The 56,986-nt window shown below is 72.2% G+C and carries 51 protein-coding genes and 2 pseudogenes (2 of these 53 running past the window's edge); 25 read left to right on the top strand and 28 right to left on the bottom strand.

Features of this window, described 5'->3' with window-relative positions; all coding sequences use genetic code 11:
• From EWH70_RS01850 to EWH70_RS01830, 5 genes are all read left to right on the top strand, one after another.
• Window positions 1-609, top strand: partial view of a PLP-dependent cysteine synthase family protein gene (locus tag EWH70_RS01850; RefSeq protein WP_130473415.1) — the 3' portion only. 495 nt of this gene lie to the left of the window's left edge; the window shows 609 of its 1,104 coding nt (coding positions 496-1,104); its start codon lies beyond the left edge, outside the window; its stop codon occupies window positions 607-609.
• Window positions 606-1,859, top strand: a complete 1,254-nt coding sequence (locus tag EWH70_RS01845; protein WP_130473414.1) for an MFS transporter — start codon at window positions 606-608, stop codon at window positions 1,857-1,859. The genes EWH70_RS01850 and EWH70_RS01845 overlap by 4 nt, the downstream gene beginning before the upstream one ends.
• A gap of 274 nt (window positions 1,860-2,133) precedes the next feature.
• Window positions 2,134-2,427, top strand: a complete 294-nt coding sequence (locus EWH70_RS01840; RefSeq protein WP_240686739.1) for a hypothetical protein — start codon at window positions 2,134-2,136, stop codon at window positions 2,425-2,427.
• Window positions 2,427-4,109 (top strand): alpha/beta hydrolase, encoded by a 1,683-nt coding sequence (locus EWH70_RS01835; protein ID WP_130473412.1) that lies wholly within the window; start codon window positions 2,427-2,429, stop codon window positions 4,107-4,109. The genes EWH70_RS01840 and EWH70_RS01835 overlap by 1 nt, the downstream gene beginning before the upstream one ends.
• Before the next feature lie 22 nt (window positions 4,110-4,131).
• On the top strand, window positions 4,132-4,695 hold the full coding sequence (locus tag EWH70_RS01830; protein ID WP_165436110.1) for an LppA family lipoprotein: 564 nt from the start codon (window positions 4,132-4,134) through the stop codon (window positions 4,693-4,695).
• A gap of 39 nt (window positions 4,696-4,734) precedes the next feature.
• Here EWH70_RS01830 and EWH70_RS01825 read toward each other — a convergent pair whose 3' ends face one another.
• Window positions 4,735-5,163: an Lrp/AsnC family transcriptional regulator gene (locus tag EWH70_RS01825; protein ID WP_130473695.1), complete on the bottom strand. Its 429-nt coding sequence runs from the start codon at window positions 5,161-5,163 to the stop codon at window positions 4,735-4,737.
• A gap of 165 nt (window positions 5,164-5,328) precedes the next feature.
• Between EWH70_RS01825 and pdhA the strand changes: the two genes are divergently transcribed.
• The 3 genes from pdhA to EWH70_RS01810 are packed head-to-tail and all read left to right on the top strand — an operon-like array spanning window position 5,329 to window position 8,641.
• Window positions 5,329-6,429: a pyruvate dehydrogenase (acetyl-transferring) E1 component subunit alpha gene (gene pdhA / locus EWH70_RS01820; RefSeq protein WP_130473410.1), complete on the top strand. Its 1,101-nt coding sequence runs from the start codon at window positions 5,329-5,331 to the stop codon at window positions 6,427-6,429.
• A gap of 8 nt (window positions 6,430-6,437) precedes the next feature.
• Entirely contained in the window at window positions 6,438-7,427 is a 990-nt protein-coding gene (locus tag EWH70_RS01815; protein ID WP_130473694.1) for an alpha-ketoacid dehydrogenase subunit beta, read from the top strand.
• Complete coding sequence (locus EWH70_RS01810) at window positions 7,427-8,641, top strand: dihydrolipoamide acetyltransferase family protein (protein ID WP_130473409.1); 1,215 nt, start codon at window positions 7,427-7,429, stop codon at window positions 8,639-8,641. Before EWH70_RS01815 ends, EWH70_RS01810 begins: the two co-directional genes overlap by 1 nt.
• Window positions 8,642-8,651: 10 nt before the next feature.
• Here the strand turns inward: EWH70_RS01810 and EWH70_RS01805 are convergent, their stop codons facing one another.
• Complete coding sequence (locus EWH70_RS01805; RefSeq protein ID WP_130473693.1) at window positions 8,652-9,245, bottom strand: TetR/AcrR family transcriptional regulator; 594 nt, start codon at window positions 9,243-9,245, stop codon at window positions 8,652-8,654.
• Between the two features lie 101 nt (window positions 9,246-9,346).
• Here EWH70_RS01805 and EWH70_RS01800 point away from each other — a divergent pair, with 101 nt between their 5' ends.
• Genes EWH70_RS01800 through EWH70_RS01790 form a run of 3 tightly spaced genes read left to right on the top strand, consistent with a single transcriptional unit; the run spans window position 9,347 to window position 12,071 of the window.
• Window positions 9,347-10,393 (top strand): NAD(P)-dependent alcohol dehydrogenase, encoded by a 1,047-nt coding sequence (locus EWH70_RS01800; protein WP_130473408.1) that lies wholly within the window; start codon window positions 9,347-9,349, stop codon window positions 10,391-10,393.
• Between the two features lie 16 nt (window positions 10,394-10,409).
• A complete protein-coding gene (locus EWH70_RS01795) occupies window positions 10,410-11,282 on the top strand; it encodes a hypothetical protein (RefSeq protein WP_130473407.1) in 873 nt (290 codons plus the stop codon).
• A gap of 9 nt (window positions 11,283-11,291) precedes the next feature.
• Window positions 11,292-12,071, top strand: coding sequence for a maleylpyruvate isomerase family mycothiol-dependent enzyme (locus tag EWH70_RS01790; protein ID WP_130473406.1), 780 nt, complete (start codon window positions 11,292-11,294; stop codon window positions 12,069-12,071).
• Window positions 12,072-12,240: 169 nt separating this feature from the next.
• Here EWH70_RS01790 and EWH70_RS01785 read toward each other — a convergent pair whose 3' ends face one another.
• The gene (locus EWH70_RS01785) at window positions 12,241-13,578 is read right to left on the bottom strand and encodes an aminotransferase-like domain-containing protein (RefSeq protein WP_130473405.1); all 1,338 of its coding nucleotides are present in this window, start codon (window positions 13,576-13,578) and stop codon (window positions 12,241-12,243) included.
• Between the two features lie 90 nt (window positions 13,579-13,668).
• On the opposite strand from EWH70_RS01785, the gene EWH70_RS01780 reads away from it, so the two are divergent.
• A complete protein-coding gene (locus tag EWH70_RS01780; protein WP_130473404.1) occupies window positions 13,669-14,475 on the top strand; it encodes an alpha/beta fold hydrolase in 807 nt (268 codons plus the stop codon).
• 82 nt (window positions 14,476-14,557) lie between these two features.
• On the opposite strand, the gene EWH70_RS01775 is transcribed toward EWH70_RS01780, so the two are convergent.
• On the bottom strand, window positions 14,558-15,352 hold the full coding sequence (locus tag EWH70_RS01775) for an IclR family transcriptional regulator domain-containing protein (protein ID WP_420809025.1): 795 nt from the start codon (window positions 15,350-15,352) through the stop codon (window positions 14,558-14,560).
• 109 nt (window positions 15,353-15,461) lie between these two features.
• On the opposite strand from EWH70_RS01775, the pseudogene EWH70_RS36070 reads away from it, so the two are divergent.
• From EWH70_RS36070 to pcaD, 7 genes and pseudogenes are all read left to right on the top strand, one after another.
• Window positions 15,462-15,855: pseudogene (locus tag EWH70_RS36070) on the top strand (flavin reductase family protein); the annotation flags it as partial.
• 27 nt (window positions 15,856-15,882) lie between these two features.
• On the top strand, window positions 15,883-16,029 hold the full coding sequence (locus EWH70_RS36065; RefSeq protein WP_240686737.1) for a hypothetical protein: 147 nt from the start codon (window positions 15,883-15,885) through the stop codon (window positions 16,027-16,029).
• A gap of 15 nt (window positions 16,030-16,044) precedes the next feature.
• A complete protein-coding gene (locus EWH70_RS01765) occupies window positions 16,045-17,595 on the top strand; it encodes a 4-hydroxyphenylacetate 3-hydroxylase family protein (RefSeq protein WP_130473402.1) in 1,551 nt (516 codons plus the stop codon).
• Between the two features lie 11 nt (window positions 17,596-17,606).
• Window positions 17,607-18,455, top strand: a complete 849-nt coding sequence (catA, locus tag EWH70_RS01760; RefSeq protein ID WP_130473401.1) for a catechol 1,2-dioxygenase — start codon at window positions 17,607-17,609, stop codon at window positions 18,453-18,455.
• Window positions 18,456-18,472: 17 nt separating this feature from the next.
• Window positions 18,473-19,594, top strand: coding sequence for a muconate/chloromuconate family cycloisomerase (locus EWH70_RS01755; protein WP_130473400.1), 1,122 nt, complete (start codon window positions 18,473-18,475; stop codon window positions 19,592-19,594).
• 1 nt (window position 19,595) lies between these two features.
• The gene (locus tag EWH70_RS01750) at window positions 19,596-19,874 is read left to right on the top strand and encodes a muconolactone Delta-isomerase (RefSeq protein WP_130473399.1); all 279 of its coding nucleotides are present in this window, start codon (window positions 19,596-19,598) and stop codon (window positions 19,872-19,874) included.
• A complete protein-coding gene (gene pcaD, locus EWH70_RS01745; protein ID WP_130473398.1) occupies window positions 19,871-20,638 on the top strand; it encodes a 3-oxoadipate enol-lactonase in 768 nt (255 codons plus the stop codon). The genes EWH70_RS01750 and pcaD overlap by 4 nt, the downstream gene beginning before the upstream one ends.
• Here pcaD and EWH70_RS01740 read toward each other — a convergent pair.
• From EWH70_RS01740 to EWH70_RS01725, 4 genes are all read right to left on the bottom strand, one after another.
• Window positions 20,635-21,645: a TolB family protein gene (locus EWH70_RS01740; protein WP_130473692.1), complete on the bottom strand. Its 1,011-nt coding sequence runs from the start codon at window positions 21,643-21,645 to the stop codon at window positions 20,635-20,637. The genes pcaD and EWH70_RS01740 overlap by 4 nt on opposite strands.
• A gap of 2 nt (window positions 21,646-21,647) precedes the next feature.
• Window positions 21,648-22,898, bottom strand: a complete 1,251-nt coding sequence (locus tag EWH70_RS01735) for an MFS transporter (RefSeq protein WP_130473397.1) — start codon at window positions 22,896-22,898, stop codon at window positions 21,648-21,650.
• Between the two features lie 16 nt (window positions 22,899-22,914).
• On the bottom strand, window positions 22,915-24,480 hold the full coding sequence (locus tag EWH70_RS01730; protein WP_130473396.1) for a discoidin domain-containing protein: 1,566 nt from the start codon (window positions 24,478-24,480) through the stop codon (window positions 22,915-22,917).
• A gap of 613 nt (window positions 24,481-25,093) precedes the next feature.
• A complete protein-coding gene (locus EWH70_RS01725) occupies window positions 25,094-26,959 on the bottom strand; it encodes a glycoside hydrolase family 84 protein (RefSeq protein WP_240686736.1) in 1,866 nt (621 codons plus the stop codon).
• A 133-nt stretch (window positions 26,960-27,092) separates the two neighbouring features.
• On the opposite strand from EWH70_RS01725, the gene EWH70_RS35360 reads away from it, so the two are divergent.
• Window positions 27,093-27,257 (top strand): hypothetical protein, encoded by a 165-nt coding sequence (locus tag EWH70_RS35360; RefSeq protein WP_165436109.1) that lies wholly within the window; start codon window positions 27,093-27,095, stop codon window positions 27,255-27,257.
• Here EWH70_RS35360 and EWH70_RS01720 read toward each other — a convergent pair.
• The gene (locus EWH70_RS01720; protein WP_130473394.1) at window positions 27,249-28,001 is read right to left on the bottom strand and encodes an SAM-dependent methyltransferase; all 753 of its coding nucleotides are present in this window, start codon (window positions 27,999-28,001) and stop codon (window positions 27,249-27,251) included. The genes EWH70_RS35360 and EWH70_RS01720 overlap by 9 nt on opposite strands.
• Before the next feature lie 193 nt (window positions 28,002-28,194).
• Here EWH70_RS01720 and EWH70_RS01715 point away from each other — a divergent pair, with 193 nt between their 5' ends.
• On the top strand, window positions 28,195-28,989 hold the full coding sequence (locus EWH70_RS01715; RefSeq protein WP_130473393.1) for a hypothetical protein: 795 nt from the start codon (window positions 28,195-28,197) through the stop codon (window positions 28,987-28,989).
• Here the strand turns inward: EWH70_RS01715 and EWH70_RS01710 are convergent.
• On the bottom strand, window positions 28,977-29,615 hold the full coding sequence (locus EWH70_RS01710; protein WP_165436108.1) for a class I SAM-dependent methyltransferase: 639 nt from the start codon (window positions 29,613-29,615) through the stop codon (window positions 28,977-28,979). The two genes, EWH70_RS01715 and EWH70_RS01710, sit on opposite strands and share 13 nt — an antisense overlap.
• 168 nt (window positions 29,616-29,783) lie before the next feature.
• Between EWH70_RS01710 and EWH70_RS01705 the strand changes: the two genes are divergently transcribed.
• The gene (locus EWH70_RS01705) at window positions 29,784-30,710 is read left to right on the top strand and encodes an ATP-binding cassette domain-containing protein (protein WP_130473391.1); all 927 of its coding nucleotides are present in this window, start codon (window positions 29,784-29,786) and stop codon (window positions 30,708-30,710) included.
• Window positions 30,707-31,498 carry an ABC transporter permease gene (locus tag EWH70_RS01700; RefSeq protein ID WP_130473390.1) on the top strand — a complete coding sequence of 264 codons (792 nt, stop codon included), beginning with the start codon at window positions 30,707-30,709 and terminating at the stop codon, window positions 31,496-31,498. Before EWH70_RS01705 ends, EWH70_RS01700 begins: the two co-directional genes overlap by 4 nt.
• Here the strand turns inward: EWH70_RS01700 and EWH70_RS01695 are convergent.
• The gene (locus EWH70_RS01695) at window positions 31,495-32,019 is read right to left on the bottom strand and encodes a hypothetical protein (RefSeq protein ID WP_130473389.1); all 525 of its coding nucleotides are present in this window, start codon (window positions 32,017-32,019) and stop codon (window positions 31,495-31,497) included. The two genes, EWH70_RS01700 and EWH70_RS01695, sit on opposite strands and share 4 nt — an antisense overlap.
• A 316-nt stretch (window positions 32,020-32,335) precedes the next feature.
• On the opposite strand from EWH70_RS01695, the gene EWH70_RS01690 reads away from it, so the two are divergent.
• Complete coding sequence (locus tag EWH70_RS01690) at window positions 32,336-33,541, top strand: PucR family transcriptional regulator (protein WP_130473388.1); 1,206 nt, start codon at window positions 32,336-32,338, stop codon at window positions 33,539-33,541.
• Between the two features lie 65 nt (window positions 33,542-33,606).
• Here EWH70_RS01690 and EWH70_RS01685 read toward each other — a convergent pair whose 3' ends face one another.
• The 17 genes and pseudogenes from EWH70_RS01685 to EWH70_RS01605 form a co-directional block, all read right to left on the bottom strand.
• Window positions 33,607-34,194, bottom strand: coding sequence for a hypothetical protein (locus EWH70_RS01685; RefSeq protein WP_240686735.1), 588 nt, complete (start codon window positions 34,192-34,194; stop codon window positions 33,607-33,609).
• Between the two features lie 11 nt (window positions 34,195-34,205).
• Window positions 34,206-34,709, bottom strand: coding sequence for a hypothetical protein (locus EWH70_RS01680; RefSeq protein ID WP_130473387.1), 504 nt, complete (start codon window positions 34,707-34,709; stop codon window positions 34,206-34,208).
• Window positions 34,710-34,723: 14 nt separating this feature from the next.
• A complete protein-coding gene (locus tag EWH70_RS01675; RefSeq protein ID WP_130473386.1) occupies window positions 34,724-35,776 on the bottom strand; it encodes an MCE family protein in 1,053 nt (350 codons plus the stop codon).
• Window positions 35,776-36,741: an MCE family protein gene (locus EWH70_RS01670; RefSeq protein WP_130473385.1), complete on the bottom strand. Its 966-nt coding sequence runs from the start codon at window positions 36,739-36,741 to the stop codon at window positions 35,776-35,778. Before EWH70_RS01670 ends, EWH70_RS01675 begins: the two co-directional genes overlap by 1 nt.
• A complete protein-coding gene (locus tag EWH70_RS01665) occupies window positions 36,738-37,739 on the bottom strand; it encodes an MCE family protein (protein ID WP_130473384.1) in 1,002 nt (333 codons plus the stop codon). Before EWH70_RS01665 ends, EWH70_RS01670 begins: the two co-directional genes overlap by 4 nt.
• A complete protein-coding gene (locus tag EWH70_RS01660; RefSeq protein WP_130473383.1) occupies window positions 37,739-38,716 on the bottom strand; it encodes an MCE family protein in 978 nt (325 codons plus the stop codon). The genes EWH70_RS01665 and EWH70_RS01660 overlap by 1 nt, the downstream gene beginning before the upstream one ends.
• Complete coding sequence (locus tag EWH70_RS01655) at window positions 38,713-39,738, bottom strand: MCE family protein (protein ID WP_130473382.1); 1,026 nt, start codon at window positions 39,736-39,738, stop codon at window positions 38,713-38,715. Before EWH70_RS01655 ends, EWH70_RS01660 begins: the two co-directional genes overlap by 4 nt.
• Window positions 39,735-40,880 carry an MCE family protein gene (locus EWH70_RS01650; protein WP_130473381.1) on the bottom strand — a complete coding sequence of 382 codons (1,146 nt, stop codon included), beginning with the start codon at window positions 40,878-40,880 and terminating at the stop codon, window positions 39,735-39,737. Before EWH70_RS01650 ends, EWH70_RS01655 begins: the two co-directional genes overlap by 4 nt.
• Window positions 40,877-41,662: an MlaE family ABC transporter permease gene (locus EWH70_RS01645; protein ID WP_130473690.1), complete on the bottom strand. Its 786-nt coding sequence runs from the start codon at window positions 41,660-41,662 to the stop codon at window positions 40,877-40,879. The genes EWH70_RS01650 and EWH70_RS01645 overlap by 4 nt, the downstream gene beginning before the upstream one ends.
• Window positions 41,663-41,687: 25 nt before the next feature.
• Window positions 41,688-42,455, bottom strand: coding sequence for an MlaE family ABC transporter permease (locus tag EWH70_RS01640; RefSeq protein WP_240686734.1), 768 nt, complete (start codon window positions 42,453-42,455; stop codon window positions 41,688-41,690).
• Window positions 42,452-43,591, bottom strand: coding sequence for a hypothetical protein (locus tag EWH70_RS01635; RefSeq protein WP_130473380.1), 1,140 nt, complete (start codon window positions 43,589-43,591; stop codon window positions 42,452-42,454). Before EWH70_RS01635 ends, EWH70_RS01640 begins: the two co-directional genes overlap by 4 nt.
• 416 nt (window positions 43,592-44,007) lie before the next feature.
• Entirely contained in the window at window positions 44,008-45,156 is a 1,149-nt protein-coding gene (locus EWH70_RS01630) for a glycosyltransferase (protein WP_165436107.1), read from the bottom strand.
• Window positions 45,153-45,938 carry an alpha/beta fold hydrolase gene (locus EWH70_RS01625; protein ID WP_205669011.1) on the bottom strand — a complete coding sequence of 262 codons (786 nt, stop codon included), beginning with the start codon at window positions 45,936-45,938 and terminating at the stop codon, window positions 45,153-45,155. Before EWH70_RS01625 ends, EWH70_RS01630 begins: the two co-directional genes overlap by 4 nt.
• The gene (locus EWH70_RS01620; protein WP_240686733.1) at window positions 45,938-46,225 is read right to left on the bottom strand and encodes an acyl carrier protein; all 288 of its coding nucleotides are present in this window, start codon (window positions 46,223-46,225) and stop codon (window positions 45,938-45,940) included. The genes EWH70_RS01625 and EWH70_RS01620 overlap by 1 nt, the downstream gene beginning before the upstream one ends.
• Window positions 46,226-47,613: 1,388 nt before the next feature.
• Window positions 47,614-48,591, bottom strand: a pseudogene (locus EWH70_RS36675) (acyltransferase domain-containing protein); the annotation flags it as partial.
• Window positions 48,588-55,088: a type I polyketide synthase gene (locus EWH70_RS01610; RefSeq protein ID WP_130473376.1), complete on the bottom strand. Its 6,501-nt coding sequence runs from the start codon at window positions 55,086-55,088 to the stop codon at window positions 48,588-48,590. The gene EWH70_RS01610 and the pseudogene EWH70_RS36675, both read right to left, overlap by 4 nt.
• Window positions 55,085-55,870, bottom strand: coding sequence for an SDR family NAD(P)-dependent oxidoreductase (locus EWH70_RS01605; protein ID WP_240686732.1), 786 nt, complete (start codon window positions 55,868-55,870; stop codon window positions 55,085-55,087). The genes EWH70_RS01610 and EWH70_RS01605 overlap by 4 nt, the downstream gene beginning before the upstream one ends.
• Window positions 55,871-56,308: 438 nt before the next feature.
• Here EWH70_RS01605 and EWH70_RS01600 point away from each other — a divergent pair, with 438 nt between their 5' ends.
• Window positions 56,309-56,986 carry the 5' portion of a DUF6801 domain-containing protein gene (locus EWH70_RS01600; protein ID WP_130473374.1) on the top strand. Its footprint extends 627 nt past the window's final position, so the window shows 678 of its 1,305 coding nt (coding positions 1-678); its start codon is at window positions 56,309-56,311; its stop codon lies off the right edge, out of view.

Here is a 56,986-nt window from a genome sequence, read left to right as displayed (position 1 = left end):
CACAACCCGGACAACGTGGCGGCCTACGAACCGCTGGCGACGGAGCTGGTCGCGCAGCTCGGCCGGATCGACGTGCTGGTGTGCTCGGTCGGCACCGGCGGCCACTCGGCCGGTGTCTCCCGGGTGCTGCGCCGTTACTTCCCGGACCTGCGGCTGGTCGGCGTCGACACCGTCGGCTCGACGATCTTCGGCCAGCCTGCCAGGACCCGGCTGATGCGCGGGCTGGGGTCGAGCATCTACCCGCGCAACGTCGACTATCCCGCGTTCGACGAGGTGCACTGGGTGAACGCGGCGGAGTCGGTGTCCACCTGCCGGCGGCTGGCGGCCGCGCAATACGCCTCGGGCGGCTGGAGCGTCGGGGCGGTCGCGCTGGTCGCCGGCTGGCTGGCCCGCACCAGCCCGGCGAGCACGCGCATCGCGGCGATCTTCCCGGACGGCCCGCAGCGTTACTTCGACACCGTCTACAACGACCGGTTCTGTGCCGAACACGGGCTGCTCGGCCCGGTACCGGATGCGCCGGAGACCATCACGCGTCCCGGCGAGCGCGAGGTGACCCGGTGGACCCGCTGCACCGAGGTGACCGACCCGATCGCGGGTGGCGACCGGTGACCGGCGTGCTCACCCAGTACCGGTCGTTCGACCGGCCGGTGCGGCTGCTGGCGATCAACCAGTTCACCATCAACGTCGGCTTCTACATGCTGATGCCCTACCTCGCCGCGCACCTGTCGCTGGGGCTCGGCCTGGCCGGCTGGCTGGTCGGGCTCATCCTCGGCGTGCGCAACTTCTCGCAGCAGGGCATGTTCCTGCTCGGCGGCGCCCTGGCCGACCGCTTCGGGTACAAGCCGCTGATCGTCGCCGGCTGCGCCTTGCGGACGGCGGGTTTCGCGTTGCTGGGACTCGTCGACTCGGTGCCCGCGCTGGTCATCGCGTCGGCCGCGACCGGCTTCGCCGGCGCGCTGTTCAACCCGGCCGTGCGTGCCTACGTCGCCGCCGACGCGGGCGAGCGGCGGGTGGAGGCGTTCGCCCTGTTCAACATCTTCTACCAGGCGGGGATCCTGCTCGGTCCGCTGATCGGGCTGCTGCTGACCGGGGTGACGTTCCGGCTGACCTGCCTGGTGGCGGCCGTGGTGTTCGCCGTGCTCACCGTGTTGCAGATCCGGTCGCTGCCGCCCCGCGAACCCGCCGGGGCGGCGGCCCGCGGCGGCGGGTGGGGCGTGGTGCTGCGCAACCGGCGGTTCCTGGCGTTCTCCGGTGTGATGATCGGGTCGTACGTCCTGTCGTTCCAGGTCTACCTGGCGCTGCCGCTGGAGACGCGGAGGCTGGCGCCGTCGGAGACCGTCGGGACGATCGAGGTCGCCGTCCTGTTCGCGGTGTCCGGGATCATCGCCATCCTCGGCCAGCTGCGGATCACCGCGTGGTGCCGGGCGCGGTGGAGTCACGGGCAGTGCATCGGTGCCGGTCTGCTGTTGATGGCGGCCGCGTTCACCGCTCCCCTGCTGACGGCGGCCGCCCCGGCGGGCACCGGCGGCGTGCTGACGTTCCTGCCGCTGCTCGTGTCGGTGACCCTGCTGACGCTGGGCACGGTGGTGGTGTTCCCGTTCGAGATGGACACCATCGTCGCGCTGTCCGGCGACCGCATGGTGGCCACGCACTACGGGCTGTACAACACCATCTGCGGCGTCGGTATCGCCGCGGGCAACCTCGGCACGGGTGCCGCACTGGACCTGGCCCGCGACGGCGGGGTGCCCTGGGCGCCGTGGGTGGTGCTGACCGTGCTCGGCAGCGCGTGCGCGCTCGGGGTGCTGCTGCTCGGCCGCGCCGGCCGGCTGCGCCCGGTCCCCGCGCCCACCGCCGGCTGACCCACGCCACGAAGCCCGCGTCCGAAGTCGCACCGCGAATGGTCTAGAACGAATAGAGGACGGTCGGCGCCTCAATTTGGCGGAACCCACATAAAGTGACCGCGGCTGACGAATTGGCATCCTGACAATTCAGTGTCAATAACCCGAGCGTGACGCGGCGGAATGCCCGGACGAGCGCCGGTGATAACGCCGGCGCGGTTGAACGCGGCCACGGCCTTCCCATAGTGTGATCGGGCGACTACGGGAGGGAGCCGCGTTGTCTGGGTATGAAGTGGTGATCGAGGGCATCAGGTCAGCAGGTCAGGCCGCCGGGCGTGTGGCGGATGGCCTGCGCGGCGTGGACTGCGCGGCGGCGGTACCGGCGGGTGACGCGGGGATGCCGGGTGCGCGCTGTGTGGGGAAACTGACGTCGTTGAAGCAGGCGTGGCAGGGGCGTGAACCCCGTTTCGTCGGTGACCTCGACGGCTACGCGGCCGGCATGAGCCAGGCTGCGCAGACGTACAGCAGCCGCGAAGACGCCGCCGCTCGGGACCTGACCGTCGCAGGTCAGGGGCGGAGGCCGAGCTGATGGTCACCTGGGGAGAGGTCAGACGTTGGCAACCCGGCCCGCTGCAGGACTCGGTGGGTCCGCTGAACAGCGCCTACAACCAGATCGTTGCCTGTAGTGATGACCTGCGGAGCGCCAACACCCCGGACGGCTGGTCCGGGCAGGCCGCCTCCGCGGCGGCGGGCAAGATCAACGCGATCATCGACGGCCTGGAAGAACACGCGGCCGACATCGCGGCGGCTCGCCGGTCGTTCGGCGACACCGGCGACGCCATCACCGGAATCTGTAACGGCGTCCGCGAAGCCGAAGAACTCGCCAAAGCACGCCACTTCACCATCGGCGACGACGGGGCCGTCATCGACAACGGCTTACCCCCAGGCACTCCAGAGGACCGGAAGGCCGCCGAAGCCGAGGACCGCAAGACGGTCGCCGAGGAACTTCGGGAGCGGGTCGCCCAGGTGTTGCGCAGTGCCACCGACGTCGACGACGACTTCTGCGCGGTGCTGGACAAGATCCTGTCCGAGCACACCATCGACGCGGGCGCGAACAACAACGACCAGACCAGCCTCGCCGCCGCCGGCAACGCAGGCCACGCGCTCGGCTCGTTGTCCATTCCAGCGCCTCCGGCCGGTGACGCCACCGCGGCGGCCAACGCCGGATGGTGGTCCACCCTGAGTCCCGGGCAGCGTGCCCGCATGATCGAGGACTACCCAGGCCTGGTCGGGAACCGGGACGGGGTGGCGGCAGCGGACCGCAGTGCCGCGAACCTGCGGCTGGTCGGCATCGAACGAGCCGGACTCCTGGCACGCAGGGAACAGCTCGTGCGCGAGGACGGGGACACCGACGAGATCGAAGCCATCGACGGCAAGCTCGCCTCGCTGGACGCCGTGGACAAGATGATGCGGGACGACTCCGGCAATCTGCGGGGTGACCGGCAGTTGTTGTCGCTGGACCTGAGTGGTGAGCGCGCCATGGCGGCGGTCGCGGCCGGGAATGTGGACACGGCCAGTCATGTGGCGGTGTTCACGCCGGGGATGGACTCAACCGTCGACGGCAACATGGGGGATTACGTCAATGACATGGAAGAGGTGCGAAGGGAGTCCGGCCGGATGCTCGACCAACCCGGAGCCTCGGTGGCGATGGTGACCTGGCTCGGCTACGAACCACCGCAGGTGTCGTTTCCGGAGGCGACCGAGGCCCTGTCGGAGAACCGGGCACGCGAAGGTGCCATCCGGCTGGAATCCTTCACCCAGGGGATCGATGCCTCCCGTGCTGTACAGGGCGGTGCCGATGCCAATCCGCACATGACCCTGCTCGGCCATTCCTACGGATCCACCACCACCGGGCTGGCGTTGAGCGGCAACACCGGTGCCGACAACGCCGTATTGTTCGGTTCGCCCGGCGTGAGCTGGGGGGCTACGTTGGACGGGATGAACCTGCCGGACGGCCAGATCTACAGCCAGGCCAACGACGACGATCCCATCGCGCACCTGGGGGTCCACGGCGACGACCCCAGCCGCGTTCCGGGGGTCACCGAGATGGCCACCGGCGACACGATAGCCAAGCATGACAAGCAACCCTCGGTCGCCGGCAGCGGCCACGGCGGCTACGTCCTCGCCGACGGCGTACGGTCGACCACCGAATACAACATGGCAGCGGTGGTGGCCGGACGCGGAGACGATCTGGTGATCCCGAAGGGCTGAGATGACACTGTGCCGTCGATTCATGCTCGTCGTGCTGGTGCTCTGCGGCGTGCTGGCGGGGTGCGACGCGACAGATCCGTTCGGTTCGCGAGAAAGGGAAGATGTGAGTCTGGAGGATCAGTTCGCCGAGCTGATGCGACGCCCGTCCGTTGAGGAGATCACGCGGAAGTACGAGGAAATGCAGGCCAAGGTCAGGGAAGTGCTGAGCGCATCCGTGCAGCTGCCGCCTTGGACCAGAACACCCGACCCGGGCTACTCCTCGTGCAATGACTTCCCGGCAGTTGATGCCTGGGACGTGAAAAGGGACTACCTCGATCGCTGGTCTGTCGACCAGGGAGTGAGCCCTGAGCAGTGGAAGGTGCTGGCGACCAAGTTCAAGGAAGTCGTCGCCCAATGGGGTTTCGTCGCACCCGAACTGGAGGTCGACAAGGAAGGATTCCGCGAGTCCCGCGCCGGGGGCGAGTTCGGGTCCAAGGCCATCCTGAGCACGGCCGGCACCAAGGTCATCCTCAGCGTCGACACCGGATGCCACCTGACCGACAAGGCGAAGCGGCGCGGCACACCCCTGACCAAGCCGACCTACTGAGACTCGCGCGGCCTGGCGCACCCGACTGGTACCGGGGAGTCAGAGTTCGTCGAAGACCAGGACCGTCTGCGTCGACACGACGTCGTCCATGGTCTGCAGCCGCTCGAACACCAGGTCGCGCAGGCTGTCGGCGTCGGCCGTGCGCACGAAGATGATCAGGTCGTTCTCGCCGGACACCAGCGCGCCGTGCTCGATCTCGTCGATGTGGTTGAGCGCGGCGCGCACCGCCCGCCAGGAGTTCTGCCGCACCTTCAGGTACACGTAGGCGGCCAGGCCCTTGCCGACCTTCCTCGGGTCGGTGACCGCCGTGTAGCCGGTGATGACGCCGTCGCGGTGCAGCCGCTCGACCCGGCTGTAGCACCCGGCACGCGACACGTGCACCCGCTCGGCCAGCGCCCGCATCGACAGGCGGCCGTCCGCCCGCAGCTCGGCGAGGATCCTCAGGTCGGTCTCGTCGAGCCCGGCCATTCGTCCATCGGACACCGGCAGCCTCCTCCACGACAGGTCCGATCATCCAGCCGACCGAACAGGTATCGGCCAAACGTCCGGACTCCCGGCCGGACTGTGGACCTTCCGCCGTCATCCTGGGTGAAATGACGGCTACGTGTCCAGCCGGAAGCATCGGAGCTGCCGTTGAGCACCACCACCCGCGCCGGGGCCCAGCACCTGCTGCCCACGGCCGATCCCCTCGGACTGATCGCCCCCGACGGCACCCTGGTCGACTCCCCCGGCCTGCCGATGCCGTCCGACGACGTCCTGCTGGCGCTGTACCGCGGGATGGTCGCCGGCAGGCGGTTCGACACACAGGCCACCGCGCTGACCAAGCAGGGCAGGCTCGCCGTCTACCCGTCCGCCCGCGGCCAGGAGGCCGCCGAGATCGGCGCCGTGCTGGCGCTGCGGCCGCAGGACTGGCTGTTCCCCACCTACCGCGACTCGATGGCCGTGGTGACCCGCGGCGTCGACCCGGTGCGGGTGCTGACCCTCCTGCGCGGTGACTGGCACAGCGGCTACGCACCGGCCGAGTGCAACGTGGCGCCGCAGTGCACCCCGCTGGCCACCAACTCGCTGCACGCCGTCGGCTTCGGCCACGCGGCCCGCGTCAAGGGCGAGGATACCGTCGCGCTCGTGATGCTCGGCGACGGCGCGACCAGCGAGGGCGACACCCACGAGGCGCTCAACTTCGCCGCCGTGTGGCGCAGCCCGGTCGTGTTCCTGGTGCAGAACAACGGGTACGCGATCAGCGTGCCGCTGGCCAAGCAGACCGCCGCGCCGTCGCTGGCACACAAGGGCGTCGGCTACGGCATCCCGTCGGTCCTGGTCGACGGCAACGACGCCGCGGCCGTGCACGCGGTCGTCGAACGGGCCGTCGCCGCCGCGGCGGCCGGCGAGGGGCCGACGCTGATCGAGGCGCTGACCTACCGCGTCGAGGCACACACCAACGCCGACGACGCCACGCGCTACCGCGACCAGGACGAGGTGCAGACCTGGCTGGCGCGCGACCCGATCGCCCGGCTGCGGACCCACCTGACCGCCCGCGGCCTGCTGACAGACGAACTCGCCGCCCAGGTCGACGCCCAGGCCGAAGCCGACGCGGCGAGCCTGCGCGAGCGGATGAACACCGACACCGAACTCGACCCCCGTGACCTGTTCCGCAACGTCTACGCCGAGCAGCCGCCCGCGTTGCGGGACCAGGAGGAGCAGCTGCTCGCCGAGCTGCGGGAGGCACACTCGTGACGACATCCATGGCGGGCGCGCTGAACAACGCCCTCGCCGACGCGCTCGCGGCCGACGACCGGGTGCTCGTGTTCGGCGAGGACGTCGGCACGCTCGGCGGCGTCTTCCGGGTCACCGACGGGCTCGCCGCCCGCTTCGGCGAGCAGCGGGTGTTCGACACCCCGCTGGCCGAGTCCGGCATCGTGGGCACCGCCATCGGCATGGCGATGAACGGCCTGCGGCCGGTGGTGGAGATGCAGTTCGACGCGTTCGCCTACCCGGCGTTCGAGCAGATCACCAGCCACCTGGCGAAGCTGCGCAACCGCACCGGCGGCCAGGTGGAGCTGCCCGTCGTGATCCGCGTGCCCTACGGCGGCGGCATCGGCGGCGTCGAGCACCACTGCGACTCCTCCGAGGTGTACTACACGCACACCGCCGGGCTGCGCGTCGTCACGCCGGCCACCCCCGGCGACGCGTACAGCCTGCTGCGGCAGGCGATCGACCACCCGGACCCGGTGATCTTCCTGGAGCCCAAACGCCGTTACTGGGCCAAGGAATCCGTGCCACTGGAGACCGGCGGCCCCGGCCTGGACACCGCCGTCGTCCGCCGGGCCGGCACCGACGTGACGCTGATCAGTTACGGCGGCGCACTCGGCACGACGCTGGAAGCGGCCGACGCGGCGGCCGAGGAGGGCTACAGCGCCGAGGTGATCGACCTGCGCAGCCTCGCGCCGTTCGACGAGGCGACCGTCGCCGCGTCCGTGCGGCGCACCGGCCGGGCCGTCGTCGTCCACGAGGCGAGCCGGTTCTGCGGCTACGGCGCCGAGGTCGCCGCGCAGCTGTCGGAATCCTGCTTCCACTATCTGGAGGCACCGATCCTGCGGGTGACCGGTTTCGACATCCCGTACCCGCCACCCAACCTGGAACAGCACCACCTGCCCAGCGTCGACCGCATCCTGGACGCGATCGAACGGCTGCAGTGGCACGACACCGCGAGCCTGGCCGAGGGGGACGCCTGATGCCGGTCTTCCACCTGCCCGATCTCGGCGAGGGCCTCACCGAGGCCGAGATCATCGCCTGGCGCGTCAGCGAGGGCGACACCGTCGCCGTCGACCAGCCGGTCGTCGAGGTCGAGACGGCCAAGGCCGCCGTGGAGGTACCGGTGCCCTTCGCCGGCACCGTCACCACCCTGCACGGCGCGCCGGGCGAGTCGCTGGCCGTCGGCGCCCCGCTGATCACCGTCGCCGAGACCGCCGGCTTCACCGAGCCGGGCGTCGTGACCCCCGACGCCGGCCAGCAGGGCAGCGGCAACGTCCTGATCGGCTACGGGACGGGGACCGCGACGCGGCGCCGGCCGCGGGCGCGGCGGCCGCAACCGCCCCCGCGCGCGGGCGAACGTCCCCGGGTGGTCTCCCCCATCGTGCGCAGGCTGGCCCGGGAGTCCGATGTGGACCTCGCCACGCTGAAGGGAACCGGCACCGGCGGCGTGATCAGCCGGGCCGACGTGGAACGCGCCATCGCGGCCGCTGCCGCGCCCGCGCCGCGCGGCGCGCGCCGGATCCCGTTGCGTGGCGTCCGCAAGGCGGTCGCCGACAAGCTCAGCCGGTCCCGGCGGGAGATCCCCGAGGCCACCGTGTGGGTCGACGTCGATGCCACCGCGCTGCTCGACCTGCGGGCCACGCTGAACGCCGACACCACCGCACCGCCGATCAGCGTGCTGGCGCTGATCGCGCGGTTCGCCGTCGCGGGCCTGCGCCGGTTCCCCGAGCTGAACAGCCGCATCGACGGCGACGAGATCGTCCTCGGCGACGAGATCCACCTCGGGTTCGCCGCGCAGACCGACCGCGGCCTCGTGGTCCCGGTCGTACGGGACGCGCACACGCTCACCCTGGACGGCCTGTCCGCGGCACTGACCGACCGCACCGCGAAGGCCCGCGACGGCGACCTGGCACCGGCGGACCTCACCGGCGGCACGTTCACCGTCAACAACTACGGCGTCTTCGGCGTCGACGGCTCGGCGGCGATCATCAACCACCCGGAGGTCGCCATCCTCGGCGTCGGGCGGATCATCGACCGGCCGTGGATCGTCGGCGGCCAGGTCGTGCCACGCAAGATCACCGAGCTGACGCTGGCCTTCGACCACCGGGTGTGCGACGGCGGCACGGCGGGCGGGTTCCTCCGGTTCGTCGCCGACTGCGTGGAGTCCCCGCTCACCCTGCTGCGGCACGCCTGAGCGGGCCGGTTCAGCCGGTACCGGCGATCCGGCCGGTCACGGCGATCCGCGCGGCCTCGGTGGACTTGCGCACGACCTGGTCCACCGAGTAGCCGTGCCGCACGAACACCCCGTCCAGGTGGAACGTGCCGTAGCCGTGGGCCTGGGTGAACAGCTGCTCCATCAGCTCCAGCGCCGTCGCCGGGTCGGGGGCGACCGCCAGGCAGCGCAGCAGGAACTCGTCGGTCAGCCGGCGGGTCTGCTCGTGTAGCTCGGTGTGGTCCGGCCCCTGCAGCCCCTCGGCGTAGATGACGTTCATCCCGGCCCGGCGTTCGATCAGGTACCGCGTGTACGCACCCGCAGCGGCGGCCAGCGCGTCCACCGGGTCGTCGTGCCCTGCCGCCGCGGCCGCGACCCGCTCGGTCAGCTGGCAGGCCGCGTGACAGGCGACCTCCGCCAGCAGGCTTTCCCGGGTCGCGAAGTGGCGATACGGCGCGCCCGGGCTGACCTTCGCCAGCTTCGCGACCTTGGCGACCGAATAGCCCTCCAGGCCCTGCTCGGCGATCAGGTCAAGCGACACCCGGACGAGTTCGTCCCGCAGATCGCCGTGGTGGTACTTGCCCATGGCCGAGGTCACATCTCCCGATCGAAGTTGTAAGTACCCTCTCACATAGACTATGTATGAGGGGTCTTACACAGCAGCGGTACTTGAACCTGGAGGATTCCATGAGCACCACCACGCACGCCATCGCCGCTCCGGCGCCGGGCGCGCCGCTGGCGCCGACCACGATCGAGCGCCGCGACCTGCGCCCGGACGACGTGCTGATCGACATCGCCTACGCCGGCATCTGCCACAGCGACATCCACCAGGCCAAGGAGGACTGGGGCCGGGCGATCTTCCCGATGGTCCCGGGCCACGAGATCGCCGGTGTCGTCGCCGCGGTCGGCTCGCAGGTCACGAAGTACCGGGTGGGCGACCGCGTCGGGGTCGGCTGCATGGTCGACTCCTGCGGCGAGTGCGAGTACTGCCGGGCCGGTACCGAGCAGTTCTGCGTCAAGGGCAACGTCCAGACCTACAACGGCGTCGGCTTCGACGGCGAGAACACCTACGGCGGCTACAGCACCCGGATCGTCGTCAAGGACGCCTTCGTCTGCCGGATCCCCGAGGGCATCGGCCTCGACGTCGCCGCCCCGCTGCTCTGCGCGGGCATCACCACCTACTCCCCGCTCAGCCGCTGGGGCGCCGGCCCGGGCAAGAAGGTCGCCGTCATCGGCCTCGGCGGGCTCGGTCACATGGGTGTCAAGATCGCCGCCGCCATGGGCGCCGAGGTGACCGTGCTGAGCCAGAGCCTGAAGAAGCAGGAGGACGGCCTCAAGCTCGGCGCGACCGCCTACTACGCGACCAGCGACGAGTCCACGTTCGACGTCCTGCGCGGAACGTTCGACCTCATCCTCAACACCGTGTCGGCCACGCTGCCGGTCGACGCCTACCTGAGCCTGCTGAAGGTCGGCGGCGCCATGGTCAACGTCGGCGCGCCCGGCGAGCCGTTGTCCTACAACGCGTTCTCCCTGCTCGGTGGTAACAAGGTGCTCGCCGGGTCGATGATCGGCGGCATCGCCGAGACCCAGGAGATGCTGGACTTCTGCGCCGAGCACGGCATCGGCGCGGAGATCGAGACCATCTCGGCCGACCGGGTCAACGAGGCCTACGAGCGCGTCGAGAACTCCGACGTGCGCTACCGGTTCGTCATCGACACCTCGACCATCGGCTGAGCGGTACCGTGCTGGCATGCCCCGTACAGCCAGGATCGCGGCCTTGGCACTGGTGGCCGGGCTCGGCGTGGTCGGCGCGCCAGTCCTGACCGCCGACCGGCCGGTGGCGAGTGAACGTGCCTGCCTCGTCGTGGACTCCGACGTCGGGCTGGACGACTACCGGGCACTGGCCGCGCTGCTGCCGCGGCGTGAGGTCCGCGCGGTGGTGGTCACCGAGGGCATCTCCGGGGTGCACCGCGGTGCCACCGCCGTGTCGATGTTCCTGGCAGGCCGGGGCAGCTCGCCGCCGGTGCTGCCGGGGCTGGCCTCCCCCGCTCCACCGGACTACGACTGGCTGCCCGCGGTGCGTGCGGGTGCCGAGCGGATGAACGACTTCCTGCGCACCGCCGTCCCGGCCGCGAGCGACCCGGCTCGCCTGACCCGCGGCGTCGCGGCGGCCGTGCGCGGCTGCGGCCGGGTCGAGGTGCTCGTCCTCGGGCCGTGGACGTCCTACCCGCGGTACGCGCACGCGCTCGGCGGCGACGTCCGGGTCGTCGCCTCCGGCAGGCCGGTCGCCGAGCACAACCCGGACAACTTCAACTGCGCCTACGACCTCGCCGCCTGCCGGGCCGCACCCCGGGCGACCTACGTCGACCTGCCCGCCGCCGGGTTCGAGCCGACCGCGGACATGGTGGACCGGCTGGAGCAGGCCGGCCTGCCCGGTCTGCTCCGGGCGTCGATGCTGGCCAACCCGGCGGGCTGGGCGGGCACCCGGCTCTGGGACGACGCGGCCGCGCTGTACCTGCTGGAACCAGGCCGGTTCAGCCGGGAGGGCGCGCACCTGGTGCCCGCGGTTCCGGAGCGGGAATTCCGCGACTGGTTCGTCGACGCCGTCAACAAGGGCCGCTAGGCTGCCGCGATGGAGACCTCCGCGTATCTGACGGCCGTCGTCGAACAGACCGGCACGTTCGCCGACTGGGTGGACGGCAAGGACGCCTCGTCGCCGGTGCCGACGTGTCCGAAGTGGACGCTGGCTCAGCTCGTCGACCACGTCGGCGCGACCCAGCGCATGGTGACGATGCTCGTCGGCGAGCGGATGACCGACCCGAGCGCGGCCTTCACCGGCTACGTCCCCGCCCCCGCCGACCCGGCCCAGTGGCGTGCCTGGCTGAACGGTTGCGCGGCCGAGGCGAAGCAGGCGTTCGAATCCGTCACCGACGACACGCCGGTGTGGGACCCGTCCGGCGCCGACGCCGGCGTGCCGTTCTGGTCACGCAGGCTGTTCGGCGAGATCTCCGTGCACCGCGCGGACGCGGCGGAGGCGGTCGGCGAGCGCTACGAGCTGGCGCCGGAGGCCGCCGTCGCGGCTGTCGAGGACTGGCTGGACACCATGACCTCCCGCGGCTACTGGGAGAACCGGCCGGACTTCGCCGACGCGATGCGCGGCGACGGCCAGACGCTGCACTTCCACGCGACCGACGCGGCCGGGGAATGGGTGGCGCGGCGGGAGCGGGACCGGGTCGCCCTGGAACGCACGCACACGAAGGCCGACGTCGCGGTCCGCGGCCCGGCCACCGACCTGCTGCTCGTGCTCAGCAGGCGCCGACCGCTGACTGCCTCCGCACTGGAGGTGCACGGCGACCGGGCACTGTTCGAGCACTGGATCGAGCACATGGACTGGGTCGCCGACGGCGGCTAGTGTCCTGCGCCGGAAGTGCGGCGCATAAGTCGGCGAGGCCAGGTTTCCGCTGGCAAGGCACCGGTCCGTCCTCGTACTGGACCGTACTCGGGCGGACCGGCAACGCCGCCAGCGGGAAGCTGGGCACGTCGAATTACACGCCGAATTTCCGGCGCAGGACACTACCAGATCATTCCAGGCCGGCGTCCTCGGCGGTGGTCCTGGCCAGCCCGGCCAGCGTGTCCAGGGCGGCCCGCAGGCGTTCCGGCGGCGGCCCGCTCATCGCCAGCCGGACCGCGTTCGGGGCGTGCCCGGCGCCGACGGTAAACGCCGCGGCCGGGCTGACCGCGATCCCCTGGCGTGCGGCCGCGGCCACGAACGTCTCCGCCCGCCACGGGTCGGGCAGTTCCCACCAGCAGTGGTAGGACGCCGGGTCGGCCCGCACGGTGAAACCCGCCAGCGCCTCGGCGCGCAGTTCCTGCCGGGCCCGCGCGTCGCGTCGCTTGGCGGCCTCGATCCCGGCCAGCGTGCCGTCGGCGGCGCATCGGCCTGCGACCTCCAGTGCGAACCGCTGCGGCACCCAGCCGCCCGACCGCAGCGCGGCGGCCACCCGGCCGGCCAGGGCCGCCGGTGGCAGCACGAACCCGAGGCTGAGCCCGGGCGCGAGCCGCTTCGACAGGCTGTCCAGCAGCGTCACGCGATCCGGCGCGAGCGAGCACAGCGGCGGCAGATCGGCCCGGAGGAAGGCATTGACCGCGTCCTCGACGGCCAGCAGGTCCAATTCGGACAGTGCGTCGGCCAGCTCCGCCCGCCGCGCCGCCGGCATGGTGACGCCGAGCGGGTTGTGCACGGCGGGCTGCAGGTACACCGCGCGTAGCGGGGTCGCGGCGTGGACGGCCCGCAGCGCGCCGGGGAGCAGGCCGTCGGCGTCCATCTCGATCGGTACCAGCGTGATGCCGAGGCGCCCGGCGACTGCCTTGACCACCGGGTAGGTCAGCGCCTCCACGCCGACCCGCTCGCCCACCCCGGCGACGGCCGACAGCGCGGCGGCGATCGCCTGCCTGCCGTTGCCCGCGAACAGGATCCGCTCCGGATCGGGCTGCCAGCCGCCCCGGCCGAGTGCGGCGGCGCACGCGGCGCGGACCTCCGCCGTGCCCGCCGGGGTGGTCGGCAGCAGCGCGGCGGTCAGCGTGTCCGGCCGCAGCAGGCCGGCGATGCTCTCCGCGAGCGCCGCCGACTGCTCGGGCAGCACCGGGAAGTTCAGTTCGAGGTCGACCGGCGCGTTCGCCGGGTCGGCGAGCGCGGGCTCGGGCCGTGCCCGGCCGGCTCGCACGAACGTCCCCCTGCCCACCTCGCCGACGACCAGCCCGCGGCGGACCAGCTCCCCGTACACCCTCGCCGCCGTCGACCCGGCGATGCCGTGGTCGCGGGCGAACCGCCGTTGCGCGGGCAGCCGGTCCCCCGGCCGCAGCCTGCCCGAGGCGATGTCGGCGGCGAGCCGGTCGGCGATCAGCCTGAAGTCATCCATAATTGCACCGAGGTCATTGACAACATTGCTCCGGCAATCCTGCCCGGGTTAGCGTGCGATTGTCAACGACAAGCCAGAAAGGCGCGCGAAATGCCTCGGATTGACCTCGGTGCAATTACCGTCGAATACACCGACGAAGGCGCCGGTACGCCACTCGTCCTGGTGCACGGCCACCCGTTCGACCGGTCGATGTGGCAGCCCCAGGTGGACCGGTTCGCGGGCGACGGCCTGCGGGTCATCGTCCCGGATCTGCGTGGCTACGGCGGCACCACGGTCGTGCCCGGCACGACGCCGCTGGACACCTTCGCCGGAGACCTGCGGGAGCTGCTCGACCGGCTCGGGGTGGACCGGATCGTCCTCGGTGGACTGTCCATGGGCGGCCAGATCGTCATGGAGTTCCACCGGCTCTACCCCGAGCGGCTGCGCGGGCTGATCCTCGCCGACACCACGGCCGCCGCGGAGACCCCGGCGGGCAGGCGGGCCCGGCGCGACATGGCCGAGCGCCTGCTCCGGGAGGGGCTCGGGCCCTACGCCGACGAGGTGCTGCCGAAGATGGTGGCCCCGCACAACATCGAGCGGCTGCCCGAGGTCGCCGCACACGTGCTGGACATGATGCGGGCGACCTCGCCGGAGGGCGCCGCCGCCGCGCTGCGTGGCCGGGCCGAGCGCCCCGACTACGTCGGGATGCTCGCGGGGGTGCGGGTGCCGGCGTTGGTCGTCGTCGGGTCCGAGGACGAGTACACCCCGATCGCGGACGCGGAACTGATGCACCGGGCGATCCCCGGCTCGACGCTCGCGGTCGTCGACGGTGCCGCGCACCTGCCCAACCTGGAGCGCCGCGCCGAGTTCGACACCGCACTCGCCCGCTTCCTCGACTCGCTCCCCGCCGACGGCTGAAGCACGTGAAGGCCACCATCACCACGTCTCACGTACTGAAGGTGGCCTTCACGTGCTTGGGCGGACGCCGATCCGCGCCGGGTCAGTAGAAGCCGTCGCGCTCGCCGCCGGAGTGGCCGAGCTGCCCGCTGATCCGCTCGGCGGCGCGCAGCAGGGCGGGCACCACCTCGGTTCGCAGCCGGCCGACGTCGGACCGGCCGCTGGACGTCGACGACGCCAGCGCCGCCACCACCCGGCCGCTCTGGTCGCGCACCGGCGCCGACACCGACAGCAGGCCCTCCTCCAGTTCCTCGGCCACGATCGACCAGCCGTCGGCACGCACCTGCCGCAGCACCCGGCGGAACTCGTCCGGGTCGGTGACCGTCCGGTCGGTGAACGAGCGCAGGCCGGACCCGATCGCCGCGTCGATCACCTGGTCGGGCGCCCAGGCCAGCAGGACCCGCCCCATCGACGTGGCGTGGGCGGGGACCCTGGTGCCGATCGAGACGTTGATGCTCATGATCCGCCGCACCGGGACCCGCGCGATGTAGACGACCTCCGTGCCGTCCAGCGCGGCCAGCGACGCGGACTCCTGCGTCTGCTCCGCCAGTGCCAGCAGGTGCGGCTGCGCGGTCTCGATGATGCTGTGCGAGGCCGAGTAGTGCTGGCCGATGCTGAGCACCCTCGGGGTCAGCGACCACCGGCCGCCGTTGCCCTTGACGTACCCCAGCCGTTGCAGCGTCAGCAGGATCCGCCGGACCGCCGGCCGGGACAGGCCGGTGGCCGCCGCCAGCTCGGCGAGATTCGGATTCACCCGTTCGGCGTCGAACGCCAGCAGCACCGCGAAACCCCGCTCGATGCTCTGGATGTAGTCGCGGTCGGACCCTTCGGTGCTCATCCCCGCCATCTTCGCGCACACCTCCCCTGTTGACAGACACGCGTGCGTGTCGCACCCTCATGTGACCGCAGAGCGGTCAACTTGAACGCATAGCGTACAGGAGAGAGCAATGTCGCTCGATCAACGCGAGATCCGCAACGGGTTCGGCCGGTTCGCCACCGGCGTGACGGTCGTGACCTGCCGAAGTCACGACGGCGAGCCGCACGGCGCCACGGTGAACGCCTTCACCGCGGTCTCCCTCGACCCCGCGCTGTGCCAGGTGACGCTCACCCGCGAGTCCAAGGCCTGCCGCTACCTCGACAACGCGCCGTTCGCGGTCAACGTCCTCGCCGCGGACCAGCTCGGCACCGCGCTGCACTTCGCCGGCCGTCCGCAGGACGCCCCGCCGCGGTGGGCCGACGGCCCCGTCGCCCGTCCTCACCGGCAACGCGGCCACCATCTCCTGCCGCCCCTGGCGCACCTACGACGGCGGTGACCACCTCATCGTCGTCGGCGAGGTCGCGCACCTCGAACTCGGCGACGCCGACCCGTTGCTGTTCTTCGCCGGCCGGTTCCGTGAACTCGACCCGCATCCCGACCGCGCCCACTGGGTCGCCTCCGTCGACTGCCCCGACATGGGCTGGTTCGGCGAGGCCACCCGGTTCGCGCCGTTGCGCCCGGCCCAGCTCACCTCCTGACACCGAAGGAATCCGATGACCATCCAGGATCAGCCCACCCAGGTACGCACCACCAGGCCGATGACCGGCGAGGAGTATCTCGAGTCCCTCCGGGACGGACGGGAGATCTTCATCTACGGCGACAAGGTCGACGACGTCACCACCCACCCGGCGTTCCGCAACGCCGCCAGGATGACCGCGCGGCTCTACGACGCCCTGCACGACCCGGACCAGGCCGGCGTGCTCACCGCGCCGACCGACACCGGCAGCAGCGGCTTCACCCACCCGTTCTTCCGCACCCCACGGTCCACTTCGGACCTGTTCGCCGACCGCGACGCGATCGTCGCGTGGGCCCGGCTGACCTACGGCTGGATGGGCCGCAGCCCCGACTACAAGGCCGCGTTCCTCGGCACGCTCGGCGCCAACTCCGACTTCTACGCGCCCTTCGCCGACAACGCGCGCCGCTGGTACGCCGAATCGCAGGAGAAGGTCCTCTACTGGAACCACGCGATCATCAACCCGCCGGTGGACCGCGACCGCAACCCCGACGAGGTCAAGGACCTGTTCATCCACGTCGAGGAGGAGCACGACGACGGCCTGATCGTCTCCGGCGCCAAGGTCGTCGCCACCGGATCGGCCATCACCAACTACAACTTCATCGCCCACTACGGCCTGCCCATCAAGAAGCGCGAGTTCGCACTCGTCTGCACCGTGCCGATGGGCGCGCCCGGCATGAAGCTGATCTGCCGCAACTCCTACTCCAGCGTCGCCGACACCACGTCGAGCCCGTTCGACTACCCGCTGTCCAGCCGGTTCGACGAGAACGACACGATCTTCATCCTGGACAAGGTGAAGATCCCGTGGGAGAACGTCTTCATCTACGGCGACGCCGAGAAGGCCAGCACGTTCTTCCCCGGCTCCGGCTTCCTGCACCGCTTCACCTTCCACGGCGTGGCGCGGCTGGCGGTCAAGCTCGACTTCATCGCCGGGCTGCTGATGAAGGGCGTGGAGGTCACCGGCACCAAGGACTTCCGCGGTATCCAGTCCCGGGTGGGCGAGGTGATCGGCTGGCGGAACCTGTTCTGGGCACTGTCGGACGCCATGGCCGCCAACCCCGACCAGTGGCACAACGGGGCCGTGCTGCCGCACCTGGATTACGGCCTGGCCTACCGCTGGTTCATGACGCTGGGCTACCCGCGCATCCGTGAGATCATCATGCAGGACCTGGGCAGCGCGCTGATCTACCTGCCCTCCTCCGCCGACGACTTCAAGTCCCCGGAGATCCGGCCCTACCTCGACCGCTACGTGCGTGGCTCCAACGGCTACGACGCGGTCGACCGGGTGAAGCTGATGAAGCTCATCTGGGACTCCATCGGCAGCGAGTTCGGCGGCAGGCACGAGCTCTACGAGCGCAACTACTCGGGTAACCACGAGAACGTGCGGGCCGAGCTGCTGTTCGCCGCACAGCAGTCCGGCAGCGCCGCCGCCATGACCAGCTTCGCCGAGCAGTGCATGGCCGAGTACGACCTCGACGGCTGGACCGCACCCGACCTGTTCAACCCCGGCGACATCGCCCTCACCCGCTGAAAGGGAAGGCCATGACCACCACCGAACCGCACACCCCCACCGCCGCGGGCTCCGGCACGTCCGCCAGCCGCGCCTTCCGCGCCGCCGCCCGGCAGACGCAGGACGTCCCGGCCGAACGGGTCGACGCCGTCGCCCGCGCCGTGCTGGAAGGGATCCACCAGGCCATCCGCGAGCACAACGTCACCTACCCGGAGTTCCAGGCCGCCAAGCAGTGGCTGATGGACGTCGGCGAGGGCGGCGAGTGGCCGCTGTTCCTCGACGTGTTCGTCGAGCACGTCGTCGAGGACGTCGCCGCGCGGACCCAGGACGGCACCAAGGGCAGCATCCAGGGCCCGTACTACCTGCCCGGGCAGGTGACTCTGCCGTCCACCACCGCGCTGCCGATGCGGCCCGGCGAGCAGGGCACCCCGCTGGTGCTGGCCGGGCAGGTCCGCGACCTGGACGGTGAACCGGTGGCGGGCGCCGAGCTGGACATCTGGCAGGCCGACGCCGACGGCTACTACTCCGGGTTCGCCCCCGGCATCCCGGACGGCAACCTGCGTGGCGTCGTCGTCAGCGACGGCCAGGGCCGGTTCGAGGTCAGCACCGTGCAGCCGGCGCCGTACCAGATTCCCACCGACGGCCCGACCGGCAGGCTGATCGCCGCGGCGGGATGGCACGCCTGGCGGCCGGCGCACCTGCACCTCATGGTGCGCGCGCCCGGCTACCGCACGATCACCACCCAGCTGTACTTCCAGGGCGGCCAGTGGCTGGACAGCGACATCGCCGAGGCCACCAAGCCGGAGCTCGTCCTCGACCCCCGCCCGCAGGGCGACGGCAGCCTGCGCGCCGGGTACGACTTCGTCCTCGAACGCGCCTGATCACGACAAGGAGTTCCATGACCGACCTGCGGATCGAGCGCGTCGAGACCGTTCTGCTCGACGTGCCACTGCGCCGGCCGCACCGGTTCGCGCGAACCGAGATGAACGCCCAGCCCGTGCTGCTGGTGTTCCTGTACACCCGTGGCGGCGCGGTCGGCGTCGGCGAGGGCGTCGTGCCGGCCGGGCCGTGGTGGGGCGGTGAGTCCGTCGAGACCATGGCGCTGGTGGTCGAGCGGTACTTCACCCCGATCCTGCTCGGGCGCCGCGTCGACGACGTCGCGGGCATCCTGCGCGACCTCGGCGACGCCGTGGCCGCCAACCTGTACGCGAAGACCGCGGTCGAGGTGGCCCTGCACGACGCGTGGGCACGCAGCCTCGGCGTGCCGGTGCACACCCTGCTCGGCGGCCTGGCCCGGCGGTCGGTCCCGGTGACCTGGGCGCTGGGCACCGACCCGGCGCCCGCGGTCGTCGACGAGGCGCTGGCCAAGCTGGACTCCGGGATGCACACCAGCTTCAAACTCAAGATGGGCGCGCAGGACCCGGCCGCCGACGTCGCCCGGATCCGCTCCGTGGCGGAGAAGCTGGTCGGCGTGGCCAGCGTGCGGGTCGACCTCAACGCGCGCTGGGACCTGCTGACGTCGCTGACCCACCTGCCCCGGCTGGCCGACGCCGGGGTCGACCTGGTGGAGCAGCCGGTCCCCGGCGCGGAGGTGGAGGCGCTGGCCGAGATCAACCGGGCGCTGCCGATCCCGGTGATGGCCGACGAGAGCCTGCGCACGCCCGGAGACGCGCTGCGGCTGGCCAGGCTGCGCGCGGCCGACGTCTACTCGCTCAAGACCACCAAGTCCGGTGGGCTCCGGGCGACCAGGGCGATCGCCGAGGTCGCCGCGGCGGCGGGCATCCCGTGCCACGCCGGGACGTCGATCGAGAGCCCGGTCGGCACGGCCGCCTCGCTCCAGCTCGCCTGCACGGCGCCGTCGGTGACCTGGGGCAGCGAGCTGTTCGGCCCGCTGCTGATGACGGAGGAGCTGCTCACCACGCCGTTGCGTTACGCCGACGGCGAGCTGCACCTGCCCGACGGGCCCGGCCTGGGCATCGAACTCGACCTGGCCGCCGTACGGCGGCTGCGGAGGAGCTGACATGCTGTTCCACGTGCGCATGGACGTTGACATCCCGCACGGCGTCGACGCCACCGGCCTGATCGCCGCCGAGAAGGCCCGCGCCCTCGAACTGCAGCGGGCCGGCGTGTGGCGGCACCTGTGGCGGATCGTCGGGCGCTACAGCAACATCAGCGTGTTCGACGTCGGCTCCGGCGACGAGCTGCACACGCTGCTGTCCTCGCTCCCGCTGTACCCGTTCATGCGGATCGAGGTCACCGCGCTGGCCACCCACCCGTCCGACCTGGCGGCCCAGCCGTGACCGCACTGCACCACGTGGCCGACGGCCCGCCGGACGCCGGCGTGCTGGTGCTCGGACCGTCGATCGGCACCGACACCGGCCTGTTCGACGCGCAGGTGGCCGAGCTGGCAGGCCGGTGGCGGACGGTGCGGTTCGACCTGCGTGGGCACGGCCGCTCCCCCGTGCCACCCGGGCCGTACGACGTCGCCGGCCTGGCCGGTGACGTGGTCGAGCTGCTCGACGGGCTCGGCGTCGCCCGCTGCCACTACCTCGGGGTGTCGCTCGGTGGCGCCATCGGCCAGTGGCTGGCCGTGCACCATCCGGACCGGCTGATCAGCCTCACCGTGTGCGCCAGTGCCGCCCGCTTCCCCAACCCCGGATCCTGGCCCGCGCGCGCGGCGACCGTGCGCGAACAGGGCACCGGGGCGATGGTGGCCTCCCGCACCGGAACCTGGTTCACCCCGGAGTTCGCGCGGCGGCGCCCGGACGAGACGCGACGGCTGCTGGACATGCTGCGCACCACCCCGGCCGAGGGCTACGCGGCTTGCTGCGAGGCGATCGGCACCTTCGACATCCGGGCCGGGCTCCCCCACGTCACCGTGCCGACGCTGGTGCTCGCCGGGGCCGAGGACCCGGCGACCACTGTGGACACCGTCCGGGAGATCGCCGACGCCATCCCGGGCGCGGAGTTCGCCGTCGTGCCGGGCGCGGCGCACCTGCCCAACGCCGAGCGGCCCGACGTCGTCAACCCGGCCGTCCGGCGGCACCTGGAGCGGCACTCCTAAGTGGACACCGAGGGGGACGACGCGTACGGGACGAGCAGGCGTGGTGTGCCGGAGCCGTCGGCGGGCACGGCCCACACGTCGGTCCGGCCGCCCTCGCCGGGCAGCCCGTAGGCGATCGTGTGGTCGTCCAGCCAGATCACCTGGTCGTCGATGCTGCGGGTTTCGGCGAGCGGGGTCTCCCGCATCGTCGCCAGGTCCAGGACGTACTCCCGCCACGGCCGGGCGCCGTCCTGGGCGATCCGCTTCTTGAACGCCAGCCTGGTGCCGTCCGGTGACAGCGAAGGGCATTCGAGGTTGTCCCGCAGGGTCGTGCCCCGCCAGTCGGTGAAGTCGCCGCGCACCAGGTGCGTGCGCCCGGCGGTGGAGACCGTCGCGTAGAAGCGGCGGTCGTCGGCGGCGAACGTGACACCCCAGTAGTTGACGTCCTCGGCGCTGTGGATCTTCCCCTCGAGGGTCAGCGGCAGGTCCTCGATGTTGCTCAGCAGCTCGTCGCCGGTGAGGTCGAGGATCGCGGTGCGGGTGGAGAAGCTGTTGCCCTGGGTGTAGGAGTCGCCGGTGACGAACGTCGTCCAGGACGCCATCCTGCCGTCGGCGGACAGCTTGGCGCGGTTGGGAATCCCGGCGACGTCCACGCGCCTGCGTTCGGCGAGGTCGCGGCCGACCACCACGGCGACGGCACTGGGCAGCGGTCCGGGTGCCTCGGCCAGGCACAGGCCGGTGCCCGCGCTCGCGTAGAAGCGGCGGCAGTCCAGCGAGCCGACCCGGCGCGGGCCACCCGGATCGGCCGCAGCGACCGAGGCGACCTTCCCGTGGTCCGGGCCGGGCGCCTCGTTGCGGAACAGCAGGCGTCCCGCGGCCAGGTCGGCCGGCGCGGACCGGTCGACGGCCACCGACGCGTCCGCCTGCTGCTGGTCGGGGTTGTGCCCCATCGCCGAGACGGTGTAGGTCACGGCCGCGCCAGCCAGCGCCAGCGTGGCGCCCAGCGCGACCGCGATCCTGCCTTTCAGGTTCACTTTGCCTCCTCGCGCAACGGCCGGGCCAGCACCGCCAGCAGGACGACCACGGCGAGACCGCCGACGGCGGTGGCGATCGCGACGTGCATGCCCCACCACGTCCAGGCGGCGCCGAACGCCACCGCGGACAGCAGCTTGGCGACCGCCTGCCCGGTCTGCAGCAACGCCATCCCGCTGGTCCGCAGGCGTTCGGGCAGCAGCGGGCCTGCCGCCGCCATCAGCACGCCGTCGGTGCAGGCGTAGAACGCACCGTGGGCGAGCAGGCTCAGCGCCAGCAACACGATGCCGTCGGCGCCACCCACCAGCAGCACGTAGGCCACCAGCAGCGCCACGTGCCCGGCGACGAACACCCGCCACCGGCCGACCCGGTCGGCGAGCCTGCCGAGCGGGACGGCCAGCAGCAGGTACACCCCGGCGGTGCCCAGCGGCAGCATCGCGAAGTAGGCCGGCTCGATGTCCAGCCGCTTCTGCAGCAGCAGGTAGACGAACGAGTCGCCGACCGTGACCAGGCCGAGCACGACGGCCCAGACACACAGGCGCCGGAACCGGCTGTCCCGCAGCAGTCCGAACGCCGCGCGCAGCGACACCGCGCGCCGCTCCGGCAGGTCCTGGCGCCGGTCCTTCACGAACAGCACCAGCAGCAGCACGCCGAGCACCGCGAGGCAGAAGCTCACGAAGAACACCGTGTCGTAGCCGCCGGCGACCAGCCACAGCAGCAGGAACGCCACCAGCGGGCCGACGAACGCGCCCACCGTGTCCATCGCCCGGTGCACCCCGAACGACCGGCCCAGCGTCTCGGGCGTGCTGCTCAACGAGATCAGCGCGTCCCTTGGCGCCGTGCGGACGCCCTTGCCGGTCCGGTCGGCCGCGAGCACCAGCCCCATCGCGGTGGCCGAGCCGCCCGCGCCGATCAGGCCGAGCTTGGCCACCGCCGACACCCCGTAGCCGATGCCGGCCACCAGCTTGCGGCGTTGCCAGCGGTCGGCGAAGTTCCCCCCGATGATGCGCACGAACGCGGTCACCCCGGAGTACAGCCCGTCCAGGATGCCGAACTGCAGTGGTGAGAAACCGAGTCCCAGCACCAGATACAGCGGCAGGATGGCGGTCACCATCTCCGAGGAGATGTCGGTTACCAGGCTGACCGCGCCGAGCGCGATGACGTTTCCCGCGACGCGGCGGCCGGGCCGCCGCCGCGACCGTGGGGTCGCGGCGGCGGCGTCGGCGCCACGGGTGGTGGCGATGTACACGAGCGCCCTCCTGGCACTAACGGCAGGTGTACGGGCCGGCCTTGTCCAGCAGCTTGCCGTCCGTGCCGATGATCTCCCAGGAGTAGGACCGTCCATTGAGGACCAGCTTCATGACGCCGTGCTTGGCGAAGCTGGCCTCGACGCCCTCACGGGGCTTGATCTGGGTGTAGAGGCTGTCGCCGCCGATACCCACCACGGCCGAGCGGACGCCGTTGGCCTCGTCGACCCGGCCGCTGGAGTTAAGCGGCTTGAGCCGCTCGTAGTGGTGGTCGTGACCGCTGAACACGACGTCGGCCCTGGCCTTCACCATCTCGTCCCAGAACGGCGCGATGGAGCGCAGGTCGCCGTACTGGCCGGAGTTGAAGCGCGGGTGGTGCCAGTAGCCGCCGATGCAGGCCTTCTTGGTGGTGGCCAGGTCGTTCTTCAGCCAGGTCAGCTGGTCACCGGTGATGCCGTCGGTCAGCGGATCGGAGTCCAGCGCCACGAAGTGCCAGTCGCCGACGTCGAAGCTGTAGTACGGCTTGCCCTGCGGTGTGGCGATCGAGCCGAAGTACTGCTTGTAGCCGTTGAGCTTGTCGTACCACTCGTGGTTGCCGGGGGTGGGCTTGGTGATGTTCTTGAACTTGCCCCAGGTCTTGTCGTAGTACGTGCGGAACTCGCTGATCGTGCCGTTGTCGTACTGGTTGTCGCCGACGGTCAGCACGTACTGCGGCTTGATGCCCTCGACCAGCTTCGCGGTCTTGTTGTGCTCGGACGGGATCTGCCGCTTGGCGATGTCGCCCGCCACCACCAGCACGGTGCCGGTGCCCGAGCCCGGTCCGGTGCTGGCCTGCACGGCCGCGCTGGCCGGTGAGAGGTTCCCGGCGGCGTCACGGGCACGGACCGTGTAGGTGAAGGACGTGCCCGACGCCAGGCCGCCGTCGGTGTAGGAAGTGGTCGCCGACGTGCCGACGACGTTGCCGTTGCGCAGGATCTCGTAGCCGGAGACGCCGACGTTGTCGGTCGAGGGCTGCCAGGCCAGGGTGATGGAGTCGGCCGTGCTGCCGGTCGAGCGCAGCCCGGTCGGCGCCGTGGGCGCCTCGACGTCGCCGCCGCCGGTGCGGCTGCCGTAAACCTCCAGTTCCCACAGCGAGTAGCCGTAGGCCGTGCCGCGCTTGGTGCCGTGCACACGCAGGTAGCGGCCCGCGGCGTTGAGGCCGGCGATCTCGTCGATCGCGCCGTCACCCCCAGTCACGGCCCGGGCATGCTTCCAGTTCTGGCCGTCGTCGGAGGTCTCGACGGTGTAGTCGGTGGCGTACGCGGCCTCCCAGTTGAGCTTGACCCGGCTGATCAGCGCCGGGCCGCCGAGGTCGACGGAGATCCACTGCGGGTCCGCCGCCTCCAGGCTCGCCCACCGGGTGGTGGCGTCGCCGTCGACGGCGAAGTTCCCGGCGAAACTGGCGTTCTCCACCGACGAGGTGGTGGTGAGTTTGTTATGGGACAGCAAGGATTCCGCCGCTTCTCCGACGCCGGAGGTGAGCAGCGGCTGGGCCACCAGCGCGGCGGCGCCGAGCACAACGACAGCCTTCGTTGTTCCCTTCACTTCGGTCTCCTCGACGAGCCAGGGTTCGACGACGACCAGCAGTGGCGGCGGCGGTGAGTCGGCGGCCGGTATCGGCGAGGACCTCGGATGTGTGAGTTAAATAGGAAACTTTGTTTACAGTTCCAAGGTTAACTACAGGCAAACAGCGACGTCAAGATGCAGCAGCTACATCACTCTCCGTGTCCATCCGCGCGAGTCGTACGTTCCGGACACGCGATGGTTGGCGTCTCATGCCAGGGCCCCGGCAAAGTCGGGCTATGCGTGTTCGAACGCAGAACTCGCGGGCCGGAGCGCAGAACTCATGATGTGGACGCCGGTTCTCACCTTGTCCCGTCCCAAGCACGTGAAGGCCACCTTCACCACGTCACACGTAATGAAGGGGACCTTCACCACCCCGGCCAGACCCACCGATGGGACACACCCGCCACATCGGCACCGGCAGGCACAACCACCCCAGCCGCCACCACGAAAGAGACCCAGCAACGTCCCCCAATGTGGCATTGGGGAACTTGAACTCCCCCAATGCCACATTGGGGGCACACAGCACCCGGACTTTGCCGGCCCTGGCATCAGATGCCGTGAGTGCACCCTTCACGGCATCTGCACGGGACGGTCAAGCGCGCGGCAGGTTCGGGGCCTCGGCGATGAACGTGTCCAGCACGCCGTCGGCGACCCGCACCGGGCCCTGCGGCCGGGTGGTGCCGGGAATGGTGCGGATCTTCGCGGCCTCGGCGGCCAGCTCCTTCGCCCGCGCGAACGCACCCTGGTCGCCGGTCCGCAGGCCTTCCACAGTGGATTGCAGCGCGGCACCCCACAGGTCGAGCGCGTCCAGCCACGGCTTGGCCTGCGCGGAGAACGCCGGGTCCGGCACCCCGGCGCGGATGCGCTCGGGCGCGGCGGCGAGCAGGTCGGCGTAAGCGGCAAGGTCGCGCAGCGGCCTGCCACCCGGCTGCGCGCGTACGGCGTCCACTTTGGCCTTCAGCACCGGAGCCTGCGGCTGCCAGGGCACCTCGCCGAACGTGGGCGCGAGGTGCTGGGTGTCGAAGAAGGCCAGCAGCGCCTCGGTGACGCGCGGGTCACCGGCGGCGAGGTAGCTCGCGGCCGCCCGCCAGGTGCGCGCGGCGTCGTAGCCGGTGTCGTTCCAGGCGAACGCGGCACCGCCGAACAACGCGACCTTGCTCGGCGCGGCCTGGTTCATCGGGTTGAGCACGATCCCGCTCAGCGCCGCGTGCAGGCCGGCCTCACGCTTGTCGTAGGGCGCGAGCAGCAGCCGTCCGGTGGTCTGGCCGAAGTCGTTGACCGGGTAGTTGTCCCAGAGGAAGACCTTGCGTCCCCACACCTCGGCGGCCTTGCGCGCGTCGGCGACGCTGATCGACGGCGGTACCACGTCGGTGCCGGTCCACTGGACGACGATCCGCTCGTCCAGCGTCTCGCGCAGCACCCGCTTGTACGCGGAGTCGGCGACGTCGGAGTACTCGGTCGGCACCATCTGCAGCGGCTTCGCGCCCTCGACGGTGTCGAGGTAGCCACGCTGCACGGCGTTCAGCAGCTCGGCCTGCGCCCGCCCGGCGGCCTCCCGCCCCGGTGGGCCGTACTTGTCCTGGTCACCGGCGCAGTTCCACCTGGTGTAGCTGATGTCGTCGAGCGCGACGTAGAAGCTGCGCGTGCCCTGCGCGTACAGCGAGGCCAGCTTGTCCCGCAGGCTGCGCAGGTCGGCCGGGTCGCTGTAACAGATGGACAGGCCCGGCGACACCGCGTAGGTGAACTCGACGTGGTGCCGCGCCGCCGCCGTCACCAGCTCCCTGAGCCGGGCCAGATCCCCGGGCGGGTACGGCTCGCGCCACCGCTCCCGCAGGTAGACGTCGTCCTTGGGGGTGTAGATGTAGGTGTTGGCCTTGACGTCGCCGTAGAACGCGAGCTGGTCGAGCCGGTCCGCGTGCGACCACGGCGCGCCGTAGAAGCCCTCGATGCTGCCCCGCAGCGCCATCGCCGGGTGATCGACCACCTTCACCGCGGCGATCCGGCCGGGCGACGCGAGCTGCCGCAGCGTCTGCGCGGCGTAGTAGACGCCGTCGCCGTCGTTGCCCGCCAGCACCACCAGGCCACCCCGGGCGGCCAGTGAGTACCCCTCCGGCCGCGGTTGCGCGGGCACCTCGCCGCCCACGGCACGCAGCGACCCGCGCACCCGCTCGTCGGTGATCAGCCCGGCCACCACGGTCAGCCCGGCAGGCCGGTCCACGATCTCCCTGGCACCGGCGCGGCTCAGGGTGGCCCGCAGCAACTCGCTGCTCGACTCGTCCACGCCGCTTCCGAGCACCAGCCCGACCTGATGCGGAACCCGTACGGCCCGGCCGTTGGACTCCATGGACTGCGGCGCCGGGGTCACCACCGGCGGTTCAGGTGCCGCGGCGGTGGCGGCGGGCGCGGAGGCCAGGAACAGCCCCGCCACGACGACGGTTCGGACGACACGCAGCAGCACCGGGCCTCCTCGTGGATTCTGGTCCAGACCATCAGCACACCGGTGAAAAGTCAACCACTCCGGCCGGGAGCGACGAGGTTTGCGGCCGGCGCACGGTGGTAGTCCCCCGGGAGACCCACAGCGGGAGGACGGCATGGCCGAGGAGCAGGAGGAACGGGCCGAGGATCTGCTCGCCCGCAGCAAGCAGCACCTGCGGGAGGCGAAGGACGCCGCACGTGACGCGCGGCGGTCCGACCCGGCCGAGCGCCAGCCCACGCCGGAGGGCAGCCGTGCCCGCGACGAGGACGGCTCACCCTGACCGGCGCGCGGTCAGCAGCAGGCGCCGGTCGCCGACACGGAACGGGGTCGCGCCGGTCGAGCCGTAGAGGTCGATCGCGGTGAACCCCGCGTCCGACAGCACCGCCCCCACCTGCGCACACGTGTAGACGTGGTGAGGCGCGACCGCGGTCAGCTCATCGTCGCCGCGCCGGAACCGGTAGGTGCTGAGCAGCCTGCTCGCCGCGACCTCGTACTCGGTGGTCACGTCCGCGACGATGTCCCCCGCCTCCATGGTGCGTGCCTCCGCGGCGAACCCCGGAAGCACCGACTCGGCGGCGGCACCGTAGTCGACGACCAGCCCGCCACCGGGCCGGACCGCACCGGCGAGTGCCGACGCCAGCTCCCGCGTCCCGGCGAGGTCGAGGTAGCCGAAGCTGTTGCCCAGGCAGACGGCGGCGTCGAAGCCGCCGTCGCGGGGAATGTCCCGCATGTCGCCGACGAGCAGGTCGGCCTCGACCCCGGCGGCGCGCGCGGCGCCGCGGGCGTGCTCGATCGCCTCCGCGGAGATGTCGACGCCGGTCACCCGGTAACCGCGGGCGGCCAGCTCGACGGCATGGCGGCCGCTGCCGCACGGAACGTCGACGACCCGGTCGCCGGGCGACAGTCCGAGCCGCCGTTCGACGAAATCCACCTCGTCCACTGTGGACTCCGCGGGGATGATCCGGCGCCAGAACTCGTTCGGCAGCTCGGTGAAGAAGTCCACGTACCAGTCGGATCGGGTCATGCCGCTACGGTCCTTCGAACGGTGGCCTCGTTCAGCAAACCGTTCAGATCCTCCATGCGGAGCACGATGCCACGGCCGATCCGGGCTGTCGTCCCATTTGATTTGTACCAACCGTTGTGCTGTACTTGCGCCGTACCTGGGGAGGGGCGATGACCACCTACACGAGCGCACCTGGGCCGGCGCGATGATTCCCGTGCTCAGCCACCCCACCGCGTCGTTGTTCGAGACCCAGGCCGCCCGGATCTGGCTCCGCAAACGCGGGGTCGAGGTGGCGACCCCGACCCCGCTGCTGGCGGTGCGCCTCGGCACACGGCAGCTCAGACAGCCTTCCGGGCACAAGCAGCGGCAGTTCCGCTACTGGATCGCGGGGGTACTGCTCAGCACCGGCCTCTTCAGCCTCCTGTTCGCGTTGAGGATTCCCGAAGAGCAGATGGTCACCGGGCACACCGGCACGGTCATCATCTGCGCGATTCAGCTCGCCGAGTGGGCGACTCGGCGCGCCCGCGACCGGGAGGCCGCCGCGCGGCTGCCGCACCGGGTCGCCTCGGTGAGCCAGTCCCGGCTGGCTCCGCTCGACGGCTGGTATGTCGCGTCGACGACGGTGGCGTTCGGTGGCGGCATCGCACTGGCCACCACGATGTTCGTCGCGACACCGCAGTACGGCCACTACGCCTGGACCTGGCTGTTGCTACTCGGCGTCGCCGGCGCCGTCGCCGCGTTCCTCGTCGTCAGCATCCTGCGGGCACCCACGCTCGCCGACGACACCACCTCGCTGGCGATCGACACCCGCCTTCGCCGGTCCGATCTCTACGACCTGTGCCCGGCCGTGTGTGTACTGATTCCCCTCACCGACTTCCTGCAGCGGGACCAGCCTGCGCCCTACACCTGGCCGATGGCCGGGCACGCCGCGCTGGCCATGGGACTGTTCGCCATCGGCTGGCTCCGGCAACGGCACCGGCCACTGCCCGCGGGGCACTACGGCACGTAGCGGCCGGTCGCCCAGGCACGGTCACCCGGCGGCTCGATCACCTCGACCGGACGGCCGTCGACGAAGCGCTCCACCGGTTCCACGTAACCGCGCGCCACCGCCTCCTGCCACGCCTGGTACGGCCCGGTTCCCCAGGGATACCAGGGAACGAGGTCGTCGACGACGACCAGCCCGCCGGGACGGGTGATACCGCGGCCGTTGACGATGTCGGCATAGGCGATGTCGTAGTCGTGCCCGCCGTCGACGAACAGCAGGTCACACGATTGGCCCGAGTAGCCGGGGACGGTCCGCGCCGAGTCGCCGACGATCAGCTCGTGCCTGCCCGGATACCGCTCGTCGACGAAATCCTTCGCCAGCTCCACCGAGCGCCGCAGGTCCAGTTCGAACGACACCACCCGCACCTCGGCGGAACTCTCCAGAAATGCGATAGCGGAAAAGCCGACATTGAACCCGATTTCGGCGACGACCGCCGATTCCGACGACCGGGCGAGATCACGCAGGTAGGTCGCCTCGGCGACACTCGCGCCGCCCTCGTAAACGGGAACACCGCGGTCGCGCACATGACCGTACACGTCCCACATGAGGCGCTCGATCCGGCTCATCTCGATGTCCTGCGCGGGATACATCGTCCGAGCATAGCCCGCGGAACCCGGCCCGAGGAGAACCCGGACACGACGCCGCGGGAAACTTGTCATCTCACCAACAATGCCGGGACGAATTGTGCTCCACAATACCGGCGGACCATTGTCCGGCGGTATTGTCGGCTGGATTTCCCCAATTCGGCAGGAGCGCGGATGCGGATCGACGTCGTGGGCCTGCGCAAGTGCTACGGCCAGGTCGAGGCACTCGCCGACGTGACGCTGCGGGCCGGGCCCGGCCGGGTGCTCGGCGTGCTCGGCCACAACGGCGCGGGCAAGACCACCCTCGTCGACATCCTCGCCACCCGCACCCTGCCGACGGCGGGAACGGCACGGGTGTGCGGGTTCGACGTGGTACGCAACCCGCGGCAGGTGCGCCGGGTCATCGGCGTGACCGGGCAGGCAACCGCCGTCGACGGGGCGTTGCCCGGGCGGGACAACCTGGTGCTGGTCGCCCGGCTGCTCGGCGCGAACCCGCGGCAGGCCGGTGACCGCGCCGAGGAACTGATCGAGGCCTTCGGGCTCGGCGACGTCGCCGGGCGGCCGGCCGCGACCTACTCGGGCGGCCTGCTGCGCAGGCTCGACCTGGCGATGAGCCTGGTCGGCCGGCCGGTCGTGTTGTTCCTCGACGAACCGTCCACCGGACTGGACCCGGTCGGCCGCACCGAACTCTGGCGCCTCGTCGGCGACCTCGCCGCGGACGGCACGACGGTCGTGCTGACCACCCAGTATCTCGACGAGGCCGACGAACTGGCCACCGACGTGGTCGTACTCGGCGCGGGCCGGGTGGTGGCCTCCGGCACTCCCGCGCAGCTGAAGTCGGCCATCGGCACCCGCACCGCGACCGTCCGCTTCGCCGACGACCGCACGGCGGTCTCCGCCGCAGGCCTGTTCAGCCGGGTCGGCCTGACCGCGGCGCCGCTGGAGCGGCAGGTCACCGTGTCGCTCGCGGCGGCGGCCGACGTCACGACCGTGGTGCGGGCACTGGACACGGTCGGCATCGAACCGGCCGACCTCACCGTCGCCGAGCCGACTCTGACCGACGTCTACCTGGCACTGCACCGCGAGCAGGGCGTCCGGTGAGCGCGACGCAACGGTGGCGGCCGCCGGGCTTCGCCGCGCAGGTACGCATCCTGGCGGCGCGGTCCCTGCGCGGCGGCCTCGGCGACCGCAGGCTGCTGGTCGCCGGGTTGCTGCAGCCGATCGTCATCCTGCTGCTGTTCAGCCAGGTGTTCCAGGCGGTCGGCACGCTGCCGGGGATGGTGCGCTACGCCGGGTACGTCAACTTCCTCATCCCGGCGACGCTGATCAACATCGCGCTGGCCGGCGCGCTGGCGTCGGGCAGCGGGCACCTCGCGGAGACCTACAGCGGATTCGTGGGACGGCTGCGTACCCTGCCGGTCGACCTGCCCGCGCTGCTGATCGCCCGGACGGTCACCGACACCGTGCGGTCGGCGGCGCAGCTGGTCGTCGCGGTGCTGACCGCGCTCGCGGTGTTCGGCTACCGGCCGGCCGGTGTGCTCGCCACCCTGGCGCTGCTCGGTTTCGCGGTGTTCGTCGGCTGGGGGCTGGGCTGGCTGTTCGTGGCGCTGGCCACCTGGCAGCAGCGGCCCGACGTCATGCAGCTGACGTCGTTTCTCGTGTTGTTCCCGATGATGTTCGCGTCGAGCGCGTACCTGCCGGTGGAGCTGATGCCGGGCTGGCTGCGGATCGTCGCCACGGTCAACCCGCTGACCCACGCCATCGACGCCGCCCGGGATCTGTCGCTCGGGCGGGCGTCCGGTTCCTCGCTCGGGGTCGCGCTGGCACTCGTCGGTGCCGTCGCCGTCCTCGGATTCGCCGTGGCGGCCCGCAATCTGCGCCGTCGTTAGCCGAGTGCCTTGCAGGAGCCCGCGGCGGCGAACGCCTGGTTAAGCTCCGGGTTGGCACGCAGGTCCTTGACCGGCCCTTCGACGTTGGTCAGCGCGGCGAGGTCCTTGCCGACCTCGCCCACCGCGCGCTGGAACGCGGCCGGGTCGCTCACCGGGGCCTGACCGAGCTTGGCCCGCGCCTGTTCCAGCGCGGCCCGCGTCTGCCCGATCGTCGTGGTGGCCGCGGCCGCGGCGGCCGCGCCGTCGGCCACCGGTGGCACGCCTGCCGTCCCGAGGCCACGCGAGACTGTGTCCAGCGCGCGGGCGAGCTGCCCGAGATAGCCGACCATGCCGTCGCGGACCTGTGCCGGGTTGGCGGGATCCAGCCGCGGCGGCTGCGCCAGTGTGGCCGCGCCCTCGCCGACGGACCGGCAGACCTGCTCGGCCCAGCCGACCGCGGCCGCGTTGCCCTCCGGCGCCGCCTCCCCGCAACCGGCGACCGCCGCCAGCACCGCGACACCGGCCAGCACGCGTCCGAACATGGCGACTCCTTCGTCAGTGAGGGCGATGCGGCGAAGCTACTGAGCGGCCCGGACAGGCGACAAGACACCGGCGCGAAGCCGCCGGGTTCGCGGGGAATTGTTGTCAGGCCCGCACAAAGCGGCGTTGCGGAACGACGCGCAACCGGCGTTTGTCGGCTTCTGACAACGAATCCGGCCCGACCTCGTGCGTTTCACGGAAACTCGTACGCTCGATCGAGTGAATGACACGGCGAACTCCGCAGCCGATTGACCCAAGATCGACGGCGAACCTATCGTCCGCGTTCAGGTTCTTTTCCGATGTTGCGAGGGAAAACCCATGTCCACAGAACTGGGAGTCCGCCCCCTCTGGGCCTCGGTGCCCCGGGACCTCGCCGCTCGCTTCCGCCCCGCGGTCGGCGCGCTCACCCGGGACATGATCACCGAGATCCAGGAGTCCGTCCCCGCCTACGCCCGTCCGCTCGACGGTTCCTTCGGCGCGATCATGACCGCGGCCGTCGAGCAGTCCGTGCTGCGGGTGCTCGACATGATCGGCACCGGCAGCGCGCTGGAGGACAGCTGGGGAGATCTGTTCCGCCAGCTCGGCCGCGCGGAGTTCCGCGCGGGCCGCAACCTCGACTCGCTGCAGACCGCCTACCGCATCGGCGGACGGGTGGCGTGGCGGCACGTGGCCGCGTGGGCCGAGGCCAACCATCTTCCGGTGCCGTTGTTCAGCGTCCTCGCGGAGGGCATCTTCGCCTACGTCGAGGAGATCTCCAGCCAGTCGGTCGCCGGGTACACCCAGGCGCAGGCCCAGTCGACGCAGGTGCTCGACCGCCATCGCAAGCGGCTGGTCGAGACGCTGCTGACCGACCCGTCGGTCACCCGCAGCGGGCTCAGCCGGCTCGCCGCGCTGGCTCGGTGGCCGGTCCCGAAGCGGGTGGCGGTGGTGGCGCTGGACCCCATGCCCGACGATCTGGAGGCGCCGCGGCCCGCCCCGCACGACGACGTGCTCGCCGACCTCGACGGCGACACACCGTGCCTGATCGTCGCCGATCCCAAGCGGCACATGCGAAGACTGGAGTCCGAACTGGACGGACGGGTCGCCTGCGTCGGTCCGGCCGTGGCGCTGTCGGCGGCCGCGACGTCGCTGAGCCTGGCCCGGCGGGCGGTCAGCCTGGTGCGGCGCGGCATCATCCCGGCCGAGCCGGTCGTCTGGTGCCAGGACCACCTGCCGACGCTGTGGTTGTTCGCCGACGAGTTCCTGCTGTCGGAGGTGCTCGCCCGCAACCTGGCGCCGATGGCCGGGCTGACGGCCAAGCAGCAGGACCGCATTGCCACCACGATGCTCACCTGGCTGCACTCCACCGGCGGAGCGCCGGACATCGCCGAGCGGCTGGGCATCCACCCGCAGACGGTGCGCTACCGGATGCGCCAGGTCGACAAGCTGTTCGGCGCGCAGCTGCGTGACCCGCACGCCCGCCTGGAGCTGGAGATCGCCCTGCGCGCCCGGCAGATGCTGACGCCCACTACCGCGAGCGCGTGAACTCCGCCGCCGATGCGGCTTCTGTTGCGCCCCCAATGTGGCATTGGGGGACTTTAGGCACGGGCTCAGCGGGCCTGCAGGGTGTCGACGCGCCAGCGGCCGTCGGCCCGCACGGCGGTGACGCTCAGCTGCGCGCCGCCGGAGCGGGTCGCGCCGGTGTCGCCCCTGGTGATGCTCTGGTCCAGGAACACCAGCAGGCCCGCCCGGTCGCCACTGAGCATGGTGACCCCGGCGACGGCCACCTTCGACCGTAGTTCCAGCCGCTGCTTGGCCGCGTCGGCCACGGCCGGGTCGAACAGCCCGGCGTACTGCCCGGTGGCGTCGCCGGTGAACAGCTCGGCGGCGGCCTGCCGGGTCGGCTCGGGGTTGTCGAAGCGGAACGTGAAGACCCGTTCCAGCCCCTGCCCGACCTGCCCGCCGACCTCGGCGGTGGCACCGGCGTCGACAACGGCGGTGTTCGCCACCGTGGTGCGGGCGACGGTGAAGCAGACCCCGGCGGCGGCCAGGATCACGGCGACGGCGAACAGGATCAGCGGCGACCGTCGCACCGGCTTCGCCGGAGGCGGGGGCGGAACCGGGACCCGGCGGCGGGTTCCGGCGACCACCCGGGCCCGCTGCGTCGGCGGCCGGGCGGCGACGTGGACACGCACCATGACACTTCCTCCTAGACCGGGCTCGTCGGCACCTGGCCGAGCGCGCCGAGCTTCCAGGTGTCGCCGACCCGGACCAGGTCGGCCTGCTGGCGGGCACGTTTCGTGGTCGGCTGGCCGCCGTCGGGGGTGACCTGGATGTCGACCGACGCGATCATCCTGGCCGTGCCCGCGGCGGCGTCCAGCTCGGTGACGGCGGCGTCGACGACCGTGCCGACGGTGACCGTGCGGGCCCCGGCCAGCCGCTCGCGGCCGTCCCGCTGCGCGCGGGACAGCTCCTCGTGCAACGCGCCCGCCGACACCTCCAGCCAGCGCCGCAGGCCGTCGTCGACGGCCCGGTGGTCGAGCGTGTTGAGCAGCGCGACCGCCTGCCTGCCCGCGTCCATCGCGTCGTCGCGGGCCCGCGCGGCGACCGCCGTGCCGCCGTACTCGGCCTGCCACCACCGCCAGCCACTCCAGCCGGCGAACCCGCCTGCCAGCGCCACGCACACCACCGCGATCAGGACGAGTCCTCGCATCGGGGCCACCTTCCTCATCCGGTACACCGAGCCGCGGTGTTCAGCGGCGCCGGCGACACGTCCAGGCCGTTGCGGTACGGCGTTCCCTCGTAGCCGCGGGTGCACGGCGGCGGGGTGAAGAACGTCGTCTGCAGGCCGGCGCTGGTGCCCTCCGGCCGCAGGATCCGCCCGGCGGCGTCGACGGCGGCGGGCGTGACCACCAGCAGCCGCTCCACCCCTTCCTGCCGGGTGAGCAGCACGTTCGACGTCGTCAGCAGGTTCGCCAGTACCGTGCCCAGTCCGGGGCCGCTCTCCGCGAGCAGCGCGCTCACCTGCCGCGCCGTGGCGGGCGCCGACGAGATCAGCGCCCGGATGTCGCCGTCGGACCGGGTCAGCTGCTCGGCGACAAGCTTCGCGTTGGTGCCGAACGACGACAGCGCGCCCGCCATGTCCGCCTGCGTCCGCAGCACCGGGCCGGCGTCGGCGATCAGGCTCAGCGTCTGCGGCAGGTGCTCGGTGGCGGCGCGGGTGACCGACGCCGTCGTGTCCAGCAGCGTCTGCAGGTGCGGACCGGCGCCCTCGGTCGCGTCGTACAGCTCGTCGACGACCGTGCGCAGCTCGTCCTTCGGCACGGACTCGACCAGCCGGTCCAGGTTGAGCAGCACGCTGTCCACCGGCGGCGGCAGCACCGGCGCGGCCGGGCGGATCACCGCGCCGCCGGCGAGGAACGGCTCACCCGCCCGCCGCGGCCGCAGGTCCAGGTACTGCTCGCCGACCGCCGACCGGTTGGCGACGGCCACGTCGAGGTCGGCCGGTACGGCGGGGGCGTCGTCGTCGATGTGCAGGTCGACCTCCACGCCGCCGTCCACCAGCCGCAGCTCGCCCACCCTGCCGATGCCCACCCCGCGGTAGGTGACCTCGGCGTTGGTGAACACGCCGCCGGAGTCGGGCAGCTGGAGCCGGACCTGGTAGCCCGCGCCGCCGAACAACGCGTCCAGCCGGGCGTAGCGGGCGCCGACGTAGGCGACACCGGCCAGTGCCAGCACGAGGAACACGATCACCTGGATCCGGACGAACCTGGTCAGCATCAGCGGCCACCCGTCGCCGTGTCGAGGGTCAGGTAGAGGTTCAGGTAGTCGCCCTTGATGCCATCCAGCACCGGGTCGGTGAACGGGAACGTCAGCAGGATCTCCATGGCCTGCGGCAGGTTCTGCCCGGACTCGGTGAGCTTGCGCAGCGTGGGCTCCAGTGCCCGCAGGTCGGCCAGCAGGTCCTCCTTCGCCCGGTTCACCGTGGTGGTGCCCACCTCGGCCAGCGACCCCAGCGACGTCAGCATCCGCACGAACGCCTCCCGCTGCTGCGCGAGCACGGCGATGCCGCCGCCGAGGTTGTCGATGAGGTTGGCGATGTCGCCGCGCCGCCCGGCCAGCCGGGCCGCGAACGCGTCGGCCTTCTCCAGCACCCTGGTGATCTCGCCGCGCCGCGCGTCGAGCCCGCTGACGAACGTGTTCATCGTGGCCAGCAGGGACCGGATCTCCGGTTCGTTGCCGTGGAAGGCGGCGTTCAGCTCCCGGGAGATGTTCTCCAGCTGGGCCACTCCCCCGCCGGTCAGCAGCAGCGACAGCGCGCCGAGCACCTCCTCGACCTCGGGGTTGCGGTTGGTGCGGGCCAGCGGGATCACCGCGCCGTCGGCGAGCCTGGCCTGCGCGGGCTGGGCCGGTGCGTCCAGTTCGACGAACTTCTCGCCGAGCACGCTGGACTGCCGCAGCCGGGCGACGGCGTTGGCTGGCAGCGGGGTGTTCCCGTTGACCAGCAACGTCACCCTGGCCGTCCGGCCGTCGTCGGCCAGCTCGACCCGGTCCACCCTGCCGACCGGCACGTCGCCGACCTTGACACCGGACTGCGGCACGAGGTCGAGCACGTCGGCGAACTCGACGGTCACCCGGTACGGACGGTCGCCGAGATCGGCGCCGCCGGGCAGCGGCACGTCGTAGACCCCGAACGAGCAGCCCGCCACCAGGACCACCGCGGACAGCGCGAGCAGGCGTTTCACCGGCCACCTCCCTCGGCCGACGGCAGCGGCAGCGCGGGAGCACCCTGGCCGTAGGCGAACTCGGCGAGGTTGGTCCGCACGTCGACGGTTCCCCGCTCCGGGTCGTAGGCGCCGAGCAGGCCGGTCAGCGCACCCGGCGCGCGGTCGAGCGCCTCGGCCAGCGACTCGCGTTGCTGGGCCAGCAACGTCGTCGTCCCGGCTAGTTTGTCCACATTGGACTTGATGCGGGCGCGGTTGTCGTTGATGAACCCGCTGATCGTGCCCAGCGCGCCGGCCAGCTCGCTCAGTGCGGCGGCGAAGTCGTCGCGGTCGTCGGCGAGGAAGCGGGTGACGGTGCCGAGCAGGTTGTCGAACGTGCGGACCTGCTGGTCGTAGGCGGCCAGCATGCCGGTGAACCGCTGCAGGCTGTCCACAGTGGAGAACAGGTCCTCCTCGGAGCCGGACAGGGTCCGGGTCGCCTTGCCCAGCTCGGCGATCGTCCGGTTGAGGTCGCGCCCGGTTCCGCCGAGCACCTGCGCGCCGCTGTCGAGCAGTTCGCTCAGCGCGCCGTCGCGGTTGGCACCGTCCGGCCCGAGCGCGACGGTCAGCTTCTCCAGGCTGGTGAACAGCTGGTCCAGTTCGACCGGCACGACGGTGCGGGACTCGGGAATGACCGCACCGCCGGCCAGCCGCGGGCCGGTCTCGTAGACCGGCGCGAGTTGCACGTAGCGGTCGCTGACCAGGCTGGGCGTGACCACCAGCGCCCCGGCGTCGGCCGGGACGGCGACGCCGGGGTCCAGCGACATGGTGACCCGGACGCGCTGTCCCTCCGGTTCGACGGCGTCGACCGTGCCCACCGCGACGCCCAGCACCCGCACGTCCGAGCCCGGGTAGAGGCCGACCGCGGCGGTGAAGTAGGCCGTCACCGTGGTCGAGCCGCCGGTCAGCAGGGCCCAGCCACCCGCGGCGGCCAGCACCACCGCGGTGGCGGCCAGCGCCACCCACCGTGTCGCTCGCATCAGCGGCCTCCCGGTTTCGGTGGGACGCAGCCCCCGCCCGGGGCGGGGACGAGTCCGCAGAGGTAGGTGTCCAGCCACGGGCCGGTCCGCACGACGTTGCCGAGCAGGCGGTAGAACGGCCCGGCCAGCCGCAGGCTGCGGTCCAGTTCGGACTGGTTGCGCCGCAGCACCTCGGTCACCCGGTCCAGCTGCTCCAGCGCCGGGCCGAGCTGGGCCCGGTTGTCGGCCACCAGGCCGGATATCTGCCGCGACAGCTCCTGGGTGCCGGTGAGCAGCGACGCGATCGCCTGCCGCCGCCGGTTCAGCTCGTCGAGCAGCACTCCCCCGTCGGTGATCAGCCGCTGGAACTCGCCCGTGCGCTCGGCGACCGTCCGGCTCACCGTGCCGAGGTTGCCCAGCAGCGACTTCAGTTCGGCGTCACGTGACGAAATCACGGTGGACAGCTCGGCCAGCCCCCGCAGCGTGGCCCGGACGTCCTCCGGGCTCGCCGCGGAGAACGTCCCGGACAGCACCCGGAAACTCTCCGCGAGCTGGTTGGTGTCGAGCTTGCCGACCGTGGTGGCGAGTTCGCCGAACGCGTCGTTGACGTCGTAGGGCGTCATCGTGCGGTCCAGCGGGATCGCGTCGGTCAGCTCGCCGGTGCCGAGCGGGTCGAGCACGAGGTTCTTCTGACCCAGCAAGGTCTTGATCTTGATGGCGGCCGACGTCCGGTCGCCCAGCCACACCTGCGACTCGAAGGTGACGGTGACGTGGCGGCCGGTCAGCTCGACGTCGTCCACCTCGCCGACCTTCACCCCGGCCACCCGCACCTCGTCGCCCGCCTTGAGCCCGGCGGCCTCGCGGAACTGGGCGGTGTAGGTGGTGCCGCCGACGCCCGGCAGTTCCCCGGCGTAGAACGTCAGCAGGCCGGCGGCCAGCATCAGCACCCCGCCGACGACGCCGACGCGGACCGGGTTGCGCTCGCTGAACCGTTTCATCGCAGGCACCTCGCCTCGGTCAGCGGGATGCCGACCGGCGGGCCGCCGGGAGCGGGTGGCGCGTCGGAGGACGCCAGGCACAGGAACAGGTTGGTCCAGCCGCCGTAGGAGGCGACGCGGCCGATGGCCTCGTACTTCAGCGGCAGTGCGCGGATGAACTCCTCGAACACCGGGGTGTTGTCGGCGAGTGTGGTGGCCAGCTCCCCCAGCGCGGCGATGTCGGCCTTGAGCGGTTGCCTGCCCCGGCCGAGCAGGTCGGCGGTGCTGGTGGTCAGCGCGGACAGCCCGGAGATCGCCTCGCCGATCGGCCCGGCGTCGCGGGCCAGGCCGGACACCAGCTCCTGCGTGGTGCCGACCAGGCCGGACAGCCGTTCGTCCCGGGCGGCCACGTCGGACAGCACGGTGTCCAGGTTGATGATCACCTGCCCGATCACGCGATCGCGGTCGGCCAGTGTGCTGGTCAGCGACGCGGTGTGCCGGACGAGGCTCTCCACGGTGCCGCCCTCCCCCTGCAGCACCTGGACCACCTGCTGGGCCAGCGCGTTGACCTGGTCCGGGTTCAGCGCCCGGAACAGTGGCTTGAACCCGTTCAGCATCGCCGTCAGGTCCAGCGCCGGGCGGGTGCGTTCCAGTGGGATGAGCCCGCCTGGTGGCAGCAGCCCGGCCGGAACGCCGGGGTCGGAGTCCAACGCGATGTAGCGCTGCCCGACCAGGTTGCGGAACTTGATGGTGGCGGTCGTCGTCGCCGGGATCCGGCGGTCCCCGTCGAGGGCGAACTCGACCTCCGCGACCCTGCGGTCGGCCACCCGCACCTCGACGACGCTGCCGACCCGCACGCCGGCCATGCGGACGTCGTCGCCGGGGTTGAGCGAGGTGACGTCGGTGAACCGGGCGACGTAGGCGGTGCCGGTCGCGCCACCACCGCCGCCGCTCATGATGGCCAGTCCCAGCAGGATGGTCGCCAGGCCGGTGACCACTGTGAACACCAGCCCTTTGAGCATCGGGCCGAGCATGCGCCTCATCGCAACGTCACCTCCGCGCCGCGGTAGAGCGGGCCGACCAGGAGGTCGCCCCAGGTGGGAACGTCGGCCGGGGACATGCCCTGTGCCTGGGCGATCAGCTCGGTGACCAGGCCGGACGAGGTGGAAGCGCCGCCTACGGCCGGGCAGCCGCCCGCAGGCGGCGCCGGTCGGGGGCCCGGCACTGGGGGCTTGACGGTGAGCTGAATGTGCAGCCCCGGCCGGTCGGTCCCGGCGCCGAGAGCCGCGTCGGCGCGGGGCTTGAGTTCGGTGAGCGCGGCGAACAGGCACGGGAACTCGGCGCTGTGCCGGGCGAGCAGTTCCAGGGTGGGACGGCTGCTCGCGGACAGCCCGATGATGCTGCCCTGGTTGGCGCGCAGGAAACCGTCCAGATCGGACGCCGCCGTGGTGAGCGTGCCGAGCAGGTCGGCGAGGCCGGTGCGTTGCTGTTCGATGGTGCGGCTGGTCGTGGTCAGCTCGGCCAGTGCGGCGACGATGTCCGGCGCGACGTCCTGGTAGACGGCCAGCGTGTCGGCCAGTGCGGTGATGTCGTCCTGGATCTGCGGCATCGCCGGGGTCAGCTTGCTCAGGTAGGCGTTGAGCCCGGTCAGCGTCTCGCCGAGCTGCCCGCCCCTGCCGTCCAGCGAGCTGGACACCGCGCCGAGAGTGCCGGCGAGCTTGTGCGGCTGGACGGCCTGTAGCAGCGGCATCAGGTCGCGCAGCGCCTTCTCCAGCTCGATGGCCCTGCTGGTGCGGTCCTGGTCGATGACCGCACCGGCGTCCAGCCGCCCGGTTTCCCGTTCGGGCAGGACGAGGTCGACGAACCGCTGCCCGAACAACGTCTTGGGCAGCAGCCGGGCCGACACGTTGGCCGGCAACGAGTCCAGCGACTCCGGCCGCAGGTCGAGTGTGACGTCGACACCTTGCGCGGTCGGCTCGACGGCGCCGACCGAGCCGACGACGACCCCGCGTGCCTTCACGTCGGCGCCCGGCCGCAGCTGGGTGCCGACCCGGTCGGTGCGCAGGGTGACGGTGGCCGTGTCGGTGAACGCCTTGTCGTAGACGGCGACGGCGAACCAGCCCAGCAGTCCCAACAGGACGACGAAGGCGACGCCGAGTGCCTGCGCGCGCAGCCGGGCGCTCATCCCGCGACCCGCACCGTGGTCGTCGCGCCCCAGAGCGCGAGGCTGAGGAAGAAGTCCAGTACGGCCACGAGCACGATGGACGTCCGCACCGACCGGCCGACGGCGACGCCCACGCCTGCGGGCCCGCCGGCGGCGCGGAAGCCGTAGTAGCAGTGGGTCAGGATGATGCCGACGCTGAACACCAGCACCTTGGCGAAGGAGTACAACACGTCCTCCGGCGGCAGGAACAGGCTGAAGTAGTGGTCGTAGGTGCCGCCGGACTGGCCGTTGAACACCACGGTGACCGTGCGGGAGGCCAGGTAGGAGGTCAGCAGGCCGATGACGTAGAGCGGCACGATGGCCACGAATCCGGCGACGACCCTGGTGGTCACCAGGTAGGGCACGCTGCGGATCGCCATCACCTCCAGCGCGTCGATCTCCTCGTTGATCCGCATCGCGCCCAGCTGCGCGGTGAAGCCGGATCCCACCGTCGACGACAGCGCCAGCGCCGCCACCAGGGGCGCGATCTCCCTGGTGTTGAAGTACGCGGAGACGAACCCGGACAGGGCGGCCGTGCCGATCTGGTCCAGTGCCGAGTAGCCGGACAGGCCCACGACCGTGCCGGTGAACACGCACAGGCCCACCATGACGCCGACGGTGCCGCCGATGACCGCGAGCGCGCCGCTGCCGAAGCTGACCTCACCGAGCAGGCGCACCACCTCGCGCAGGTAGCGGCGCACGGCGAACGGCACCCAGCCCAGCACCCGCAGGTAGAAGGTGAGCTGGTCGCCCAGCCTGGCCATCGAGTCGCCGGCACGCGTGGTCACGTCAGGTTCCCTTCGGCGGCACGAATCGCAGGTACAGCACGGTGATCACGAGGTTGACGAAGAACAGCAGCAGGAACGTGATCACCACCGACTGGTTCACCACGTCACCGACGCCCTTGGGACCGCCTTTCGGGTTGAGGCCGCGGTAGGACGCGACCAGCCCGGCGATGAAGCCGAATATCAGCGCCTTGAGTTCGCTCACCCACAGGTCCGACGGCTGGGCGAGCGCGGAGAAGCTGGCCACGAACGCGCCCGGCGTGCCGTCCTGCAGGACGACGTTGAAGACGTACCCGCCGAGCACGCCGACGACGCTGACCAGGCCGTTGAGCAGCACCGCCGCGGCCATGGACGCGAGCACCCTCGGCACGACCAGCCGGTGCACCGGGGAGACGCCGAGCACCTCCATCGCGTCGATCTCCTCGCGGATGGTGCGGGATCCGAGGTCGGCGCAGATCGCGCAACCACCGGCGCCGGCCACGACGAGGGTGGTGACGATCGGGCTGGCCTGCTGGATGACGGCGAGGACGCTGGCGGCGCCGTTGAACGACTCGGCGCCGATCTGGGCGGTCAGCGAGCCGAGCTGCAACGTCAGCACGGCGCCGAACGGGATCGACACGAGCATGGCGGGCAGGATCGAGACGCTGGCGACGAACCAGAACTGCTGGACGAACTCGCGTAGCTGGAACGGGCGCCGGAACATCCCGGCCGTGACGTCGAGGCCGAGTGAGAACAGGCGGCCGAACTCGCGGGCCGGTGCCGTCACGTTCACGGCGCCCCCGGCGGCAGGGTGGTGAGGATGGAGTGCAGCTCGTTGCCCGGCCCGGAGACGAGGCCGGTGAACAGCCGGTCGAGGTTCTCCGCGGTGCCGCAACCGCCGTAGGACGGAATGGCGTAGCGCGCGCGGAACTCGCTCTTCGTCCCCGGCGGCCCGCCGATCCCGGCGATGACACCACGCATCGGGATCTCGGCGGGGGTCGCGGTGGCACACCTGTCGCCCACCCGCAGCGGTACCCCGTCCTGTTCGACGTCGCTGAGCTTGATGTCGAGCTTGATGATCATGTCGACCTCGACGCACAGACCATTGCACTGAACGCCGGGCGGCGTGACGATGCGGCCCTTGCCGGTCGCCTTGCCCCGCGGCAAGAAGGCGACGCGGCTGGTGGAGGGCATGAAGCGGAAGACGACGAAGTAGGCGTCGACGGGCGGCAGGTTCAGCTCGCCCTCCAGCCGGAGCGGCCAGCCGGGCTCCGGGCCGTCGAAGTAGGCCACCGCCTCGAAGCGGCCCGGTTCCAGGACGATGTCCGAGCCGAGTTTGGCGACGCGGGAGGTGCCCTCGACCTTGAGGCTGGTGCACACGGCACCCGGGCAGGCCTGTACTCGCGGTTCGGGTTTGGCGGCGATCCTGGCCAGTTCGCGGCGGGGTGCGTCGGCGGTGCACGGTCCGGCGGGCAGGACCGGGGTGAGGCCGGTGAGTTCGACGACGGCCTCGCTGCCGGGGCGGATCGGGACGGCGGGCAGCTCGCCGGTGAGGGTGACGTCCGGTTGCCTGATGTCCGTTGTGGACAGCCCGGTGGCCGCGACGTCCTGAGTGGACCCACCCTGGCGGACGGCGACGCGGACGTCGGCCGCCACTGTCGCGCCGGGACGCAGGGTGTCCATCGCCGGGGCGGGCAGGGTCAGCGTGACGCGCAGCTGGGCGGTGAAGTGCCCGGCGGCCTCGTCGGGGAAGACGGCGGTCAGCTCGGCGGGTACCTCGACCGGTCCGCCCGGCAGGTCGCAGGTGGCGACCCTCGGTTCGGTCACCGGGCCCCCGTGGGCGGGCAGCGACACCAGCAGGGCACCGGCGAGCACCGCCACGACGACGGCCACACACGCCGTCAGCCGGTATGGCAACGCTGCCTTCATGATGCGCCAATCTGCCGTTGTGCCAACGTTTTTCGGACGTTACTTACGGGTACGCCGAGGAACAACACCTTGCCGGCGCCGGGCCCGCGGGCACCGGATTTCTTGTCCGCCACGCCAACCCGGCGGCGGCGGTCTTGCTCATCCGCCGCCAAGCACGGGCCCGGCACGGCGACGTGGGTGGCGCCGAGCCCGGAAGTCGCGTACCCGAACGCAGAACTCACGATGTGGACGCCGGTTCTCACGTAGTGCCGGTGGCGTGCGTGAAGGTGGAGTTCGAGTGCGGGAGGGTGGGACTCGCGTGCACGAAGGTGGGACTCGCGGGGCCGCGGTGTGGGAGGCGTGTCCCACGGTATGAAATCAACGCTCGTGCACGCGAGTTCTCCGTTCCGGTACGCGAGTTCCACGCTCGCGCACGATCACCGCCCCGGACTTTGCCGGGACCCGACCTGGCGCCAAGCTCGTCGGCGGGACGGGAGCAGGCACTCCAGGTGATCCGCCGCCGCGACGGCTCCGCCCGCCCGGTCGAACGACACGCGCACCCGGTGCGCCGCCTCCCGGTAACCCGGGTCGGCGAGCACGGCGTCGACGGCACCGCCGATCCGCTCCGTCGTGGCGTGCCGGAACCGCAGCCGGACACCGGCGCCGGCGTTCACCACCTGCTCGGCGACCACCGGCTGGTCGTCGGTGATCGGCGCGACCACCAGCGGCACCCCGGCCGCGAGCGCCTCGCAGGTGGTGTTGTGCCCGGCGTGGCAGATCACCGCCGCCGCCCGCCGCAGCAACGCGGGCTGCGGCACCCACGGGTACACCAGGACCGTGCCCGGCGGATCGCGCACCACACCGTGCGGGTCGGCGACGACGGCCCGCAGGTGCGTGCGCGCCGCCAGCGCGGCGACGCACTCGCCGAGGAACCGCGCACCGCCACCGCTGACCGTGCCGAGCGTGACGTACACCAGCGGGTACCCCGGTTCCAGCCGCTCCCAGGGGAAACCGGCATCCTGCACCTCCCTCGGCACCGGCCCGACGTAGCGGACCGGGACACCGGCGTCGCTGCCGGTCAGCTCGGGGGTGGTGTACGCCAGCACCAGGTGCGGCGAGAACCTCGGGTCGCCGGGGACGCCGAGCGGGGCGAGCAGGCCGGTCAGCCACTCCCGGACCCGGGGCAGCCCGGCCAGCGGACCGGCCAGCTCACCGGAGGTAGTGGCCGACGTCGCCCACGGCAACCCGGCGGACGTGGCGACCACGGCCCCGGCCAGTGCCTGCTGGTCGACCACGAGCAGGTCCGGCCGGAAGTGGTCCACGGCGGCCCGCACCCCCGGCGTCATCGCCTCGGCCAGCGGCAGCAGCACCCGCTCCCACAGGTGGCGCAGGGCGGGAAAGCCGCTCAGCCCGTCCGGCCGGGGCGCCTGCCCGGGGACCGCGGCCGGGTAGGCGCCGGGCACCAGCCGCGGATCACCGCACCAGGCGACGGTGTACCCGCGCCGCCGCAGTTCGGCGCCCACCCCGAGGGTCGGGTTGACGTGCCCGGCGAACGGCGGCACGACGAACAGCACCCGCCCGGTCACCTCGCCCGGCTCTCCTGCTCGTTGACCCAGTCGACGACCAGGCGCCGCACCAGGCGGTGCCGCTCCACCAGCACCGAGTGGTTCTGGCCGGACACCACCTCCGTGCGGCAGTCGGGAAGCGCGGCCTGCAACGCCGTCAGGTCACCGCTCTGGAACCCCTCACTGCCCACGATGGACAGCACCGGGCACCTGATCCGCCGCAACCCGGCCACGTCGAGCAGCGGGCCGCGGGGCACGTCCGTGACGATGCTCGTCGACTGGATGATCATCCCGGCCGCCCGCGCCAGCCGGGCGTGGTGGCTGCCGTAGTTCTCCTCCAGCCAGGCCAGGTTCTCCTCGCTGAGCATGCCGTCGACCACCCCGCCCAGCGTGCGGGCCATGTTTTCGGCCCACGGCTCGGTCGGCGGCTCCGACTCGATCGACACGATGCTGCGCACCCGCTCGGGGTGGGCCGCGGCGAACGCGAACGCAACCGTCCCGCCGAAGCTGTTGCCGACCAGGTGCACCGGCCCGCCGATGCCGACGCCGTCGAGCAGCCCGGCGAGGTCGGCGACGAAGTCGCTGACCAGGTAGCCCGTCGCCGGTCGCTCGGTACGGCCGTGGGCCCGCAGGTCGTAGGTGAGCACCTCGATCCCGGCGTCGGACACCGGTGCGGCCAGCGTCAGGTAGAAGCTGGCCAGGCTGTCGTAGCCCAGCCCGTGCACGAAGACCGCGACCGGCGGCGCGGTCCGGTTCTTCGCCGGCATCCGCTGGTAGTGCGTGCGGATGCCGTTGACGACCATCACGCCCACTGCCGCACCCCACTCGTGGTGCTGGCCACGAAGTCCACCAGCATGCCGATGCGCAGGCCGATCACGTCGTCCATGTCCAGCTCGGCCAGGAACGCCGCCAGGTTGACCTCCGGCCCGTAGCGGTCCTCCAGCATCGACGCGAGCGTCACCAGGTCGATGCTCTCCAGGCCGAGGTCCTCGTGGAACGTGGTGTCCCTGCCGATGTCCAGGTCGACCCCGTAGGTTTCCAGCAGCGAGGACACCATCGCGCTGATCTCCGCAAGCACCGTGTCCGTCACGACGTCTCCTCCTGTCCGCGCACCCTGGCCACCACCTGGCCCGGCCCGCTCGTCACCTCGACCACCACGTCCGGCACCACCCGGCCGTGCCTGCCGGTCACCCGGTAGCCGCCGCCGGACCGCTCGGCACGCAGCTCGGCGGGGAACACCTCCCCGGCACCGCCGTCCCACAGCAGGCCGCGGACCGCGTCCTTGACGGCGATCAGCTCCAGCAGCACGCGGCCCCGCTCGGCGGGCGGACATCCGTCGAGCCACTCCCGCTCACCGGTACCGAGGTACTTGCGCAGGCACAGCTCCCGCACCGCGGCCGTGGCGAGCAGGTCGGCCGCCAGCACCCAGTCCGCACCGTCGCGTGTGGACAGCGTGCCGCGTCCGGCGCCGCGGTGCACCGACTGGACCCGCGGCCCGGCCGGGAACAGCACGTCGTGCCAGCCCTCGATGGTCACCAGCGTCCGGCCCCGCCGGGACAGCCGCGCGTCCGCCCGCACCAGAGAGTCGGTCACCTCGCCGAACCGGATCTCGCAGTCCACAGTGGACCCCGGCGCGGGTACCGGGTGGTGCCAGCGGATCCGGTCGATGCGCACCGGGAACGCGATGTAGCGCTCACCGTGGTACTCGACCAGCCAGTGACCGAGCAGGTGCCCGACACTGTCCAGCAGCGCACCCGGCGCGTCCAGCACGGTGAGCTCACCGCGGATCCCGCGTGCCGACACCGCGTGCGTCCGGGTCAGGCCCCGGAACGCCGGGCCGTGGAACAGCCACCCCTGGCTGTACAGCTCGCCCGCGGGCATCGACGGCGGCCGCTCCCCCACCATCTGCGGCCACGCGGCCGGCGGCCGCGGGTAGGCAGCGCCCAGGCTCACCACCGCGTCGGCGTGCTCGCCCAGCGACACGGCCAGCCGCCGGTCCAGCCGCTGCCGCACCGACAGCCGGACGCGCCGGCCCGGGCCCGGCTCCAGCCACTGCCGGAACCGGACGTCGGTGACCTCGGTGACCAGCCTGCCCGGGGCCGTGCGCAGGGCGGCGGCCGCGAGGTGTTCCACCATCGTCGTTCCCGGTACCACCGGCCTGCGGTCGGCCTCGTCGGGCCAGGACGCCCGCTGCTCGGCCAGGCAGTGGTCGAGCAGGTAGGGCATGGCCTCGGTGGACACCTCCAGCGACTCCTCGCTGTCGACGGTCACCACCGGTTCGCGGACCGCCTCCAGCACGGCCGCGACCGACGCCGCCGTCTCGGTGAGCAGCGCGGTGAACTCCGTGACGGCCGGGGAGATCCCGCCGCCCTCGGCCCACACCGCGGTGGTCAGCCTGCGCAGGGTGGCCAGGCCCGGCCGGTGCGGCGAGTTGGCGGCGATCACCAGGTGGTCGCGGCCGCGCAGGGTGTCCGCCACGAGCGAGCCGAGCTGGCCCGGTCCCATCTGGACGAACACGCGGATTCCCGACTCGTACATGGCCAGCACCAGCTCGCGGAACCGGACCGGTTCGACCAGGTGCCGCACACACAGTTCGCGTACCGCGGCCGGGTCGTCCGGGAACGGCCCGGCGGTGGTGGCCGACCACACCGGCACGGTCGCCGGCCGCATCGGCAGGCTCGGCACACCGGCCTCGAACGCGTCCAGGTAGGGCGCCAGCATCGGGGTGTGGAAGCCGGACCGGAACGGCAGCAGCTGGCAGATCACCCGCTCCGCCCGCAGCTGGTCGACCAGTGCCCGCAACTCCTCGGCGGGGCCGCAGACGACGGTCTGGCCGGGCGAGTTGTCGTGGGACAGCACGACGTCGCGCCGGGCGGCGAGCAGCGGGCCGACCCGTTGCGCGGGGCAGCCCAGCACCGCGAACTCGATGCCGGGCACCCGCAGGCCGTCGAGGTCTGCTCCGGCGACCATGGCGTCGAAGTCGGCGGCGGCCACGATCCCGCCGGCCACCATGGCCGCCCACTCGCCGACGCTGTGCCCGGCGACAGCGTCCGGCCGCACCCCCAGCGCCCGCACCGCGCGGTCCAGCAGCCGGGCGACACCGAGGACGGCGGCGGCGTGCCTGCCGACGCCGCGGGTCGACAGCTCGGGCACCTCGCCGCCGAGCACGGCGGCCACGTCGTCCACCCGGGGCGCGAACTCGGCTTCCAGTCCGGGGAACAGGAACGCGACCCGCCCGGCGGGCAGCAGCGGCCGCGGGCTGAACCAGATGTCGTCACGGCCCCGCCACGGCCGTCCCTGCCGGATCACCCGTTCGGCCAGCGCCAGCTTGCGCGGGGTCGGGTCGACGATGCCCAGCCGGACCGGCCCGTCGGTGCGGCCGCGGGCCGCCGGGTCGGCCAGGCTCGCGCCCAGCGCCGCCGTGTCCGGGGCGGCCAGCCGTAGCTCCCTGGTCATCGCGGCCACCCCGGTGCGGCGTAGACGAGCGAGCGCACCGCCGGGTCACCCCAGGCCAGCTCGCGCAGCAGCGCATCGACGCCGTCGGCCGGGTCGATCAGCGAGATGCCCCTGGTGGCGTAGGACCGGGCCAGTTCGGGGCTGACCATCCCGCCGTGCACGCCCTCCGGTGCCCACGGTCCCCAGTGGACGGTCAGTGCCCTGGCCCCGGTGGCCTCCGCCCACGCGGTGCCCAGCGAGTCGAGTGCGTCGTTGGCCGCGGCGTAGTCGGCCTGGCCTGCGTTGCCCAGAGTGGCGGCGATGCTGCCGAAGAAGACGGTGAACCGGGGCGCTTCCGGCAGCTCTGCGAGCAGCGCCCGGGCACCTTCCACCTTGGTGGCGTACACCCTGGCGAAGGTCGCCGGGTCCTTGCCAGCCACCAGTTTGTCGGCGATCACCCCGGCGGCGAACACGACGCCGTCGATCCGGCCGTGCTCGGCGTGGACCTGCTTGACCAGCCTGCGTACCGCGCCGCCGTCGGTGGCGTCGACGCACTGGTAGCCGACCCCGCCCAGCTCCCGTAGCCGCGCGACGGTCGCGGCCACCTCCCTGGCGGCCAGCACCTCCCGCGCCATGCGGTCCACCTGTACCGCCGTCTGGCCGCCGCGGGCGGCCAGCGCCGACCGCAGCGCGGGCAGGTCCGCTGCCGGGGCGATGTCCGGTGGCTCGGGCCCGTCGGGCAGCGGTGTGCGGCCGGCCAGCTCGATCCGGCAGCCGCTCGCGCGGGCCAGTGCGACCGCGACCCGGGCGGTGATGCCCCGGCCGCCGCCGACCAGCAGCACCACGGACTCGGGCGACAGGCCCAGTGCGGCGGCGTCGGGTGTTCCGGTCCCGGCCAGCGGAGCCGGGACGATCCGGGTGCTCAGCCGGGTGTCGCCGGCGACGGTGATCACCGGCTCGGTGCCGCGGGTCTGCAGCTCGGTCGCCACCGCGTGGGCGATCTCCCCGGCCGGCTGGTTCGGGTCGAGCCGGATCAGCCGGGTCTGCGTGTCCGGGTACTCGTGGGCCAGCGTCCGGAAGAAGCCGGGCAGGCCCAGCGCGGCGGTGCCCGCCGGGGGCGCGACGGCGGCACACCAGCGGGGCGCGCCGGCCAGGATCTCCCGGAACAGCGGGTAGGCCGCGGGCAGCACCGGGTCGTCGTGGTCCGCCATGGCGTGCAGCGACACCAGGCCCTGGACCGGCCCGTCCGCCCGGTCGCCGACGACGGCGAGCGCGCCTCGTGCCGACAGCTGTCCCGCGACCTCCTCGGCCAGCTCGGCCGGGCCGCCTGCGACCAGCACGGTCGCGCCGACCAGGGCGACCGGGTCGTACAGGCCGTCGGAGGCCTCGACCGGTTCGACCAGGAACCGGGTGGCGCTGGAGGTCGCCACCGGGGCCGGGTCGAGCACGGCGGCCATCGCGGCCGCGGTGCGGGCCGCCACCAGGTCGTCCACCCGGTCCCGGGCGCCGGGGTGCAACGTGGCCAGTTCCCCGGCGATCTCGGTGCGCTTGATGGAGTCGACGCTGAGCCCGGCTTCCAGGTCCAGGCCCGGCTCGATCATGTCCTCCGGGTAGCCGGTGCGCCGCGCGATGACGCCGACGACGGCGGCCAGCGGCGTGGTCGCCGGTACCGGTTCGGGTTCGGGCTCCGGTTCCGGCTCGATCACCACGGGTTCGGCGACGGTGGCGGGTTCCACCTCCACGGCGCCGAGGTAGCCGAGCATGATCTCACGCTGGTTCTGGATGAACTCCCTGCTGCCGCGCAGGAAGTCGGCCACCAGCTCGTCGCGGGTGGACCGCCGGGCCAGCGTCACCACCGGCCCGGCCGGGCGCAGGCCGCCGGGCAGGGGTTGGCCGTCGGCCGTGCGCACCAGCTGGCCGTCGACCGTCCAACCCGGACGCCGTGGCACCGGCACGCCGCGCAGGTCGGCCGCGTCGCGCCCGTCGAACAGCCAGCCGGTGGACAGCTCCACCCCGGCGACGGCCAGCCCGGCCGCCGCGTGCAGGAACCCGGGAATGCCCCGGCCTCGCCCTTCGACGGCGATCGCGGTGTGCGGTCTGCCGTCCAGGATCGCGCCGACCAGGTCGGTCAGCACGTGCCCGGGGCCCGCTTCGACGAACACCCGGACGCCGCTGTCGTACATGGCCTCGATCTGGTCGGCGAACCGCACCGGCGCACCGATCTGTGCGGCCAGCTCGGCCCGGATCTCGTCCGGGCGTACCGGGTACCGTCCGGCGGCCCGGTTCGTCCACACCGGACGATCGGGCGCGCGCAGCGGGGTGCCGGCCAGTGCCCGCGCGAACGCCTCGCCCGCGCCGCTGACCACCGGGCTGTGGAAGGCACACGCCACCCGCAGCGGCACCACGGCCAGCCCGGCCGCGCGCAACGCGGCGACGGCGGCCGCCAGCGGTTGCGCCGGTCCGGAGATCACCACCTGGCTGGGCGCGTTGTGGTTGGCCACGACCACCCGTCCGGCCAGTCCCGCCGCGGTCAGCTCCCGCTCGACCGCCGCGGGTGCGGCGGCCACGGCCGCCATCCCACCAGGGTCGGTTCCGGCGGCCGCGCGGATGGCTTCGGCCCTGGCGCTGCTCAGCTCCAGCAGCCGGTGCGGGTCGAGCACCCCGGCGGCGGCCAGCGCCACCAGTTCGCCGTAGCTGTGCCCGGCGTAGGCGTCGGCGACCACGCCGAGCCTGCCCAGCAGGTGGTGGACGGCGAGCCCGGTGACGCCGAGCGCGGGCTGCGCCGTCGTGGTGTCCCGCAGCCGCTCGGCCTGGCCGGCACGTGACTGCTCGTCGAACGCGTCGGGCGGGAACATCGCCGCCGCCGAGGGGGCCGCGGCGGCGAACCGGTGGAGTTCGGGGAAGGCGACCAGCAGCTCGGCGAGCATGCCCGGCCGCTGGCTGCCCTGACCGGGGAACAGCACCGCCACCGGGGCGGTCTCGGTGTCCCGCGCGAGGTACACCCCGCCGTCCGGGTCGGCCTGCCCGGCGGCCGCGGCCCGCAGCTGCCCGGCGAGCTGGTCCAGGTCGCGTGCCACCAGCGCGATCCGGACCGGTCCGGTGTCGGCGGCGGCCTGCGCGGCGGCGGTCCTGGCGTAGTCGCGCAGCCGCCACGGGTGTCCCTGCGCGGCGGCCTCGGTGAGCTTGGCGAGCAGTTCGCCCGCGCGCTGGGCCGCCGCCGCGCCGCGGAAGGTGAACAGTTCGGCCGGCCATTCGGACAGGCCCTGCCGGACGCAGCCGGCGGAGTCGTGTCCGGTGAGGACGGCGTGGAAGTTGGTGCCGCCGAAGCCGAACGCGCTCACCCCGGCTACCCGTGCGGTGGGTTCGGCCAGCCACGGGGCGGGCGCCGACCGGAACACGAACGGGTCCGCGCCGTCGCGCCAGGCCGGGTTGGGCTCGCTGACGTGTGCCGTCGGCGGCAGCGTGCCGGTGTACACGGCGAGCGCGGACTTGATCAGCCCGGCCATGCCCGCGGCGCACTTGGTGTGCCCGATCTGCGACTTCACCGACCCCAGCACGCAGGCCCCGGGGTCGGCTCCGGCCTCGGTGAACAGCGTGGTGAGCGTTTCCAGCTCGGTCCTGTCGCCGACGACCGTGCCGGTGCCGTGTGCCTCCAGCAACCCGACCTGCGCCGGGGACAGGCCGGCGACGCGGTAGGCCCGTTCCAGCGCGCGGCGCTGGCCCGACGCGTTGGGGGCGGTCAGCCCGAGCGCGCGCCCGTCGCTGCCGCTGCCGACACCCTTGAGCACGGCGTAGATCCGGTCACCGTCCCGTTCGGCGTCGGCGAGCCGTTTGAGCACCACGCAGGCGACGCCCTCGCCCAGCGCGATGCCGTCGGCCGAGGCGTCGAACGGTTTGCAGGACCCGGTCGGCGACAACGCGCCGACCGAGGCGAACAGCAGGTAGTCCTCGATGCCGTTGTGCAGGTCGGCGCCGCCGCAGAGCACGACGTCGGCCGCGCCGGCCCCGAGTTCCTTGCAGGCGGCGTCCAGTGCGGCCAGCGACGAGCCGCACGCGGCGTCGATGGCGTAGCTGGCGCCGCCCAGGTCGAGCCGGTTGGCGATGCGGCCGGCGATGACGTTGGTCAGCCTGCCGGGGAAGGAGTCCTCGGTCAGCCGGGGCAGCCGCTCGTCCAGTTCGGGCGGCAGCTCGCCGAGGTGGGCGGGCAGCGTGATGCGCAGGTTGGTGGCGTTGGCCAGGTCGCTGTAGGCCTCCGCGCCGAACACCACCGCGGTGCGCGCGCGGTCGAAGCCGCCGTCGGCGTACCCGGCGTCGGCCAGCGCCCGCCGCGCGGTCTCCAGTGCCAGCAGCTGGACGGGCTCGATCGCGGTGAGCGCGTTCGGCGGAATGCCGTACCGCAGCGCGTCGAACGGGATCTCGGGCAGGAAACCGCCCCATTTGGACGGTGTCCGGGAGGTGTCACCGGGGTCGTCGCCGAAGTACAGGCCCGGGTCCCACCGGGTGTGCGGCACCTCGCGGATGGCGTCGACGTTGCCCAGGACGTTGGCCCAGTAGCCGGCCAGGTCGGTGGCGCCGGGGAACAGGCAGGACATGCCGACCACCGCGATGTCCAGTGGCCGCGCGGGGTTCTCGGCTGGCTCGGTACGGCGCCGGGGCGCCCGCCACCGGGCGGCGCCCTCGGTGACCTCGGTGTGCAACTGCCGGATGGTGGTGACCTCGTCCCGCAGCAGCGCGGCCTGCCCGGCCATGAACAGGCCCTCGTCGAGCTGGGCCTGCTCGCCGACCTCGACCAGCTCGTCACCGTCGCGGCGCAGGCCCTTGCTCGCCACCCGCAGCCTGCCGACGTTGAGCTGTTCCAGGCGCTGCCAGACGTCCCGCTCGGCATGGCCGTCGGCGCGCAGCGCGGCGGCGGTGGCGGCGAAGGTCTCGGTGAACGGGCTGGGCACGCAGCGGGTGGCGTGGCCGGGCGCGGTCTCCAGCAGCTCGGTGCGTTCGGCCGCCAGCACCTGGCGCTGGAACGCCGGGCCGACCGCGCCGTGCGCGACCGCCTCCTCCGTGCACAGGTAGGCCGTGCCCATCAGCACGCCGACACCGACCCCTCGCCGTGCCAGGGGTTCGGCGAGCGCGGCGACCATCGCGGCGGAGCGGGCGTCGTGGATGCCGCCCGCGAACAGCACGTGCACGTCGTCGGCGCGGCCACCGGCGGCGAGGAACTCCTCCAGGACACCGACCTGGCACTCCCACAGCGAGAAGCTGGTCCGCGGGCCGACGTGCCCGCCGCACTCGGAGCCCTCGAAGACGAACTTGCGGGCACCAGCGGCGAGGAACTGGCCGAGCAGGCCCGGCGACGGGACGTGCAGGAACGTGGCGATCCCCGCCTCTTCCAGTGTCCTGGCCTGGTCCGGGCGGCCACCGGCGATGAGGGCCGCGGGCGGGCGGACCTGCCTGATGGCGTCGAACTGCGCCGCCCGCACCTCCGGTGGCGCGAACCCGAGCAGGCCCGCGCCCCACGGCCGCCCGGCCAGTGCGGCCGCGGTGTCGTCGAGCAGCCGCCGGGTCTGCTCGCCGGAGGCCAGTGCCAGCGCGACGAACGGCAGTCCGCCGTACTCGGCGACCGACGCCGCGAACGCGGGCTGGTCGCTCACCCTGGTCATCGGTCCCTGCGCGACCGGCAGCGCGGTGCCGAACCGCCTGGCGAGCCGGTTTCCCTTGTCCAGTACCGGTTCGCTGCCCCGGTCGGCGATGGCGGCGAGCACCGCGCGGACGGCGCGGGCCACCGTCGCGTAGCGCTGGGTGAACCGGCCGGCGAGGAAGGTGTCCTGGCCGACGGGCAGCGGAGCGCGGCCGTGCCGGGTCAGCGTCCGCACGCCGCCGGTGACCGTGCTCTCGGTGCCGTCACTGCCGGCGATGGTCTCCCTGACCTCGTCCGGCAGGCCCGATTCGGGAAGCAGGGCGAGCTGGGTGTCCAGCACGACGCCGGCCGCTCCCCCGGCGACCGCGGCCGCCGCGGTGTGCGGGCCGATGCCGCCGCACACCCAGACCGGGTACGGCTCGACCGCGGTGGCGGCGTCGGCGAGCACCTGCTGCAGGAGGACGAACGAGCCCAGCTCGCTGACCCGCCCGCCCGCCTCGTTGCCGCGCACCACCACGCCGTCGGCACCGAGGTCCATGGCCAGGCGGGCCTGCCGGGCCGACGTCACCTCGACCAGCACGCAACAGCGGTTCGGGATATCGGCGATCTGCCAGGGCGCGTCCCAGTCCAGCAGCACCACATCGATCCGGCCGGCGTGGTCGTGTGCCTCCTCTGCGGTCAGTCCGCAGTCGACCGGAACCCGGACGCCGATCGCGTTCCCGCGGGCGCGCTCGGCCGCCGTGGCGAGCGCTCCACGCGCCCCCGGGCCGCCGGAACCGAGGTCCAGCACACCGATTCCGCCGGACAGGCTGACCGCGACCGCGGCCGCCGCGGACGGGGTCACGCCGAGGACCAGCTCGGGGCGCTCGTCGTCGTGGCCGGTCATCGGTTCACCCGCCGCTGCTGCTCGGTGATCCACGCGTCGGGGTCGGCCGCGCGCCGCATGCTCATCTCGGCCACCTCCGGGTGCGGCAGGATCAGGAACCGTTCCTCCTCCAGCCCGGCGACCGCCGCCTCGGCGACGTCGCCCGGTTCCAGCAGCGGGGCGGTGCTGGTGACGACCCGGGCGGCGACATGCCCGGTGCGGACCCCGGCCATCAGCAGGTCGGTGCGCACGCCCAGCGGGCACAGCGCGCTCACCCGCACGCCGGCCGCCTGGTAGGCACCGGCCAGCCACTCGGCGACGCCGACCGCGGCGTGCTTGGTCACCGAGTAGGGCGCGTCGCCGGGCAGGCCGAGCAGGCCGGCGGCGGAGGCGGTGATCAGCAGGTACCCCTCGTGGCGACGCACCATGCGGGGCAGCACGGCCTGCGCCAGGTAGACGTGGGCGAGCACGTTGATCGCCCAGGTGCGCGACCACACCTGGGCGGGGGCGTGGATGCCCTGCCCGGTCGCCACGCCGGCGTTGGAGCACACCAGGTCCAGCGGGCCGAAGGCGTTCTCCGCGGCCGTGACCAGTTCGCGTACCTGGTCGGGTTCGGCGACGTCGGTGCACATCTCGACGACCTCGACGCCGAGTTCGCGGACGTCGGCGGCGGTGCGCCGGACCCCCACCTCGTCGATGTCGGCCACCACGATTCCGCGTGGCTGCTCAGCGGCGAACCGCAATGCCATTGCCGCGCCTATTCCGCGACCAGCCCCGGTGACCAGGACCGCTTTGTCCTGCATTTTCACGTGACTCCTCACCGACGAAGAGATTCGCCGCCGAACTGGCGATCAACAGATGAAGTTAGTAACGAATCCACAGCAGAGTCAAGAATGCCCCGACGCTTACGCGGGGCGTGACACAATTCGCGCCACGGCGTCGTACGAACGCGAGCAATGTCGATGGAACAGCAGGTCATCGGCCCTGGATGCCAAAGCGCGGGCCAGCTGAATGAAGACCGGTGACAACTTTTCACGCGAATATCTTTCAGGCCTTGCGCCCACTTGCCCGGCCGCGTACCCGCTGGCTAACTTACTGAGCGGTAGCGAAACTCTGAACAACGCTCCCTACCATCCGGAGAATTCGCATTCGAAAGTTCCGCGAATTCGTATCACCGTTGATACCACGGAAGGATGATCGTGAAACACCCACGAGGTTCCAAGAGACTGGCCCGGGGGCTCATGGCGGCTGGCTCCGCCGGGGTCGTCGCGGCCGGTCTGTTGCTCACCAGCGGCATCGGTTCGGCCGAGCCGCACAAGCTGACACTGAAGATGGACTGCGAGTTCCCGCTGATCCTGACCCAGACCGTCAGCGTCGAGATCAACGCCGATTTCCCGAGCACCATCCCGGTCAACACGCTCACTCCCGAGTTCAAGATCGACACGGTCGCGAACGCGGGTGCGACGGCGACCAACGGCCTGCGTGCCGTGCAGGCGGCGAAGATCTCCGGCAAGGCGATCGCCAAGGCGCACCTGAAGGCGCCCGGCCTCGACCTGCCGCTGGAGATCGAGGCCACCGTGCCGGAACAGCCTGTTCCGGCACAGAACCAGCCGCTGGTGCTCAAGGCGTCGGCCACCGCTCCGGCGGTGTCGTTCCCGCAGCCGGGGACCGCGACCATCCTGGTCAACGACATCCAGCTGAAGGAACTGCACCCGAAGAAGGCCGACGGGACCGACACCGGCCTCGGCGTGTTCGACGCCCCGTGCAAGCAGCACGACGGCCAGAACCACGTCCTGGGCACGGTCGAGGTGACCGACGGCGGCGGTGACCCCGCAGGTGACCCGGCCGGCGATCCTGCCGGTGACCCCGCTGGCGACCCGGCAGGCGACCCCGCTGGCGACCCGGCAGGCGACCCGGCC

This window comes from Amycolatopsis suaedae (genome assembly GCF_004214935.1).
Lineage (GTDB): Bacteria > Actinomycetota > Actinomycetes > Mycobacteriales > Pseudonocardiaceae > Amycolatopsis > Amycolatopsis suaedae.
Note: the sequence above shows the minus strand (reverse complement) of the source record. Positions and strands in the feature narration are given on the sequence as shown.

Excerpts from the sequence above, each read along its gene's own strand:
- EWH70_RS01650 (WP_130473381.1), bottom strand. The coding sequence starts at position 40,880 with ATGAGCGCCCGGCTGCGCGCGCAGGCACTCGGCGTCGCCTTCGTCGTC.
- EWH70_RS01710 (WP_165436108.1), bottom strand. The coding sequence starts at position 29,615 with ATGTATCCCGCGCAGGACATCGAGATGAGCCGGATCGAGCGCCTCATG.
- EWH70_RS01625 (WP_205669011.1), bottom strand. The coding sequence starts at position 45,938 with ATGGTCGTCAACGGCATCCGCACGCACTACCAGCGGATGCCGGCGAAG.
- EWH70_RS01825 (WP_130473695.1), bottom strand. The coding sequence starts at position 5,163 with ATGGCCGGGCTCGACGAGACCGACCTGAGGATCCTCGCCGAGCTGCGG.
- EWH70_RS01780 (WP_130473404.1), top strand. The coding sequence starts at position 13,669 with ATGCCTCGGATTGACCTCGGTGCAATTACCGTCGAATACACCGACGAA.
- EWH70_RS01795 (WP_130473407.1), top strand. The coding sequence starts at position 10,410 with ATGCCCCGTACAGCCAGGATCGCGGCCTTGGCACTGGTGGCCGGGCTC.
- EWH70_RS01790 (WP_130473406.1), top strand. The coding sequence starts at position 11,292 with ATGGAGACCTCCGCGTATCTGACGGCCGTCGTCGAACAGACCGGCACG.
- EWH70_RS01720 (WP_130473394.1), bottom strand. The coding sequence starts at position 28,001 with ATGACCCGATCCGACTGGTACGTGGACTTCTTCACCGAGCTGCCGAAC.
- EWH70_RS01830 (WP_165436110.1), top strand. The coding sequence starts at position 4,132 with ATGCTCGTCGTGCTGGTGCTCTGCGGCGTGCTGGCGGGGTGCGACGCG.
- EWH70_RS01785 (WP_130473405.1), bottom strand. The coding sequence starts at position 13,578 with ATGGATGACTTCAGGCTGATCGCCGACCGGCTCGCCGCCGACATCGCC.
- EWH70_RS35360 (WP_165436109.1), top strand. The coding sequence starts at position 27,093 with ATGGCCGAGGAGCAGGAGGAACGGGCCGAGGATCTGCTCGCCCGCAGC.
- EWH70_RS01810 (WP_130473409.1), top strand. The coding sequence starts at position 7,427 with ATGCCGGTCTTCCACCTGCCCGATCTCGGCGAGGGCCTCACCGAGGCC.
- EWH70_RS01685 (WP_240686735.1), bottom strand. The coding sequence starts at position 34,194 with ATGGTGCGTGTCCACGTCGCCGCCCGGCCGCCGACGCAGCGGGCCCGG.
- EWH70_RS01775 (WP_420809025.1), bottom strand. The coding sequence starts at position 15,352 with ATGAGCACCGAAGGGTCCGACCGCGACTACATCCAGAGCATCGAGCGG.
- EWH70_RS01675 (WP_130473386.1), bottom strand. The coding sequence starts at position 35,776 with ATGCTGACCAGGTTCGTCCGGATCCAGGTGATCGTGTTCCTCGTGCTG.
- EWH70_RS01665 (WP_130473384.1), bottom strand. The coding sequence starts at position 37,739 with ATGCGAGCGACACGGTGGGTGGCGCTGGCCGCCACCGCGGTGGTGCTG.
- EWH70_RS01660 (WP_130473383.1), bottom strand. The coding sequence starts at position 38,716 with ATGAAACGGTTCAGCGAGCGCAACCCGGTCCGCGTCGGCGTCGTCGGC.
- EWH70_RS01695 (WP_130473389.1), bottom strand. The coding sequence starts at position 32,019 with ATGTTCGGACGCGTGCTGGCCGGTGTCGCGGTGCTGGCGGCGGTCGCC.
- EWH70_RS01655 (WP_130473382.1), bottom strand. The coding sequence starts at position 39,738 with ATGAGGCGCATGCTCGGCCCGATGCTCAAAGGGCTGGTGTTCACAGTG.
- EWH70_RS01610 (WP_130473376.1), bottom strand. The coding sequence starts at position 55,088 with ATGACCGGCCACGACGACGAGCGCCCCGAGCTGGTCCTCGGCGTGACC.
- catA (WP_130473401.1), top strand. The coding sequence starts at position 17,607 with ATGACCACCACCGAACCGCACACCCCCACCGCCGCGGGCTCCGGCACG.
- EWH70_RS01705 (WP_130473391.1), top strand. The coding sequence starts at position 29,784 with ATGCGGATCGACGTCGTGGGCCTGCGCAAGTGCTACGGCCAGGTCGAG.
- EWH70_RS01750 (WP_130473399.1), top strand. The coding sequence starts at position 19,596 with ATGCTGTTCCACGTGCGCATGGACGTTGACATCCCGCACGGCGTCGAC.
- EWH70_RS01835 (WP_130473412.1), top strand. The coding sequence starts at position 2,427 with ATGGTCACCTGGGGAGAGGTCAGACGTTGGCAACCCGGCCCGCTGCAG.
- EWH70_RS01765 (WP_130473402.1), top strand. The coding sequence starts at position 16,045 with ATGACCATCCAGGATCAGCCCACCCAGGTACGCACCACCAGGCCGATG.
- EWH70_RS01815 (WP_130473694.1), top strand. The coding sequence starts at position 6,438 with ATGGCGGGCGCGCTGAACAACGCCCTCGCCGACGCGCTCGCGGCCGAC.
- EWH70_RS01755 (WP_130473400.1), top strand. The coding sequence starts at position 18,473 with ATGACCGACCTGCGGATCGAGCGCGTCGAGACCGTTCTGCTCGACGTG.
- EWH70_RS01680 (WP_130473387.1), bottom strand. The coding sequence starts at position 34,709 with ATGCGAGGACTCGTCCTGATCGCGGTGGTGTGCGTGGCGCTGGCAGGC.
- EWH70_RS01605 (WP_240686732.1), bottom strand. The coding sequence starts at position 55,870 with ATGCAGGACAAAGCGGTCCTGGTCACCGGGGCTGGTCGCGGAATAGGC.
- EWH70_RS01800 (WP_130473408.1), top strand. The coding sequence starts at position 9,347 with ATGAGCACCACCACGCACGCCATCGCCGCTCCGGCGCCGGGCGCGCCG.
- EWH70_RS01645 (WP_130473690.1), bottom strand. The coding sequence starts at position 41,662 with ATGGCCAGGCTGGGCGACCAGCTCACCTTCTACCTGCGGGTGCTGGGC.
- EWH70_RS01805 (WP_130473693.1), bottom strand. The coding sequence starts at position 9,245 with ATGGGCAAGTACCACCACGGCGATCTGCGGGACGAACTCGTCCGGGTG.
- EWH70_RS01690 (WP_130473388.1), top strand. The coding sequence starts at position 32,336 with ATGTCCACAGAACTGGGAGTCCGCCCCCTCTGGGCCTCGGTGCCCCGG.
- EWH70_RS01635 (WP_130473380.1), bottom strand. The coding sequence starts at position 43,591 with ATGAAGGCAGCGTTGCCATACCGGCTGACGGCGTGTGTGGCCGTCGTC.